Consider the following 55301-nt stretch of genomic DNA (forward strand, 5'->3'; position numbering starts at 1 on the left):
GGTATTTCCGCGACCCCCCCAAATGGCTCGGGGCCGCTCCCCCGTTGAGGTGATTACACACCCCCTGGGTCGCCCCCGGGCCTTAACCGGGTCGCCGACAGTCGTTTTCGGCGATTGCGGCACCATTCGGCCCTAGAACTGCCGTAGTGCTGTCCGTACCCTGCCCTTGCTCGGATTAGGCTGGGACGCAGTGTAATTGCCTCATCTACCCTGGAATCCCCGCCAGGGAGCAAGCAGATGAAGCGGTTTCTTTTCTTCCTCATGACGATCGTCGCGGCCGCGTCGACCTACGATTACGCGAAGGCGGCGAACCCCTATCCCGTCATCATCATCGCGGGTGTGGTCGCGGCGCTCTATCTGGCCGAGAAGGTGATCCGCCAGCTCTAGTGGTTCACGAACGCCAAACACACGGTGCCATTGGCGGTTTCGTCGAATGAGCGCACCCCGCCCAATGCCGAATTGCTCATCGGCGGGCATTTCGAGGACTCGCCGATGCCCACGATCGCGGTGACCCGATACAGGGCGCGCTCATCCGAACACGGCACGACATCCTTACCCGCCACACAATCGCCGATCCTGGCCGCGGCGATATCGATCCGGGGCTTGTCCGGGGACAAGCGCAGCGAAACCAGGGTCACCGCGGTGGCGGCCAGGGCGATTCCGGCCAGTATGAGCGTCCATCGCATCCACGGCCGCAGGCCCGCTCGCGTCGTATCCCCTCGATTCACGCGAGGAAGCGTAGACCGAAAGCTCACGTAGCGCGTGCTCGGCCGATTGGCATATCTCGCCGTCTTACCGGCGAGATATGCTGCGGCTCAGTACTTTCGGATTCGGTTGGCCTGACTCGGTTTTCAGCAGGCCACTTCGGTGACCCGGGCGCCGTAGCGGGTTTCCGCCGCGCGCACCGCGGCCGAAATCGCCACCAGCGGCGGCACCCAGCGCGCCTCATCGGGCCCGATGCCCCATTCGGCCGCACCACCGGACATCGGCAGCGGCACCGTCGCACCCTCGGTGTGGACGATCGCGCCGGAAGCCCGCAGCGCCTCGATCGCCTTGGCCGCCTTACCCGCACCTACGACCAGATGAATCTCCCGCCGCTGCGCCCCGCGCACCTCGATGACCGGTCCGGACAGATTGTTCGCCCGCAGGAACCTGCGCACTCCGGCCGCCAGCGGCCCGGTGAGTTCAACAGCCGCGATCCGCTCATCGGTCACCAACCGGAGTCCCCCCGACGTCTCATCGACGTTCCAGCCGCGGTCGCGGTACTCCCGCACAACCTCCGACGAAACTCCCGAGACAGCGATCGAAACCATTGCGGGCACGGTGTTCTCCTCTTCACCAGGTGGATCGAGTTCACGCGGCAAACCTCCGCGACCACCACTTTCACGCCGAACCCTGAGACCCGGATCCGTTGAGCCTGTGAGCTTCCTGCGTAAGCGTGGCCGCCGTCCGCACCAAAAATTCTGCGCGCGAACGTCGTTGTATACATCGCTCGTTGGTCGCCTTTCGTATCAACCTCGAGGAGGATCCGGCATGTTCCCGATCACAGGAGATCTAGGGGGAGACCCTTAGCGGGAGTCAGTGAATCCGTGGCGGCGGGGGTGGCGGCGCGCCTGCGGAAGCGGGTGCGGGGGTACACATAGGGTTGAGCCCGTCCGCGGGAGCCTCGGTCGCGCCGCAGTGACATCCTGGTTGGTGAGCCCCTTCGGTGGCGGCTGGATCGGAGTCCAATGGAAATGGTTGCGCAGCCTCCTGTTCGGATCAATGTGGTGCCCGGAGCGCGACTGCTGGATCGGCAGTGGCTCGGGGAGCGGATATCCGATATGGGGATTTCCTGGGGAACCGGGGATTCCCGGGTGTCCGGGACGCTGTGGTGGTGCATGGTGGCGTCCTCGCTGGTGGACCCGATCGTGAGCGCGCAGGCCGCCGGGCTGCCGGTGATGGATCCGGCGCTGGCGAGCATCGGGCTGGAGATGCGCCCGGACGGGGGAGTCGAGCGGGTGCTGGCCATGTGCGAGCTGGGTCCCTCGGACGGGTCGGGGGTGGGCACGGACCATCCCGATGAGCCGGCGAAGGGTACCGGTGACCCGATCATGTTGGGCGTCGGCGGCGACCCGATTCAGGTGGAACCGGTGGGGCATGCACTGCGGCATACCTTGTCCGCGGTGATTCCCGTGGTGGCCGAGGTGTCCGGTGCCGGGGTGGCGGCGCTGTGGGCGATCGTGGCCGACGCCATCGGTAATCGCGCGCTCGACGCGGGCGCGCAGGAAGTGGGATCGGCGCTGGCCAGGGAGGTTTCCGGACGGCTTCCGGTACCCCGGTTCAGTGATATCGGCGGGCGCACTTTTGTGCGCCGCATCTCGTGCTGCCTGGTGTTCGAGGCCCCCGGCTGCGAGATGTGCACGAGCTGCCCGAAACGTCCTGCGGCACAGCGCGAGGCACTGCTGGAGGAGTTGGCCGCGCGGGGCTGACACCCCGGCACCAGGTCCATCGGCACGCGGTCACAGGCGTGCCGATAGCATGGACCGGCCAGACATCGCGGGGGTTTCCCGCGCTTACGACAATGCCAAGGAGTGCACAGCCGTGACCACCACAGCCCCGAAGAGCCCAGTCGCCCTCGTCCGGGTGTCGGCCGGGACTACGGCGGGTGCCGCGGTGCGCGAGGCCGACCTGCCGAGCAAGGGACCCGACGCGGTCATCGTCGTCAAGGACGGCGAGGGCAATCTCAAGGATCTGTCCTGGATTCCGGAGACCGACGTCGAGGTCGAGGCCGTCACCGCCGATTCCGAGGACGGGCGCAGCGTGATCCGGCATTCGGCCGCGCATGTGCTGGCCCAGGCCGTGCAGCAGGAGTTCCCGGGCGCCAAACTCGGCATCGGCCCGTTCATCAAGGACGGCTTCTACTACGACTTCCAGGTCGAGCGCCCCTTCACCCCCGAGGATCTCACCAAGCTGGAATCCCGGATGAAGAAGATCATCAAAGGCGCGCAGCGCTTTTCGCGCCGCGTCACCGATATCGAGGCCGCCCGCGTCGAACTCGCGAACGAGCCGTTCAAGCTGGAACTGATCAACGACAAGTCGGGCATCGACGATCCGGAGGTCATGGAGGTCGGCGGCAAAGAGCTGACCATCTACGACAACCTGGACCCGCGCACCGGCGAGAAGCTGTGGGGCGACCTCTGCCGCGGCCCGCACCTGCCCACCACCAAGTACATTCCCGCGTTCAAGCTGACCCGCAGCTCGGCCGCGTACTGGCGCGGTGATCAGAGCCGCGAGGATTTGCAGCGCATCTACGGCACCGCCTGGGAATCCCAGGAAGCCCAGGACCAGTACCTGCACCTGCTCGAAGAGGCCGAGAAGCGCGATCACCGCAAGCTCGGCCTGGAGCTGGACCTGTTCTCCTTCCCGGATGAGCTGGGCTCGGGCCTGCCGGTGTTCCACCCCAAGGGCGGCATCATCCGCAAGGAGCTCGAGGACTACTCGCGCCGCCGCCACACCGCCGCGGGCTACGAATTCGTCAACACCCCGCACGTGACCAAGGGCCACCTCTTCGAGGTGTCGGGCCACCTGGACTGGTACCGCGAGGGCATGTTCCCGGCCATGCACCTGGACGCCGAACTGAACGACGACGGCACCGTGCGCAAGCCCGGCCAGGACTACTACGTCAAGCCGATGAACTGCCCGATGCACAATCTGATCTTCCGGGCGCGTGGGCGCTCCTACCGCGAATTGCCGTTGCGGCTCTTCGAATTCGGCTCGGTCTACCGCTACGAGAAGTCCGGCGTCGTACACGGCCTCACTCGCGTCCGCGGTATGACCCAGGACGACGCGCACATCTACTGCACCAAGGAGCAGATGCACGCGGAGCTCACCACCACGCTCCAGTTCGTGCTGTCGCTGCTGCGCGATTACGGCCTCGACGATTTCTACCTCGAGCTCTCCACCAAGGATCCGAAGAAGTTCGTCGGATCGGATGAGCTGTGGGAGGAAGCCACCGAAACCCTGCGCAAGGTGGCCACCGATTCCGGTCTGGACCTGGTGCCGGATCCGGGCGGCGCGGCCTTCTACGGCCCGAAGATCTCCGTGCAGGCCAAGGACGCGCTCGGCCGCACCTGGCAGATGTCCACCATCCAGCTGGACTTCAACCTGCCCGAGCGTTTCGAACTCGAGTACACCGGCGCGGACGGCGCCAAGCACCGCCCGGTCATGATCCACCGCGCGCTGTTCGGTTCCATCGAGCGCTTCTTCGGTGTGCTCACCGAGCATTACGCGGGCGCGTTCCCGGCCTGGCTCGCACCGGTGCAGGTGGTCGGCATTCCGGTCGCCGACGCCTTCGCCGAGCACCTGGACGGGGTCATCGAATCGCTGCGTGATCACGGTGTGCGCGCCGAGGTCGACCGCAGCGATGACCGCATGCAGAAGAAGATCTTCAACCACACCGCGCAGAAGGTCCCCTTCATGCTGCTGGCCGGCGCCAAGGATGTGGAGGCGGGCGCGGTCAGCTTCCGTTTCCGCGACGGCACCCAGGTGAACGGTGTCCCGGTCGCCGAGGCGGTGGCGGCGGTGGTCGAGTGGATCGCGCACCGCGAGAACGACTCTCCGACCGCGGCGCGTTTCGAGAAGACGAACGGGTAGGGCATGACTGAACGTACGGCGGGCCTCACCGAAGATACCGCGGGGCTTGGGGATTCGGGTCCGCAGGCGATCGTCGACTGCGGACCGGGGGAACCGGATCGGTTGCAGCGGCTGTGGACGCCGTACCGGATGTCCTACATCACCGGGGCGACCGAGGAACGAAAGCCGGACGCGCCCAAGAAGACCGGGCACCCCTTCACCGACATCCCCGAGATGGCGGATGAGGACGGCCTGGTCATCGCGCGCGGCGAATGGGTGTACGCGGTACTGAACCTGTACCCGTACAACCCCGGCCACATGATGGTCGTGCCCTACCGCCGCGTGGCGAACCTCGAAGACCTCACCGTCGAGGAGAGCACCGAACTGATGGCCTTCACCCAGCAGGCGATTCGCGTGATGAAGCGCGTCTCGCGGCCGGAGGGCTTCAATGTCGGACTGAATCTCGGTGGCGTTGCCGGAGGTTCACTCGCCGATCACCTGCACCAACATATCGTGCCCCGCTGGAGTGGCGACGCCAACTTCATTACCGTCGTCGGCGGAGTGAAGGTGATGCCACAACTGCTGCGGGAGACCCGGGCATTGCTGGCTGGTGCATGGAAGGAATCCGAATAGCGTGCTGAGCTTCTTCGGTCGCGAAACGTTCGCCAAAGCGACTGCGCCCCTGGGCAAAGCACTGGTGAGCACCGGACTGACACCGGACGCGATGACGCTCATCGGCACCACCGCCTCGATCGCGGCCGCCGTGACGCTGTTCCCGTCGGGTCACCTGTTCTGGGGCACCATGGTGATCTGGCTGTTCGTCATGTTCGACATGCTGGACGGCGCCATGGCGCGCGCCCGCGGCGGCGGCACCAGATACGGTGCGGTACTGGACGCCACCTGTGACCGGGTGGCGGACGGTGCGATCTTCGGCGGGCTGGCCTGGTGGGCGGTCTACCACGAGAATTCCAAGATCCTGTTCGCCGCGACCCTGGTGGTGCTGGTGACCTCGCAGGTCATCTCGTACGCCAAGGCGCGCGCGGAGGCCAGCGGGCTCTCCGCCGACGGCGGCATCATCGAGCGTCCAGACCGCCTGGTCATCGGACTCGTCGGCGCCGGATTCACCGGTATCGGCGGCTATTTCGAGATCGAATGGCTGAGTTACGCGGTGTACGCGGCCATGTACATCCTCGCGGTGCTGAGCATCATCACCGTATTCCAGCGCGTGCTGGCCGTGCGCAATTCGCCCGGCGCGCGCGAGATCATCCCCACTGTGCCGAAAGCGCCGGAGGAACCCCAGCGGTGAGCAGCGATTTCACGTCCGCGATGACCGATAAGGCGTACGCGGCCGGGTGGGCGCTGGTGCGCGGACTCCCGGAGGGTATGGCGCGCAAGGGATTCGACGCCGGAGCCGATGCCGCCGCACGCAAGGCGAATCGTAAGTCGCGGGCGGGGGAGCCGAATCAGTTGCGGCACAACCTCGCCCGGGTGATCGGCACGACACCCGACGCGGTGCCCGACGATCTGGTGCGCGCGAGCATGCGGTCCTACGCCCGCTACTGGCGCGAGGCGTTCCGCCTGCCCGGTATGGATCACGCCGAAATGGTGCGCTCGGGCAGGCTTTTCGTCAATGAGGTCGAACACCTCGAAGCCGCCCTGGCCGCGGGTCGCGGTGCGGTGCTCGCCCTGCCGCATTCGGGCAACTGGGATATGGCCGGGGTGTGGCTGGTACAGAACCACGGCACCTTCGCCACCGTCGCCGAACGGCTGCAACCGGAATCGCTGTACGAGCGCTTCGTCGAATACCGCGAAAGCCTGGGCTTCGAGGTCTTCCCGCTGACCGGCGGGGAACAGCCGCCGTTCCCGCAGCTCGCGGACCGGCTGCGGAACAATCGCGTAGTTTGCCTGATGGGTGAACGCGATCTCACCGGCAAGGGCGTACCCGTCGATTTCTTCGGCGAGCGCACCTGGATGCCCGCCGGCGCGGCGAAACTGGCCATCGAGACCGGTGCGGCGCTCATCCCCGTGCACTGCTGGAACACCGTCGACGCGCAGGGCCGCGAAGGCTGGGGTTTCAAGACCGAAGCGCCACTCGATGTTTCGGGCGGCGCGGCGGCGGCCACCCAGTTACTCGCCGATCGATTCGCCGCCAATATCGCCGCCCATCCGCAGGACTGGCACATGTTGCAGCCGCTGTGGGAGAGTGATTTGTCGCAGTCGCGACTCGATCGCATCGCCGCGGTACAGCAGCAGTTGGGGAATCAGCAGCCCGGGGTGAAGCAGAACGCCGACGGGCACAGGGGAGACGGCGCGCTATGAGAATCGGCATGGTCTGCCCGTATTCGTTCGACGTTCCGGGCGGGGTGCAGGCGCATGTGGTCGAACTCGCGCAGGTGCTCATCGAGCGCGGGCACAAGGTGAGCGTGCTCGCGCCCGCCGCCGATGACACCCCGCTGCCCGACTATGTGGTGTCCGCCGGGCGCGCGGTTGCCATCCCGTACAACGGTTCGGTCGCCCGGCTCTCCTTCGGCCCCACCGCCTACACCCGGATTCGCCGCTGGATCGCCGAGAACGATTTCGACGTCCTGCACATTCACGAACCGAACGCGCCCAGCCTGTCCATGCTGGCGCTGAAGATCGCCGAGGGGCCGATCGTGGCCACCTTCCACACCTCGACCACGAAATCGCTGGTGCTCAGTACTTTTCAGGGCGTGCTGCGGCCGTACCACGAGAAGATCAGCGGCCGGATCGCCGTATCGGAACTGGCCCGGCGCTGGCAGGTCGAGGCGCTCGGCGGTGACGCCGTCGAAATCCCCAATGGCGTGGACGTTCCCGCCTTCGCGCACGCCCCGCTGCTGGACGGCTATCCGCGCGCGGGCGGCACGGTGCTGTTCCTGGGCCGCTATGACGAACCCCGCAAGGGCATGGACGTACTGCTGGGCGCGCTGCCGGAACTCGTGCGCCGCCACCCGAATATCGAAGTGCTGATCGTGGGTCGCGGCGATGAGGAGCGATTGCGCCGCGAAGCTGGTGAAAACGCCTCGCACCTGCGCTTTCTCGGACAGGTTTCGGATCGGGAGAAGGCGTCGGCGATGCGCAGCGCCGATGTCTACTGCGCGCCCAACCTCGGCGGCGAGAGCTTCGGCATCGTGCTGGTGGAGGCGATGGCCGCCGGAACCGCCGTGGTCGCCAGCGATCTGGACGCCTTCCGCCGGGTGCTGCGCGATGGCACCGCGGGCATGTTGGTCCCGGTCGGGGATTCGGATCTGCTCGCCGAGGCCCTCGATAACGTGCTCACCGATGCCGGACGCCGCGAGGAACTCATCCGCACCGCGAATCAGGTTGTCGGCGAATACGACTGGCCGGTCGTCGCCGAGCAGATCCTGCGCGTATACGAGACCGTCACCGTCGGCGATATGCGCGTGCGGACCGCCGGATGATCACTTTCTCCGCCACCACGATTCTGGTTCTCGCCTTAATCGCGGCCATTGTCATCACCATTGGCGTCTGGGCCTACACCACCGCCAATCGCCTGGACCGCCTGCACGTGCGTACCGACCAGGCCCGGCACGCCCTGGACGCGGCGCTGGCCCGGCGCGCGGTGGTGGCGCGTTCGGTATCCGCACTGCTCGGCCCGGACCAGACCGAACAGGCGCGGCGACTGGCCGCCCTCGCGGGCCGTGCCGAGCGCGCGGACTGGCAGGACCGCGAACCCATTGAAAACCAGCTGGCCGCAGCGCTTTCCGCGATCGATATCGATCAGCTGCCGCCGCAGATCGTGGCGGAGCTGGCCGATGCCGAGGCCCGCGTGCTGATCGCGCGCCGCTTCCACAATGACGCCGTGCGCGACACCCTGGCGCTGCGCACCCGCCGCCTGGTGCGCATTCTGCACCTGGGCGGCACCGCGCCGCTGCCGACGTACTTCGAGATCGCCGAACGGGTAACCGCCGCAGCCTCAACCGGGCTGGAAGTCGATACGGTCCGGACGTCGGCGCGAGTTGTATTGCTGGACGAAGAGAATCGCGTATTGCTGCTGCGCGGTCACGATCCGAAAGTCCCGGACGTGGAATTCTGGTTCACCATCGGCGGCGGCGTCGATCCCGGGGAATCATTGCGCGAAGCCGCTATCCGCGAGCTATACGAAGAAACGGGTTATCCCGCAGACTCTTCCGCATTGCGTGGACCGCTGTGGCGGCGTGTAGCGGTGTTTCCATTCAACGGCGAGCTGATTCGCTCGGAAGAACTGTTCTTCGCGCTGCGGGCAAAGAACTTCGAACCCAATCCGGCGAAACTCGATTTCATCGAGCGGCGTTCCATCACCGGTAATAAATGGTGCACCCCCGCAGATATCGCGGCCATCGACGCGGCGGGCGAGACCGTGTATCCGTATCACCTGGATCAGCTGCTCAGTGAGGCGATTAGCGCCGCGGACGGCGATGTCGATCCGGAAGTCCGCTCCATTCGCTGAATTTCCCCTAAACGCCGAACGCCACCGTGGATAACCGGGGTTATCCGTGGTGGCGATCGGTCCATGTGTCAGAGGCTTCGATTGTCCTCGAGCCCCTTGCGGGTCTCTGATTCAGATCAGGATACCCAGTCCAGCGAGGAATCCGGCTACAGCGAGAGCAGCGCCGACGCCGAATGCGCCGATGAGTCCGAGCAACATGATTTCTTTCCTTTCGTCTTCCGCTGGATTGCGGATACTCGGTTAATCTCACGCAAACCCGGATGTGTTTCACGAATTTCTGCGAAAAATACAAATAGGTGTTTGACCGGCCCGATGTGAACGGCATCACACCCCGGAATGGGATCCGAACCCGCGCGGGTCCGCTGGATGGGACGGGTGTGCCGAAACGGACGGCTGGAACAGGCCCGTCGAGCTACCGTGAGCCGGTCAATGTGAGCGGTGAAGGACTCGGAATGAAGTTGATGTACGCCCTCTGGGGCGCGGATCTGGACGAGCGGCTGCACGCCGCCGAGCTACGGCATCGGCTGGCCGATATCGGCGCCACCGAATTCCAGATCAACGTGCGTGATTCCGATGTGGCCGCGGCACAGGTCAAGCACAGCACCTACGAACAACCCATCGACGCGATCGTGAGCGTGCGCACCCGGGGCGGGCATGAACCCGTCACCGCCGCACTGGGTTCGGTGGCCGATGAGGTGAACGGCTGGACCGTCGATGAGCGCACCCCGATCATTCCGCCCAAGGTCGGCAATGGTGAGCGCACCGACGCCCTGGCCAATTTCGCGCTGCTGCGGATTCCGGACGAGCTGACCCGCGGGGAATGGCTGCACCGCTGGCATGATCTGCACACCCCGGTCGCCATCGATACCCAGGACACCTTCGGATACGTGCAGAACACCGTGCTCGAGCCGATCACCCCGGGTAAGCGGGTCGACGCCCTCGTCGAGGAACTCTTTCCCATGGCGGCCATGACGAGTGCGCACGCCTTCTACGGCGCGGGCGATGACGATGCCGAACTGCAACGCCGTGTCACCCTCATGATGGAGAGCGTCGTGCGTTTCGGCGCGCATCAGAACCTGGATCTGGTCCCGACCAGCCGGTACGTGTACGCCCTGGGCTGATCGCCCACCCCTGCGCCACCTCAGCGCATCCGGACACTCCGGACAGTCGATTCGTCACGCGGCAACCATTGAGACAACCATCACTCATACTGCTTCGTGACGATCTCCGTCCTCGTGTGTCTAACCATTGGAAGCGATGAGGAGGTGCTGGGACCATGCCGGACGCGGCGCTCACAGGTGTGTCCGACGATGCCACCCTGGCCGCACGCGTTCGTGACGGCGATATTCGCGCCTTCGAACAGCTAGTTCTCCGCTACGAGGGAGCCATGTTCCGGCTGGCCTCGCGAATGCTGGCGGACCGCTCCGAGGCGCAGGACATCGTGCAGGAGGTCTTCCTGACCGCCTGGCGGCGCATCGCCCAACTCCAGGACGATGCCGCCTTCTCGGGCTGGCTCTACCGCATGACCACCAATCGCTGCCTGAATCTGCTGCGCTCGCGGCAACTTCCGGTCGACGCCGATCCCGATGCCGCCGAATCCCCGCGCGTCGAGACCCGGCCCGAACACGCGGCGCAGGTCAACGGCCAATTGGAGGCGTTGACCGCGGCCTTGGGGGAGCTCACCCCCGAACAACGAGCGTGCTGGCTGTTGCGCGAGGTGCACGGCCGCTCATACGAGGAAATCGGCGAGATCGTCGGCGCGAACGCCACCGCGGTACGCGGTCGCATCGCGCGGGCCCGAGCCCAACTGGCGGAGGTGATGCAGCCATGGCGGTGACAGATATCGATACCGAACCGGACTATCTGCTGCCCTGCGGCCGGGCATTGGACAGCGTGTGGGATCGGCTCGACACCGTGCAGAACGGTGGCGGCGACGCCCACGAGGCGAGTTGCGCGCACTGCCGGACCGCGCGCGAGAGCCTGCTCGGCTTGCGCACCGCGACCCGGGAACTGATCGACGAACCCGATCCGCCGCCCGCGGACCTGGTGGAGCGCATTATGTCCGCGGTACGCGCGGAACGGCGGCGCGGCCAGGTGCTCGGCCTGGCCACCCCGCACCGGGGCACGGTCGCGGTGAGCGAACAGGCCGTCGCGGTGGTGCTGCGCTTCGCGGCCGACAGTGTGGCCGGGGTGCGGGCGCGACGCGTGCGCCTGCGGCCGGTCGGGGTCGGACCCGACGGTGAGACGGTCGTGCACATCTCCATGACCATCGCGGTCGAGGTGAACGGCGAAGGCGTACAGGGTCTGGTGCCGCAGGTGCGCGAACGCGTCACCGCCGCCGCATCGGCTCGCACGGGCCTGCTGGTCGGGCGGCTCGATATCGCGATCGTCGACGTCTATCAGGAAGGCGGCCGATGAGCCTGGGCCGCACCGATTTCCAGTGGGAGGGTCGATGAGTTCCCGGCGGGCGGAACTGGTGGTTGCAGATCCGGTGGTGGCCGGTGTGGCCGTGCGCGCCGCGATCGAGGTGCCCGGGGTGGTGCGCGTCGAACACGGACTGCGCGGGCTGGTCGCCGCGTTCAACCGGGCCGGAAAGCAGCTGTGGACCGGGTATGAGCTCGCCTCGACGAAAGGTGTTCGCGTGCACCGCAATGGCGGAGTGCTGGCCGTCGAGTTGGAGCTGGCGATCGCGGCCGGACAGCATGCCGGGGCGATCGGGGCCGAAGTGCAGCACGCGGTGATGCGGACCGTACGCGCGCAGACCGGGGTGCGCGTCGACGAGGTGTCGGTGACCATCATCGATATCGAACCGGAGGCCCGATGAAGGCGCCCGCGGAGCTGATCGACAAGATCGCCGAAGTGCTCTCGGCGCTCGACGGCCTCGAACCCGAACCCTCGATCACCGGCGGCCTGCCCTGGCCGGGCCGGAACACGGCCATCGACATCGTTGCCGGAATCATCGAAATCCGGGTGGTGGCAACGGCTTTACCGCTGCCCGCACTACTCGACCGACTGTCCGAGGCGGTGCGCCCGCTACTGGCCGATACCGCCTGGGCCGATGCCACCATCCGCCTGGTGGTCACCCACCTCGCCGCGAGCGCCTTCGAGGACGCGGCCCCCTGAGTTCCCGTTTGATCCGTTTCAGCACAAGCGAATTGGAGGCAGGCATGACTACGACCGCAACCGATAAGAGCAAGAGCGAAACACCGGCCGACACCGGCAGAAAGACCGCGCCGGGGACCAAGAGCGAGCTACACAGCGATCAGGGCAGCACCACCATCGCCGATATCGTGGTGCAGAAGGTGGCCGGTCTGGCCGCCCGCAATGTGCGCGGCGTCCATGATCTGGGCGGCGGCACCGCGCGCGCGTTCGGTGCGATTCGCGATCGCATTCCCGGCGCGTCCGCCAGTGTGGGACAGGGTGTTTCGGTCGAGGTGGGGGAGACCCAGGCCGCGGTCGATCTGGAGATCGTCGTCGAATACGGCGTCGCCATCGCCGAATTGGCGCGATCGATCCGCCGCAGCGTGATCGCCGCCATCGAGCAGATGACCGGACTCGAAGTGGTCGAGGTCAATATCAATGTCAACGATGTCTACATCCCCGAGGACGACGACGCTTCCGCCGCCGCCACCCGCGTCCAATAGTGCCCGCCTCGTTGAGGAGTCGCAGATGAACGCCACATCGATATGCCTGGCCGTCGGCATCGCGCTCGGATTCGCCGCGGCCTTCGGCGGTCTCGGCGCGTTCGCCATCGTGCTGGTGTTCGCCGGGCTCGGACTGCTGGCCGGGCGCTGGCTCGACGGTGAGATAGATCTGTCCGGATTGCTGCGCTCGGTCCGGGACCGGGGCCGGCGATGACCGAGGCCGTCGTGCAGGAGCCCGCGGGCCGGACGACGGTGAGTGATCGTGCCGTACAGCGCATTGCCGCGCGCGCCGCACAGGAGGTCGACGGGGTGCGGGGGCAGGTCACGGTCGATGCCCGGGTGACCGGTGATTCCGCGGTGCTGTCGGTGCGCCTGCCCGTCCGCTATCCATTGCCGGTGGCCCGGATCGCGGAACAGTGCCGGAACCATCTGATCCGGCGCACCGCCGAACTGGCCGGGCTGGCGGTGACGGGACTCGATATCTCCATCTCGGAGATGGTGGTCGAATCGCATTCCACGGCAGTCGATTCCGCGGTTGCGAGGGTGCGATGACGCGCCTGCCGCGTCGGGTGATCCCGGCCGTGCTGCTGGCGCTGACACTGCTGACCCTGTGCGTCATCGCGGTGATCTCACTGTCCGAACGACTGCTCGGCCGCACGGAATTGGTGTCCTACGACGCGGTGGCGCGGCGACTGCGCGCCACCCATTGGAATGATGCGCTGGTGCTGGGCACGGGTATCGCGATCGCTGCGGCGGGACTGGTACTGCTGCTAATCGCCGTGGTGCCCGGACGCCCCGTGGTGGTGCCGCTCGAAGAACTCGACGGTATCCCCGCCGGGATTTCCCGCCGGGGCCTGCGCGCGGCGCTGCGCCGCGAAGCCGGTTCGGTACACGGCGTGGAATCGGCCCGGGTCAGCATGGGCGGTAAGCGGATTCAGGTCTCGGCGGCGACCGGCCGGGCCGAGACCGCCGGGCTGGACGGTGCCATGCGCGATGCCGTGACCGGAGCCCTGGACCGAATCGCACCGGCGTCGCGTGCACCGGTGCGGACCCGACTGCGATCGCACCGGCCGAAGGAGCGATAGATGACCGAACTCAATCGTCCCGCCCGACTGAACCGGGCGGTGCTCGCCCTGGCGGGTTTGGCGCTACTGGCTGCGGGCGGATACGCGATCGCCGCGAATCGCGGCGGAATCGGCTGGGTCGACGCGGACGGTGCGCTGGTCCCGGGCACCGGCGCACCGCCGGACTGGGTATTGCTGGCCATCGTGCTGGGCGCGGTGGCGCTGGGCGTGCTCTGCCTGCGCTGGTTGCTCGCCCAGGTCTTCCGGCTGCCGCGCGCGGTGGAATGGGAACTGTCGCACGGGAATTCCGCCGGGGCGACGCTGCTGGCGTCCTCGGTCGCGGCCGATGCTATAGCCGCCGATATCGAACGCTATTCCGAGGTTCGCGAGGTCTCGGCCGTACTGTCCGGGCCGGGCAGCGCCCCCGATCTGCATCTCATCGTCACCGCCGAACCCGGTGCGGATCTCACCGCCCTGCGTCGCCGTATCTTCGGCGAGGCCGTCCCGCGCCTGCGTGAAGCGCTCGAGGTCGAGATCATTCCGGTCAGCATGGAACTGCGTTTCGCCGAAAAGCCCGCGCGCACACGCTGATTCATCAGGTGTGCGCCCGGGCCTCCGGGACGATGCGATCGTGTGCCGGAGAATCACTGCGACTGTGCCAGCGACTCGCAAATGCGACTTCATCTGCGACACGCAATCCGACTGCGGCTCCGATTGACGCCACGACTGATGCTACGACGAACGTTACGACTTTCGATACGACGTTAACGCTGTTCGGCTGCGACCCGCGCCTCAGCCGAAGGACGAACTGCGCACCGGCCCCGGTGAATTGAGCCTGGTGCGCGGGCCGCGCAACCAGGTGTCCCGGGTCGCGGCGATGAACGCGGTGAAATAGCCATCGGAGTCCGGCGGGGTTTCACCGTCGCCGGTGTCGGGCGTTCCCTCCGCCCGCACGATCTCCGCCGCGAGTTCATCCTCGGACCGGGTGTCCGGCTCGGTTGTCGCGCCGTCGATGCGTAATCCGGGCGACCACGGATCGTTGATCCGTTGCACCAGCAGTCCGGTGATATCCGCGCTGACGGCGGGCGGCCGGGTCCAGCAGGTGGCGTGCTCGAACAGGATCTGGCCATCCGCGCGCTCATCGAGTGTGCGGACCAGATCGTGGTCCAGTTCGCTCAGGTCGTAGGCCACCACCAGGGTGTCGGTGGCGCCGGGCGTGTACGGCAGGGTGGGCAGGCCGAGCAGCTGCGCCGCGGCCAGGCCGAGAACGCGATCGGCGCGACCCGGCAGCAGCGACACCGATCGCGGCTCCCGCCCGGTGGCCGACAGGGTCAGCGCCAATCGGTTCAGGCTGTATCGGCACAGCTCCGGACCATCGCCGAGATAGGCCCAGCGCCCGGTCATTCCGGCGGTGAAACCGTACGGCGACAGGGTGCCGAGGTATCCGCCCGTCAGGGTGAAATGCCAGCCGCGTAGATCGGTCCAGTCCAACGGGGTGACGGTCCGGGCACTATCGGAGCGTTCGAGCATGCGCGCCACACGATCGCGGGCGAACAGCCACCGCTCATCCTCCGGCGGCGGCAGGGTCGCGAATTCCGCACGGGCACGGTCGAGATCGCCGGACAGGATGGCGTTGTAGATCAGTAGATAGCGATCCGGCCAGGGCCGCAGCGTTGCCTCGTGCGCCAGCAGCGTCTCGACGGCCTCGTGGTGCCGGTATTCATCCTCGAACGCGGTCACGAGTTCATTGAGCGCGAGCGTGGACTCCGGATCGAGCCGCAATGCCTCGCGCAGTACCGGAATGGCCAGGAACGAAATACCGCGTTCGATGCATTCGTAGCCGAAAGTGGTGAGCGCCTTGGCATCCGAGGGCTGTTCGAGTGTCGCCTCGGCGGCCGCGGCCAAATCCTCGAAGTCGACGGCGCGGGCGAGCGGGGCCGCGATGGCGGCGATGTCGTGCGGCGGTGTGTGATCCGCGATCGGGCGCAGGGTGCGCACCGTCCCCGGCACATCGCCTTCCGCGAGTAGCTGCCGGGCCTGTTCCAATTCTTCAATCATCGTGGTCGATCTTGGGTCGTCCCGCCGTCGCGGGCAAACCGATTTTTCCGGATCGAGGACTCGGATATCCGCTGGGGGCCGGAGGCGACCGGGCGCTATGGTCGGGTCCAGCTATTCGCACGAGGGGGCGAAACCACCGCTATGACAACGCAAGTCGCAGGACCCGCCGAAGTGCCCGCCGACGACCGGTACGACGAGTTTCTCGCCGCGGTACAGGCGCGCTTCCAAACGCTCGTCGCCGAGCCCGCGGAATTGTTCACCGTCGATACCGAGGGGTTGTTCGAGGTCTTCCTCGGCGCGTTTCCGCCGGAGCTGGCGGCGGTGAATACCTGCGGCACCTGCCGGGCTTTCCTGCGCCGCTACGGCGGATTGGTGATCGTGGGCGCGGACGGTAAGGCGACATCCGCGCTGTGGTCGTCGGCGGGCATACCCCCGCACTACGCGAAAGCGGCTGCCGCACTGGCTGATCGAGTCGAACACGCTCCGATCGTCTCGCTCTTCCGTTCCGAGGCGACGAACTGGGGATATGCCGAGCACGGCGGGTGGACGCATCTCGCTCTGACCCCACCCGCGCATATGGTGCACGTCCGCACGCCGTTGCGGACGACCTCGCAGTACATCGCCGCCAAGAACGCGGACTCCGAAACCCTGCGGCGCGCCCTCGGCGAATTCCCCGAGTCCGTGGTGAAGCAGGCCGTGGCGCTATTGCGCACCGAACAGCTCTATCGCTCGGACGCCATTCTCGGTGTCGCCACCTGGCTGCTGGAATTGCACCGCACGCTCGGCGCTATACGCGGTCGGGGTGATGCCGCACAGGCGCGGCGCGACAACCTCATCCGACTCGCGGCCGCCACCGCACCGGCCGGATACTGTCATATCAAAAGCGGCATGATCGGCACCCTGCTCACCGATCTCGCCGAGGGCCTGCCCTTCGACAGCGTGCAACGCCGTTTCGCCGAGAAGATGCATCCGCTGCAATACCGTCGCCCCACGGCCGCGCCGACCGAGGCCATGATCGCCCGCGCCGAGCAGGTCATCGGCGAATTGCGCGCGGCCGGAGCCCTGGAGCGCCGCTTCGCGAAACTCGCCGACGTGCAACCGCTTTGGCGGCCTGCCCGGTCCGGCGATGCGGCCCGGACGCGTCCCGAAGGCGTCTTCTCCCACCTCGTTCCGGCGGCGAAGCGCGGTGGCGCAACCGATCTCGATTCCGCACCGGTCGTCATGACATGGGAGAAGTTCGCGCGCACCGTACTTCCCGACGCGGAGCGCATCGACTATCAGGTGCCGGAGGCCGCCACCAGTTACGGCGCGATGGTGACCGCCGCGAATCCCGAAGCGCCGCCGATCATTCAGTGGGATCGCACCGACCGGCGCAACCCGGTGACCTGGTACGTCTACGTCAACGGTTCCGCGCCCACGCGGTGGGGACTGCACCCGGGTGAATTCCGTGCGGTGACGGCGGTCGTCCCGCATCCGGCGAATTGGTACGAGCCCGATCGCACCGGCCGCGAACAGGCGGTGCTGTTCGCCCTGGCCGATGCGACCGATACCGGATACACCGGGGGCGCGGGTTTCTTCCCCGAATACCTGCGCGCCGAACTGCACGAGATCCGCAAAACCCTGGAAGCGCACACCACCGGCGCGGTGGTGGCGGGCCGGGATGAGGCGCAGGTGTGCGGTCTGATCCTGTCCAAGGGCGGGTCCGGTGGACACTGTTTCCGGGTCACCGCGGACGGAATCCGCACCCGCTACACCATCGATCGCTGGGACTGACGGGCTGGCGGCCGCAACTGGCCTGCTGCGGAACGGCTTCCGGAATTTCCACCGAATCGGTTGCCGGGGGTTTCCGGTCGCGCCCGATGGGCATTCACAGGATCGGGATGTGGCGACCGCGCATCTCGGTTAGGGTCGAGGCGGTTTGCCGGATATGAGATTCGGCGAACCGCGTGTGGAAGGTGATGGATCTCGTGTCTTATCTGCTCTACGACTTTCTGGTGCCGTACGTGGGCGAATCCGCGGCGCAGTATTGGGCCACCATGCTGGTGATCAACCCGCTGGGCACGACCAACCCGTAAAGCGTTCTCCTCAGGCGCGCGGGGAATGTCCGAGCATCACCTGCCCGGTGAACCGGGTCTGCTTGGCGCGCGGCAGCGGATGGAACAGGCAGCCGTGAATATCGCGGTACCACATCTCCAGCGGGCAGCCGCGCGAATACCCCGCGCCGCCAACGGTTTCGATGGCCAGGCGCACCGTCTGCACGAGTGCGTCGGCGGCCACGGTCTTGCGGCTCAGCGTCTTGGCGGCATGATCATCGGTATTGGCGAAACGCAGATCGTCCGATCCGGTGAACATGGCGTCGATGAGATCCGCGGCCGTGGTGTACGAATTCATCATCTCGCCCGCCAGCTGTACGGTGTGCACGTCCTCGCGGCCCGCGACCATATCGGTCGCCAATTCCACCGCGCGGTCCGCGATTCCGAGGTAGGCGGCCATTACCAGCGGCATGGCCGCACCGATCACCACATTCAGGATCGGCGGCCACACATCGGCCGGGCGAATCAGCGAGACCGCCGCATCGGGCACGAACACATTCTCGAAGACCACCGTATGTGAGCCGCTGGCACGCAAACCCATGGTGTCCCAAGTCTTTTCGATGCGCACGCCGTCGGCGGTGAAGGGCACCGCGAAATGCAGCACGTTCGGACCCTCGGGTGCGTCATCCCAGCGGATACTGCTCACCGCGATGGTGCCCGCCTCGCAGCCGCTGGCCGGAGCCTTGCGCGCGCTGACCCGGTAACCGCCCTCGACCCGCTCCGCGCTGCCATTGGAGTCGACCCAGTCCGAGGCCCCCGTGCTGACCAGAATCGCCCCGGCCACCACCTTCTCGAAAACGGGCCGCGCGTCGATGCCGTGCTTATGCCGCCACACCTGCGCGGCGACCAGATGCGAATGCATGGCGAAGGCGACCGCGGTGGACGGATCATGTCGTCCCAGTTCGCGCAGTATCTCGCCCATCTGGCGGTGGGTGGCCCCGCCACCGCCGAACTCGGCGGGTACCAGCGCCCGGCTGAGCCCGGAGGTACGCAGCAGATCGTAGGCGGCGGTGGCGAGCTCGCCGGTGCGGTCGCGGGTGCCGACCCCGTCGAGCAGATCCTCGCCTACGGCGGTGGCGGCGGCGATCCAGTCGCGGGTGGTGGTTTCCGGAACAGTCGATGTCATGTTGTCGAAGCTACGAATCTGCGCGATAACCGAATAGTCCAAAAACTGGACCTACCGCCGCCGATAACGAGGTGCACTGTGTCGACGATCGCTCCCGCCGGGTACGGCCAGTACTGTCCGATCTCCCGCGCGCTCGATCTGCTTGGCGAGCGCTGGTCGCTGCTGATCTTGCGCGATTTGCTCACCGGCACTTCACGATTCAATGATCTGGCGCGCGGACTGCCCGGACTTTCCCGCAGTCTGCTGACCCGTCGGCTGCGCCGGTTCGAGCGCGCCGGGCTGGTATCGAAGACCGAGGACGGTCGCTATGTCCTCACCGACGCGGGCTATCAGCTCGAACCGATCCTGTTCGGATTGGGCGCGTGGGGTGCGCGCTGGACCTTCGGCGAACCGGAACCGGCGGAACTGGACGCCCAGTTGCTGGTCTGGTGGATGCATACCCGGCTGGACACCTCATCGTTCCCGGGCAAACGCCATGTGCTCGGGGTTCGATTCACCGATGATCCGCATCGCTACTGGATCGTGGTGGAGTCCGGGGTGCCCTCGGTCTGCGATTCCGATCCGGGCTATCCGGTGCATGTGACCATTACTTCCGATGTGAGTTCGCTCTATCAGGTGTGGCTGGGCCGGGTGCCGATTCACCATGCCGTGCGCACCGGTCGCCTGGAGTTCGTGGGCCCATCGGCCCTGACCCGCCGGATGGATTCGGTGCTGCGCCTGTCTCCTGTAGCGGCGCGGTAGCCCGTAAGCTGTGACCCGTCTAACAGGCTTCACCGCAAGCAGTCCAGTCGTGCCCGACTGGCTATGAAGTGGCCTGATCGCGCCGCCTAGAATCGTGGTGTTCCATTCCGATTCGATTGGCCCAGATGACACAGGAGTTCGCCGTGACCTCGTCCGACACCACCCCCTCCATCGGCACCGCCCGCGTGAAGCGCGGCATGGCCGAGATGCTGAAGGGCGGTGTGATCATGGATGTCGTCACCCCCGACCAGGCCAAGATCGCCGAAGATGCCGGCGCGGTCGCCGTTATGGCGCTCGAGCGGGTGCCCGCCGATATCCGCGCCCAGGGTGGCGTATCGCGCATGTCCGATCCGGACATGATCGACGGCATCATCTCCGCGGTCTCCATCCCGGTCATGGCCAAGGCGCGCATCGGCCACTTCGTCGAGGCCCAGGTGCTGCAGTCGCTGGGTGTCGACTACATCGACGAGTCCGAGGTGCTGACCCCGGCCGATTACGCCAACCACATCGACAAGTGGAACTTCACCGTGCCCTTCGTCTGTGGCGCGACCAACCTGGGCGAGGCGCTGCGCCGGATCACCGAGGGCGCGGCCATGATCCGCTCCAAGGGTGAGGCCGGCACCGGTGACGTCTCCAACGCCACCACCCATATGCGCAAGATCCGCGGTGAGCTGCGTCGCCTGAGCAGCTTGCCCGAGGACGAGCTGTTCGTCGCCGCCAAGGAACTGCAGGCCCCGTACGAGCTGGTCAAGGAAGTCGCCCAGACCGGCAAGCTGCCCGTGGTGCTGTTCACCGCCGGTGGTATCGCCACCCCCGCCGACGCCGCCATGATGATGCAGCTCGGCGCCGAGGGCGTGTTCGTCGGCTCCGGCATCTTCAAGTCCGGCAACCCCGCCCAGCGGGCCGCCGCCATCGTCAAGGCCACCACCTTCTACGACGACCCGGATGTGCTCGCCAAGGTGTCGCGCGGTCTGGGTGAGGCCATGGTCGGCATCAACGTCGATGAGATCCCGCAGCCGCACCGGCTCGCCGAGCGCGGCTGGTAATTCGGCCCCGCCAACTGAATTCTTGCCGCCGGGTGGCTCTTTCGAGAGCCGCCCGGCGGTTTCGTATCACCGGGGCGCGAAAACTCCCGCGACGCGGGCCCATTCGATTTGCGAGCATATGGTCGTGATGACAGCTCCACCGATATTCCAGGGCGAGTTCGAGGCGCATCTGACCGTGCGCGCCGATGACGCCACGAGTCTGGCGGCCCTCGAACGGCATGCCGCCGCACAGGAATTGAAGTTCACCCATATTCGGCTGGCGCGCGGGCGGGTACGGGATCAGCCGATGCTGACCGCGCGGTATTCGGGAAGTTTCACTTCGGTGCGTGATTCGGTGGCTGAGCTGGCGGCGCGCCTGACCGGGGCCGGATTCCCGTTGTGCCGCACGAAGATCGAGTCGACGCCGTGGACGACGGGCGTGCCCGCCACCGATGCCGAGGCGCTGGCGCTGGGGCCGGGCTATTACTTCGAGCATCATGTGAAGCTGGTGCTCGACCTCGATGCCGATCCCGCCGCGCTCACCGCGATCGTGGTCGCGCACGCGGCGCATCTGTCCGCCAACGCGCGGCGCGTGCGAGCCGATGGCCGCGCCGAACGCTTCGTCACCCAGCGTTGCCGGTCGGTTGGCGATCCGATCGCCGCGGCCCGGTTGAGCGCGCTGCTGGCCGAACTGTCGGACTACGAAATACAGTCCGTCGAACGTGAATTCGTCGTCTTCGACAGCGATGAATCCATCGACGCCGGGTGGATCGACGAGAACGAGGAACTGTCATGACCGCCACCCCCTGGGATGAGTTCCGGCACGGCCCGTGGCAGCCCACCCAGGTGGTGCCCGCCGAACCGCCGACCGAGGAGGTTCGCGTGGCCAAGGGACTGCCGCGCACGCTGTATCCGGTGCCGGGCGCGGGTGTTGTTCAGCATCCGGTATTCGATCCGGCGATGGCCGAGTATTCCTTCGGAATGCGCTTGAGCGAGCCGCATTTCGATGATCCCGAACGGGGCGCGGGCTGGTTCGCCGCGCGCCGCGAAGCCATCGATCACATCCTCGCCGCCGTCGCGGACTCACCGTGGGCCGGGCAGCTCATGTTGCGCGGCAGCGTGCTGCTCGCCGCCTGGTTCGGTGCGGCCGCCAGGGAGCCAGGCGATGTGGATTTCATTGTGCTGCCGATGAATTGGCAGGTCGATGAACCCACCACCGACGATATGTTCGCCGATATCGCCCGTCGTGCCGAGATCGTGGCCGATATGCCCGGCAGCACGGTGCGCATCCATCCGGATGGTGCGCTGTCCGACCACATCTGGACCTACGATCGCGTCCCCGGCCGTCGCCTGATCCTGCCGTGGACCTCGACAGACGCCGAAATACCCTCCGGCACGGTACAACTCGACTTCGTTTTCAATGAAAGCGTGCCGCGGCAACCGCAATGGTCGGACCTGCCCCGGCTGTCCGGTCCCGGTCCGGCGGCTCACCTGCTCGCCGCTACGCCGGAACTCTCGCTGGCCTGGAAACTGCTGTGGTTGACCACCGATGTCCACCCGGAGGGCAAGGATTTCTACGATGCGGTCCTGCTGGCCGAGAACTCCCGTCTCCCTTACGAACTGCTCGCCACCGTACTGGGACGGGATCCCGAGGGTGATTGGCTGCCCGGACTACTCGCGGATCTCGACAGCAGCGCCGACTGGGAGGAATTCGCCAAGGATCACCCGCACCTCGCCGATGCGCAGTGGTCCTTCATCGATCGTCTGCGTGCCGCGCTCGAGTACCTGAAAGACCGCGCCTGATCGATTGTGCGGCAGGGGTATTCCAGTAGGTAGCTGTGATCGCTGCCGTCAAGGGCGGCATACGGATGCGCGAAATGTGTTGTGCGCTGGGTCACACCATGATTTGCCTGCGAAATCGTGCCCCAGCAAACGCCGGCTACTTTTCCAGTATTGTGCTGCGGCAAATTTACTACCTGGTGCTTCCTCGCTACTGTTCGCCACAGTCGCCGATGTTTCTGCCGACTCACAGTGATCTGGCAAGGAGCCCGCATGCTGGAAATCGACCAGTTCACCTATGGTTGGTTGACCCCCACGCTCGCGTATCTGATGTCCGTCGTCGGCTCGTTGCTGGCATTGCGCTGCATGGTGCGGGCGCGCAGTCAGGCGGGGCATCGCGGCTGGATCATCACCGGTGCCATCGCCTTGGGCGGCACCGGAATCTGGGTCATGCACTTCATCGCCATGCTCGGTTTCTCGGTGCATGACGCCACCATCCGCTACAACGTCCCCGTCACCGTGCTGAGCGCGGTGATCGCCATGGGCGTTGTGTGGCTCGGCCTTTCGATCGTGGTGCATCGGCGCGGCGGCGAATGGTTCGCGCTGATCACCGGCGGCGCGATCACCGGTCTCGGGGTGGCGGCCATGCACTACGCGGGCATGTACGCCATGAAAACCGATGTGACCGTGCAATACGACCCCTGGATAGTGCTGCTGTCCCTGGTCATCGCGATCGTCGCCGCCATCGCCGCCCTCTGGTTCGCACTGCACGTGGAGGGCATCGTGGCCACCGTGGGCGCGGCCCTCATCATGGGAATCGCGGTGTGCGGCATGCATTACACCGGCATGTTCGCCATGCGCGCCCACGTCGCCGACCATATGCACGCCCCCGCGGGCGCCCAGGCGAACCAGCTGCTGACACCGTTGATCATCGCGGTGAGCATGGCCACCATGCTCATGTTCTTCCAGGTCGGCATCACCGATATCGACGAACCGGATCTGAGCCGGATTCGGGGTCAGTACGCCAGTCGTTTCTGGCCCAGTGACCCCGAGGAGTCGATTCCCCAGCCCAAATTCCGTGCCGATGATTTCCCGACCGAGCAGTTCAACCCGCATCCGCTCGATCCCCGCCACCGCCGCTGAAGACTGGTGTCGCTGAGGGCTATTGCGAATCCACCGCGAGCAGTCCGAATCGGCTGACGCTGGCGTGGTTGTGGCCGTCCACGCTGGTGATCACCACTTCGGCGGGGTTGGTGAGTGCGATGCAGCAGTAGTTGTCACCGTCGCGCTGTACCGCGATGGACAGCAGGCGGAGGTGGTTTTCCCGCTGCCAGGTGTCGATGTTCTCGTAAAGTCCACGCATGGACGGGTTTTCGAAGTAGACGAGGTTGTGCTTGTTGGCGTCCGACATGGAGGTCTCCGTTCACGACGCGGAGGTTTCCGCCCCATCAACCCTACGTCGGGGTGGGATCCTGGTCGGTTCGTTGCCGGAGGTTCTCGGCGACCTCGGCTTCCCAAGCCTCATTGGCCTTGGCGGTGTCGACCTCGAATTCGAAGCGGCGCACCATTTTCGGGTCGATGTCGGCGACGTCCACGTAGAACTGGTCGTACCAGCGGCGGAGTTGGTAGACCGGGCCGTCCTCCTCGGTCAGCAGTGGATTGTCGATCTTGGATTTGTGTTTCCAGATCTCGACGTCCTGGAGGAAGCCCTCGCCGAAGCCGTCGGCGGTCTTGCGCGCCAGGCGATCCGCGGTCGCGTCGTCCACGCCCTGCGGTTTGCGCAGCGTGATGCCCCACTGCAGCATGAAGGAGTCCTGGGTGATGGGGTAGTGGCAGTTGATCAGCACGCTGTCGACGGTGAATCCGCTGTAGCTGTTGGTGAGTGGATTGATCATGTACGACGGACCGTGGTACGCGGCAACGGATTTCAGCAGTGCGTCGCCCGCGTACTTGGTGCCCATGCCGATATCCGGGCGGGCCTTGGTCTCCAGGAACTGGGTCGCGATATGACCTTCCATGACGTTCTTGAAGTAGGTGGGATAGGCGTAGTGGATGTAGAAGAAGTGCGCCATATCGACCACGTTGTCGATGATCTCGCGACAGTTCGCGCCCTCGATCAGCAGTGAATTCCAGGTCCAGTCGGTCCAGGCGTCGTCGTGCCGGTCGGTGCCCTTGCCGTCGGCATCGGTGTAGGGGCCCTCGATGTACGGGATCGTCACCTCGTCCGGCGGCGGATTGCCCTCGTGGTCATGCCAGATGAAGAGCTGGCCATTGCGTTCGAGCGTGGTCCAGGAGCGAGTGCGGGCCAGCGGTGGTACGCGCCGGGCGTACGGGATGCCGGTGCATTTGCCATTGCCGCCCCAGCGCCAGTCGTGGAACGGGCAGGCGATCGAATCGCCTTTGATCTCACCCATGCTCAGATCGCCGCCGAGATGACGGCAGTAGCCGTCGAGCACCTGTAGCCGCCCGGCGCTGTCGGCGAACACCACGAGTTTGGTGTCGAAGATCTGGATGGCATGCGGCTGTCCATCCCGGAACGGTTCGGCGAGTCCGAGGCAGTGCCAGCCGCGGGCGAAGCGCGTCGGCGGCGCGCCCACATCGATCTCGCGGATCTTCCCGCCTCGTCCCTGCGCTGTGACCGTCATGGCGACCTCCCTGGTTCGTGTACTAGAACACGTTACAAAAGATGGGTCGGTTGCGCCACAAAATCGCCCTTTCAACTCGAGTATGGCGAACGGGCACTGAGTAGAACAGGTTCTAGAAGATTGCTACGTGTGCGGCGGGAACTGACCGTTCGCGGTGACCGTGGTGCCGTTCAGGGTGTAGGTGACCACGCTGGGACCACCCTGCGGGCAGCACATGGGATCGGTGTCGTTGAGCCAGTGATACGTCGCCGCGACGGTGTTGCGGTTCTTCTCGTCGACCATCGTGTACATGTACGGCTCGGAGGTCGCGGTGCCCAGATACGTGCCATTGGTAAAGAACAGAATGTGCGTATACGGGTGATTTGTGTCGGTATTGACCGTCATCCACGACAGCACCCCCGCGCACCCCGCCTCGATGGACGCATTGCTCGCCGTACCGACCGACCACGCCCCGATCGGAGCCGCACCCAATCTGCTCACCGCCGACCGGGCGAGCGCGGAATTCACATCCAGGCACAGCCCATGCCCGCTACCTTCCGGAGTCGACCGCTGCTGCTGTGCCACCGGTTCCGGCGACCCGGCCTGCGAAGCCGATCCACAACCGGCCACCGACAGTGCGATACCCGCCGCGATCAGAGCCGGTACGGTCCGCGCGATTCCCCGCCAAATGTGCGTCACACTGAAGAGATCGGGCGCGCACGACGCGGTGTTATCGAATACCCGCAGGCCACACCTATTACGACGGGTTACCGCGGATACTCCGGCAACGGATACTCGCGCTGTTTGCCGATCAGGCGGGTGAGCACTACCCGCAGCGGATGCAGTGGTCGCGAGGTGAGCACCCCGAGCACGGCGAGCGTCATCCGCACCCCGCGACCGGTTTCCGGATGCCGCAGGCGAACCTGCTGTTCGGTGCCCTTCTGGATCTCGGTGACCAAGGGACGCAGCAGTTCCTCGTACCGGTCGAAGGCGCGGGTGTGATCGGCCGGGGTCGCGGCGAGCTCACCGGCCAGCAAGTACGCGCCGGTGATGGCCAAGGCGGTACCCATACCGGTCATGGGCGAGCCGCAGCAGGCGGCATCGCCGAGCAACACCACCCGGCCGCGTGACCAACGTGGCATCCGAACTCGCGCCACCTCGTCGAAATAGAAGTCGGGGGCCTGCGCCATGGCTTCCAGGATCGAGGGCACCACCCAGCCGGATCCCGCCAGGCGATCACGGATGAGGCGCTGCTGGGCGGCGGTATCACCGCGCAAGCTGTCATCGGCGGGGATGCGGGTGGACAGGATGGCCATGGAGGTCGCCGGGTTCGGATCCGGTCGCACCGCGACCGTGCTGCCCGGGACGGGATAGACACCGACCCAACCGGTTTCGAGTCCGGTGCCGGGCGGGGTGGGGATGGTGAAGAAGCCGATATACGCGCCGAGATATTCGACGAACTGTTCTCGGGGGCCGAAAACCTGTGCGCGCGTTGACGAATTCAAGCCATCGGCACCGATCACCAGATCGAAGCCGGACGATGCGCCGGAGGCGAAGCGCACCTGGACCGTGCGATCATCCTGGGTCAGCTCCTCGATCCAGTCGCCGTAGCGGTAGTCCAGGACGCCGGATTCCGCCGGCAACGCGGCGATTTCGTCCAGGAGTACCCGGTTGAGATCGCCTCGGCTGATCTCGAAATCGGCGATGAAGCCCTCGCCGCCGAACATTTCGGCGGGCATGCGCGCTCGTCCGCGTCCGCGAGCATCGACGAAAACCATGCCGCGCTCATCGAGTTGATGCCGGGCGATGCCCGGCATCAGTCCCATGCGTTCGGCGACCTCACGGCTGGGGCCGCGCAGATCCACCGCCTGTCCGCCGAGGCGCGGCCCGCTCGCGCGTTCGACGACGGTGGTGTCGATGCCCGCTCGCAAAAGCTGTAGGGCGACCGCGTTTCCCGCGATTCCGCCGCCGCACACCAGCACCCGTATCGAACCGGACATGGTTGAACCCCCTGTGATGTCATCCCCGCCGGTTCACTATTTCAATGGGTTCCGCGAGCGGACAAGGCGCTTTTCGTCACAGCGCCTGATCGTCCGCGCGTTTCGCGCGGCAGGTGCGGCATCCCCACCGCTGCTCTCGTCGAATGCAGCCGCCGAGAATGATTTCACCGCGTGCGGCGCGCTCCCGTGCTGCCCGCGCGGGTTTGCCGTAGGCGATGCGGGTCATCACCGCACCGCATTCCGGGCATGGGGGTGGATCGGCGTTCTCGTCCGTCATGATGACCACCTTTCTGAATGGTGTTGTGCTTCAGGCTCAATGGGGAATCGCGGTGGCGGGACGGGGTGCGGGGCGGGAGGTCAGGTGGGCTTCGATGAGTTGTGCGACCTGGTAGGGGTGCTCGGTTGGTTCGAGGAGTGGGAGATAGTCGACCATTCGGGCCAGGGCGGGGAGGTCGACGGTCAAATACATTGCCATGAGCGGGTTCACGAATAGTTCGGAGCCCGCGGTGCGGTCGGTGGCGTGCACATCGCCGAATTCGCCGCGTAGGGCGCTCGCGATTTGCGAGTGGACCACGGTCGGGCGCAGCGGGGTTTCGTTCAGGGCGTGCACGACGGCGGCGAAATAGGCCGCGCCTTCGGGACTGTCGCGTGGGATGGAGAGTGCGCCCAGGAATGCGTGCTGCTGTTGCAGGGCGGCGAGATTCTCCAGGACGTGTGCGTGGCAGACGCCGTGATAGGCGTCGATGCCGAAACCGATCGAGACCACCAGCCGGGTGAGGCCGTCGAACGGGGCGACCGCGGCGAGGCTGGTCATATCCTCCTGCGGGGTGCCGAGTCCGGCCTCATCACCGCGCAGCAGGATATCGGTGCCGCCGTCCACCAGGACCAGGGCGTCGACGCCCAGATGTGCGATCAGTCCGGCGTAGGCCGCGCGCAGCGGTCGCACACCGGATTTCGGGAACGCGTACACGATCGGTTCGCGGCCGGTGCTCGCCAGCCAGCGAGCCAGCGTGCGTTCGGGGAAGTAGTCGTCATTGCCGGTCGTCTCCGGGGTGACCGCTGCGACGCCGGGGAGCAGCCAGTCCTCGAGTGGGGTCCGGCGCAGATCGCTGAACGACAGGTTCGCCAGATGCACTCGCTTACCGAGGCCCTCCAGCGCCACCGCGAGCGGCAGGCCGCCGTAGATGTCGAATCCGCCGCCCGCGCCGGCGATCAGCACGCTGGAGGCGTCCCGCAGCCGGGTGAACAGGGGCGGCTCGGCCAAGCTGAACGAAGTCACCCCCGCCATGATGGTCACCGAAATGATTCGGTGCCAGCGGGTTTCGCTCCGGAGGGCGCGGCCGCATCGGATGGCGCTCCCGCTGGAACCTGGGCCGCTCAGTACCTCGGGGCGAGGGCGCGCAGGTAGCGGCGGCGATAACGGCGCTGGGCCACCAGGAGCAGCGGGAACAGGAATCGCCAAGGCGGTGTCGCGGCGGGTCGGGTCAGTGAGCGCAGGGTCAGGGAGACAGCGCCATTGGGGGAGCGGTGCACGATGAACGCTTCCTCGCCCGAGACCGGATGCCCGGGCAGGGTGCCGTAGGCGAAGCCGCAGCGGATGAGGGTTTCCACCACCGCGACCACCCGGGCGGGTTCGTGAATCTCGAGGGGGCCGAAGGCCGCGGTGATCCGATAGTCGTTGCCCGCGGTGGCGCGGATATCCGGACCGGAGCGGCATTCCACTCGGAATCCGCTGCGCCGCTTGACCTCCCAGTTCAATACCGCATCGCAGGCGGTGCGCCAATCGGCTTCGCCGTGGCCGATGCCGACGGTGTGCTCATAGCGCCGGAATCCGGGCGGGGTGGCGGGCCAGACGGGTTCGGCGGGCCGGGTGCCGCCGGCCGGTGCGTAGCTGAGCGCCACGACCGTGGTCGCGGATTCGTCTTCGGACATATCGCACTCCCTCCCCTCGATGGATCACCGCGTTCAGGCTATCGAGGTCAGGAGTAATCGCGGAAGGTCATCAGGAAGCCCGCGATCGCCATGACGAATAGGGCGATCCACAGGACGATGCGCACTCCGAGCCACGGCAGGTCGCGCACCCACAGCCCGGTGATCATGACGGTGAGCAACATCAGCACGCCGTAGAAGGGTGTGCGCTGGGGATGTTGTCCCAGTCTCATAGTGCCTGGATACTCCTGTTCGGCCGAACCCGCCACCACCCCCGGTGGCGACGCCGAGCCGGATCAACCGCGTCCGATCGCGGGCCGGTCCGGATGATCCCAGGCCACCCGCAGACCCGGCTCCTCCAGTCGCTGTTGCTCGAGCAGCGCGGGAATGGTGAACTGCGATTCGGCGGCGGTGCGCCGACGCAGCGCCGCCTCGGACATGCGCAGTCCCACGGTGACATCGAAATCGAGGCCGCGCCCGAGCAGCATGGGACCCGCGATCAACAGGATCGTGCCGGGCAGCGCGGTGCGAATCCGCGCACGAGCCGAGCGATCGGTGTGCTCGTTCCACAGCGCCGGAAGCCACCGCCCGCTGTCCCGAAGCGGTTTGAGCACTTCACGATTCAAGGCCGCGTAGTCGAACCACCCGGTGCGATAGGTGTATTCGTCCTCCCGATCGAATTCCAGCCGCACCGAGGCCGGTCGCACGAAATCGTGCAGCGCCACCACCTCGGCAGGTCGTCCAGCGGCCCGGAGCAATTCGGCGACGGAGCCGGCCAGGGCCGTCGGTTCGGCGGCGTCCGCGCCATCGATGGCGATCACCGCGAAACCCGTCAGCTCGTTCGCGTGATCCGCGACCAGTCGAGTCAGGGCATCGGGCGTGATGGCGGTGAACTCGGGCACGTGTCCATCATGGCCGACACACGGCCTTGCGGCTGCCGCCGGTGTCCGGTTGTTAGCCTGAGCCGGACAATCCGGAAGGGAACGGTGCATGGCGACGATCGAAGAGGCCCTCGAAATCGAGCGGCTCGAGCGTGACATCTTCCGCGGCGCGTCGACCGAGACGCAGCTGCCCCGCACGTTCGGCGGTCAGGTCGCCGCGCAGGCGCTGGTCTCGGCGGTGCGCACGGTCGATCCGGGGTTCCAGGTGCATTCGCTGCACGGGTACTTCCTGCGGCCGGGCAATCCGCTCGAACCCACCGTCTACCTGGTGGATCGCATACGGGACGGGCGCTCGTTCGTGACCCGCCGGGTCACCGGGGTACAGAACGGTGAGGCGATATTCACCATGTCGGCCTCCTTCCACGTGGGTGACGAGGGCCCCGAACATCAGGATGAGATGCCCTCGGTGCCCGCCCCGGAGGATCTGCCCGATGCGGCCGTCAGCATGAGCCCCGAACGCCTGTGGGCCATGCGCGAATGGGAGCACTGGGATATCCGCACCGTCCCGCAGGAGAAGGTGGACCGCCGCGAGGGCCTGGCCGCCCAGCAGCAGGTCTGGTTCCGCTACCGCCACCCGCTCCCGAACGACCCGCTCTTCCACGTCTGCACCCTGGCCTACATGAGCGATATGACCCTGCTCGGCTCCTCCAAGGTCCCGCACCCCGACGAGCCCACCCAGAACGCCTCCCTCGATCACGCCATGTGGTTCCTGCGCCCCTTCCAGGCCGATGACTGGTTGCTCTACGACCAGCAGTCCCCGTCCGCGGGCTTCGGCCGCGCGCTCACGGCGGGCCGCATCTGGAATCAGCGCGGCGAACTGGTCGCGGTCGTGGTCCAGGAAGGTCTCATCCGCACGTTCCGGGACAAGAAGGCGGCCTCCTTCCCGCCCGGAACGAACTGAGCGACAACGGATCAGGCGGTCTGCACGCGTAGGTGGCAGACGACCGTATCGGGGAGTTTGCGCAGGACGCGTTCGAGTTCATCGCTGCGGTGGCTCGGTAGGACGTGATTCCAGCCCGCCGGGGGTTCGACCTCGGCGATCACGACTACCTTGCGGCGGTTGGGGAAATGGTCGCGGACGTAGTGCGCGACCGGGCCGCCGACGGTGGAATCGCCGTCTTCCAGGAGCACCAGGCGCACATCCGGATGCCAGGTCTCCCATTCCTTGGTGAAGACGGTGATGTTCTCGCCGGGCAGGCATACGTGCACGGCGTAGACGTCGCGGCCCAATGACATTGCGGCGGAGAGGGCTTCGCGGCTGAGTTCGGAGACCTCGGAGACCGGGACCACGATGGCGGTTTCGGTGGGGCGCGGGGTTTGCGGGACCGCGCCCGCGCCGCGGCAGCCGTCGATGCGGTGATAGGTGCGGCGAATGCGTTCCATGGCGATCACCAGCAGCGGGAGCACCAGCACGATCAGCCACGCGCCCTCGGTGAACTTCATCGAGGTGGTGACGATGGCCGCCACGAAGGTGAGCACCGCGCCGAATCCATTGAGCGCGGTCCGCCACCGCCAACCCGGTGCGCGGGTGATCAGCCAATGCCGCACCATGCCGACCTGGGCGATGGTGAAGCCCACGAAGACGCCGATGGCGAACAGCGGCACCAGGGCGTTCATATTGCCGTCGGAGGCGAGCAGCAGCACTGCCGAGGTACCGCCCAGCACCAGCACGCCGAAGCGGTAGACCTGGCGCGGCGAACTCACCGCGAACCGATGCGGCAGGCAATTGTCATCGGCCAGGATCTTGGTCAGCGTGGGCAGGCCGCCGTAGGAAGTGTTGGCCGCCAACGCAAGCAGGATCACGGTGGCGAATTGCACCACGTAGTAACCGATTCCGTGGCCCAGCGCCGCCTCGGTGAGCTGGGACAGGATGGTGGTGCCCTCGATCGGATGGATCGAGAACTTCTGGATCAGCGTGGCCAGGCCCAGCAGCATCAGGCCCAGCAGCGCACCCAGCACCACCTCGGCCCGCTGCGCCCGCTTGACCTTGGGCTGGGCGAAACTCGGCACCGCGTTGGCGATCGCCTCGACACCGGTCAATGCCGCGCAACCGCTGGAGAAAGCTTTGAGCAGCAACAGGATTCCGATGGCGTGCGCATCGGTGGCGACGGCCGCCCCGGTGGCCACGCTCGCGGGCTCGGCGCGCAGCAGACCGCCGATGATCACCACGAAAATGCCCGCCACGAAGACGATGGTCGGAGCCATGAAGGCCCGCGCGCTTTCCCTGATGCCGTACAGATTCAGCACGGTGATGCCGACCAGCACCGCCAGGCAGATCCACACCGTGTAGGGCAGCAACTCCGGGAACGCGGAGGTCAGCGCTGCCACACCCGCCGCGATGGAGACCGCCACATTCAGGATGTAGTCGACGATCAGCGACGCCGCCGCAACCAGACTCGTGCGATGTCCGAGCCGCTCCTTCGCGACCGCGTACGCGCCGCCGCCATTCGGGAACGCCGCGATCACCTGCCGGTAGGAGGCGATCAGCACCGCCAGCAACACCACGATCGCCGCCGTCACCGGGAGCGTGAACCCCAGTCCGGCCGATCCGGCCGCGGCCAGCACCAGCACGATCGCTTCCGGACCGTAGGACACCGACGCCATGGCATCGAGCGAGAGTCCGGCCAAACCGGTCGAAACAGTCAACCCGCGCCGGGGCGGCGGAGCGCTCATGCCACCGCGCGGCCCGGGCAAAGTCTGAGGTAACACGTCAGTCACATCGCGGAGTGTTCACCGAATTCGACAGCTGGACACTCGTCCTAACGAAACCCTGACGCCCGCGGTGATCAGTACAACAGGTTGCCGCCGTTCGTCAGTAGGAGGTGATGATGTGCCCGGGCGTCCACCAGCCCGAGCGCCGCACCGAGTCGACCGAGATCCGGGCGGGCTCGGTGGTGGGGTCCAGTGGAATGAATCGTTCGATCGAACCCCAATCGCGATCCCAGTCGTTGTTCAGATACGACGGCAGCGCGCGCGAGCTGTACAGCAATTGCGTCCAGCCGAGCGGACCGCCGCCGTCATGCCCCTGCCAGAGATTGGTGATGGTCGCGCCATTGCGGTCCGGCAGGATGCGATATTCGGGGAGTCCGGCGACGCCCACACGCGTGGGAACCAGTCGCTGGCACGGGAAATGCAGTCCGACCGCCCAGTCCAGCAGCACCGGCGTCTGCGATCCGACCAGGGTGTTCAGCGTGGTCGTCCGGGGCACCCGGGGCGGTGTCACCGCGAGCCACTGGTCTTTACCGAGGTCCTTGTCATCGGCCACCAGCCGGACCACATCGGCCTCACCCGGCAGTGTGTCGAGCGGAACGCGCAGATTCCGCCACAGCGGAGCGGGACCGATATCGATCGGCAGCGTGCGTCCCATGGACACGACCGATCCATCGGATTGCGTTCTGCCGTATTCCATGTCGAGCTGCTGCCCGGGATGCTCGATACCGTCGGCGTCGACCGAGCGGATGCGCCCGGCCACCGCGATCGCGATGATCTGCCCGCGATTTCCATTGGTAGCGTCCGGAAGCCGGTACCAGCCGGTGGTCAGCGAGGACGGGGTTTGCGCACCGTCGCGGTAGCTGCCGAGCACGGGTGTGCTCGCCGGATCGAGTCCGAACGGTAGCGGAACGGTGCTGCCGTTGATCCCGCTGCCGCTCGAGGTATCGGAGCCCGAACCCGCTGATTTGGCGGCGTCGCGGAGTTTGTCCTGATCATCAGAGACCGAATTGGCCTGTCCGGTGGTCGATTCCACCTCATCGGAGGTCAGCACCGGTGCGACCCCGTTCGCGGTGAAGCCCGCCGAGTCGATGCCCGCGAGCGCCGAACCCGCATCACCGGACAGCGGGCGCAGCATCGAGGCGTTCGGATCGGTTTCCACCAGTACGTCATCGGCCATACCGCAGCCGTGCGAAAACGCCGCGCTCACATTGAATTGCGCCACGGAGTACGAGGGGTACTGCGCCACAGCGGCTTTGAGGAAGGAGCCGACCAGGAAGAGCACCATCAGCGCCGCCGCCACCGCGAGCACCGGGATGCGGGCGATGCGGCCTGGAATCGATTCGGGTCGGAGTCGGGTCTGCGGCCGAATATGGAACCACGCGGCCACCAGCAGCGCGAGCACCGCCAAACCCGCCGCGGCGGTGGACAGTCCCTTCCCCGCGATGGTCGGCGGCTTATCCCACCAGGGAATTCCCCACGACGAGACATACCAGTAGCCGTTCGCGCCGACGAAAGTCAGTGCCAGCGCGAAGAACAACGCCGCCGCGAACAATGCGCGATTGCGCACCGGCCGCATCACCCGCGCACTCACCGCCACCGCCGTGAGCGCCGCCACGCACGTGGCCAGTCCCGCGAAGACGCCGAATTGATGCGTCCATTTGGTGGGGGAGAACATCATCAACACCATCGCGGCGAACGTGATGCCGATGACCCGGCGCGACGGCCCGACCGCGATGCCCGGGATATGGCCGCCGCGGCGCAGCATCGTCACCACGCAGACGGCCAGCCCCAGCAGCATCATGAACATGCCGAACCGCCGGGTCAGCCAGCCATCGGCATTGAGCTGCAAGAGATATTGGTAGCGCAGGAATTCGAAGAACCAGGACTCGCCGGGTTTGATCTCCCCGTGCACGTACGCCATTTCGCGGACACCGGCCAGCGTGCGATCGGCGAAGATCACCGTCAGCACGACGAGACCCGAAGCCAGCAGCGGCAATAGCTGCGCGAGATAGCCGATTACCTTGGCGCGCTGGGTGATCACCGCGGTGACGGTGCGCGCCCCGGCGGCCAGGGCCCCGAGACAGATCAATCCGGAGGGCGCGGCGGTCAGGGTCAGCGCGGCGATGATGATGGCCGCGGCCGCGGGAAGCAGCCGCCGGGTGGCAATGGCTCGTTCGATCGAAACCCAGGTCAGCACAACGCCCATCGCCACGAACGGTTCGGCACGCAGACCATTGTCATAGGGCAGCCAGAACGCCAGGAATACCAGCGCGCTGGTCCAGGCGACCACCCGATTATTGCGCGCCGCGACGCCCAGCCGGGGAATGATCTCGCGACTGACCACCCACCAGGTGATGACGGCGGTTGCCAAGGTGGGCAGCCGAACCCACGGACTCACCGCGGAGATATGGGTCATCCACGCGATCACATCGGTGTACGGGGTGTAGAAGGGACCTTCGTCCACGCCGAACCACCGGTAGTAGTTCGACATATAGCCCGAGTTCTGCGAATCACGCGCCATGCCGAGGATGTAGCCGTCATCGGAGGTGTTCGCGCCGATGAAATGCCACACCCCCAAGACCGCGAAAACGACCCAGTCCGTTGGGCGCAGCCGCCACCACCGCTCGGGCAGGAACCGTCGTGTCGACCGGCCATCCCCACGATCCAGGCGATGCAGCGCCACCAGCGAGCACAGCGTCGCGAGCAGGCACAGCACGATCACGGTCAATTTGAGCGGGGTCGGCGAGGTCGAGAATCGGGAATCGACCTCGGCGCGCACCGCCATCCCATTCGGAGGCGCACCGGTCAGATCGGTGAAAATGCCGACCACCTGCGGCCGGAGATCGGAGGACAGCTCCGCGCCGGAACCATCGACACCGGTCACCGATACGCTCGCCCGCGTCGTCGAAATATCAACGGCCAGTGCGGTATCGCGATCCCGGATCGCTTCGAGCGCCGCCGACCACAGCAGGGTGCCGCGCGAGACGATATCGACCCTGCCGGGCCGATCCGCCGCGTCCGGCACGACCTTGACGACGAATCCGTACTTCTCCATATCCGCCGACTGGCGCGGAATGGTCGATACGACGGTGCCGCCGTGGTCCGCGAGCGCGGTGAGCGCCGCATTCGGAATCCGCGCGGAGAGTTGCGTGGGCGCATAGGTGACCAGCGGTGCCGCAACACTGTTCAGCGCTTCGGCCTGCGGCCAGGAGAGCGTCGCGGCCTCCATGCGCACGGGCAGGAATGGCACGGCTATCGCGAACAACGCACCGAGCAGACCGGAGATCACCGCGATCAGTCGTATCCGATCACGATGTCCGCCTTGCCGTTCACCATTGCGCCCCGACTCGTCGATAGACGGTCGCAGCGCCCGCACCCCAATGTCAGCCACGGTGCCCGATGCTAGCCGGAGCCATGTGCGTCGTTCGAATTCCATTGGCAGGATTAATGGTTCAGCAATCACGACGGAGGGGACGGCATGACAATCCTGGTAACCGGGGCCACCGCGAATATCGGACGCAAGGTTGTCGATCATCTACTGGCATTGGGGGCCAAGGATGTTCGTGCGCTCACCAATAGCCCGCGAAAGGCGGCGCTACCCGAGGGGGTGCAGGTGGCGCAGGGCTACCTGGGTAAACCCGAGACGCTGCCCGCCGCGTTCGAGGGGGTGGAACGGATCTACCTCGCGCCCATGCCGGATACCGTCACCGAGGTGCTGGTGCTGGCGCGGGCCGCCGGGGTGCGGCATATCGTCGATCTGTCCGGTGAACCGGAGAGCTGGTGGGGGAGCGTCAGCAATGCCGTCGAGGACAGCGGGATGGCGTGGACGCATCTGTGGCCCGCCGATTTCATGGAGAACACGCTGATGTGGTCGCGGCAGATCCACGAGGTCGGCATCATTCGGGAACCGCATCCGGAGGCGGCGAGTGCGCCCATCGCCATGGATGACATCGCCGCGGTGGCCGCCGTCGCCCTGCTGTCCGATGATCATCACGGCCGTGCCTACTCGCTGGGCGGTCCGGAAATCCTCACCCGTGCCGAGCTCGTGCGGCAGCTCGCCGAGGCACTCGGCCGCGATATCGCCTTCGAACGCTCATCCCGCGAGGAGGCCATCGCGGCCTTGACACCGACCATGGGCGAGACCGCGACCTGGTACGTCGACAATGCGCTGAGCTCCTTCGACCCGAACCCGGTCGGCCTGCCCATTACCAGCGTCGCCGATATCACCGGCCGCCCGGCGACCACGTTCGCCCGGTGGGCCACCGATAACGTCGTGCGGTTCGACCTCGACTGATACGGACGTTCGAGGGTCGCCCGGATTCACCTGGCGGCCCTCATCCGGCGTCGACACGGCGCTGCCCGAAATGCCGCTTCAGGGTGGTCCGCCGTCGAACACTATGCTCGACGGCGTGACTCCGAGGATTGGTGTGCTGGCATTGCAGGGCGACGTGCGCGAGCACATGCACGCGCTGGCGGCGTGCGGCGCCGAGCCGGTGGCGGTGCGCCGGGAATCGGAATTGGCGTCGGTGGACGGTCTGGTGATTCCCGGTGGCGAATCCACCGCGATCAGCAAGCTGCTGGACATCTTCGAACTGCTCGAACCGCTGCGGCAGCGATTGCGCGACGGTATGCCCGCCTACGGGTCATGCGCGGGCATGATCCTGCTGGCGAGCGAGGTGCTCGATACCCGTCCGGATATGCACACCCTGAACGGCATCGATATGACGGTGCGGCGCAATGCTTTCGGACGTCAGGTCGATTCCTTCGAAACCGATCTGGAGTTCACCGGGCTCGATGACGGCCCGGTGCGCGCGGTCTTCATTCGCGCGCCGTGGGTGGAGCGCGCGGGCGCCGATGTCGAGGTGCTGGCGCGGGTGCCCTCGGGTCCGGCGGCGGGCACCATCGTCGCGGTGCGGCAGGGCAATGTCATGGCAACGTCCTTCCACCCCGAGGTGACCGGAGATCTGCGCGTTCACCGACTGTTCGTCGAAACCCTGGTGCGCCCGCGCGCCGGTGTCTGACCCGGCCCGAGTTCACGTGCTCGCGGCCGTCACGGGCGCGCGCAGTAGACTGGGGCGCTGTCCGTCCGTGGGCCCGTAGTGTCGCTTTGGTGAAACTACTCAGCCCCCTGAACCGAGGAAGTAGGGAATGAGCGGCCACTCCAAATGGGCCACCACCAAGCACAAGAAGGCCGGGATCGACGCGAAGCGCGGCAAGCTCTTCGCCAAGTTGATCAAGAACATCGAGGTGGCGGCCCGCACCGGTGGTAGTGACCCGGACGGCAACCCGACCCTGTACGACGCCATTCAAAAGGCGAAGAAGTCGTCGGTGCCCAATGACAATATCGAGCGCGCCCGCAAGCGCGGCGGTGGTGAAGAGGCCGGCGGCGCCGACTGGCAGACCATCATGTACGAGGGCTACGGCCCCAATGGTGTTGCGGTGTTGATCGAATGCCTCACCGATAACCGCAATCGCGCGGCCGGTGAGGTGCGCGTGGCCATGACCCGCAACGGCGGCAATATGGCCGATCCGGGTTCGGTGTCGTACCTGTTCCACCGCAAGGGCCTGGTCACCATGGAGAAGAACGGCCTGTCCGAGGACGATGTCCTCATGGCCGTGCTCGACGCCGGTGCCGAAGAGGTCAATGACAACGGCGACACCTTCGAGATCATCTCCGAGCCCGGTGACATGATCGCGGTCCGCACCGCCCTGCAGTCGGCCGGTTACGACTACGACTCCGCCGACTCGGGCTTCCAGCCCTCGATGTCGGTCTCGGTGGACGCCGATACCGCCCGCAAGGTGTTCAAGCTGGTCGACGCGCTCGAAGACAGCGATGACGTCCAGAACGTCTACACCAACGTGGACATCTCCGACGAGGTCCTCGCCGAACTCGACGACTGAGTCGTCACAGCACGCGCGAATCGTCGCAGCACGCCAACGAAGGCCGCCTCCCGAATTCGGAAGGCGGCCTTCGCCGTTCCGGTGCGATACCGTGGCGCGCCTCGATTGACAGATCGAATGTCGCGCGGTCGCGGTGGAAGAATCACCCGCATGGTCGAACTGGTCGCGGTACGAGGCGATATCACCGAACAGGTCGTGGACGCCGTGGTGAACGCGGCCAATTCCTCATTGCTCGGCGGTGGCGGAGTGGACGGCGCGATTCATCGCAAGGGCGGTCCGGAGATTCTGGCCGAATGCCGCGCCCTGCGGGCCTCGCACTACGGACGCGGACTCGGGACCGGCCAGGCGGTGGCCACCACGGCGGGCCGATTGCCCGCGCGCTGGGTGATTCATACGGTGGGGCCGGTCTGGTCCGATACCGAGGATCGCTCGGAACTGCTGGCGTCCTGCTATCGCGAATCACTGCGGGTGGCAGCCGAATTGGGGGCCGAATCGGTGGCGTTTCCGGCCATCTCGACCGGAATCTTCCGGTGGCCCATGGACGATGGGGCGCGCATCGCGATCGAAACGGTGCGGAGTGTGCCCACGACGGTCGCGCAGGTGCGATTCGTACTCTTCGGAGATGATGCCTACCAGGCGTTTCAGAGTCGTCTGGATTAGCGTCGCGCGTTCTTGTCGGTGGCGTCTGCAAGGGTGGGACGGTGACGAATACCGATGAGGCGTTTCGGATCCGAATCGAGGTCAGACTCTCCGACCTCGATCCTCAACTACATGTGACAGGTGCCGCGTATCAGCAGTACGCGGATCACGCGCGCTTCGAATGCGTTCGCGCGGCGGGGATTTCGGTGGAGGAGTTGGTCGGGGGCGGTTTGGGGCCGGTGAATCTGGAGACGGTGATCAAGTATCACCGCGAGTTGCGGGCGGGGGATTGCGTTGACGTGACCTGCGAATGGGTGTGGGGAGCAGGGAAGACCTATCGGGTGGAGCATCGGTTCACCCGCGCCGATGGAGAGCTATCGGCGACGATCACGCACGTCAGCGGGCTGATGGATCTGCGGACGCGGCGATTGGTGGCCGATCCCGCGCGGGAATGGGCTGTGCGAGCCAAGGATCCGACGCTCCTGGGCGTGGAACCGGTGTGCTCCTGAGGGACTCGGCCCGGGTGCTCGTCGGCACCCGTGTCGGTGGGCGGGGAATCCCCTGAGGTCCGTTAGACTCTCGAACAGTTGTTCGTCTGCGGTGAGAGGGGATTTCGTGCGGGTGATGGGCGTCGACCCCGGGCTCACCCGGTGCGGGCTCAGCATGGTCGAAGGCGGGGTGGGGCGCACGGTGACCGCGCTGGCCGTCGACGTGGTGCGCACACCGCCCGATATGGATCTCGCACAGCGACTCATGGGCGTTGCCGATGCCGCCGAGGCCTGGATGGACAAATATCTGCCCGAGGCGGTCGCGGTGGAACGGGTGTTCTCCCAGCACAATGTGCGCACCGCCATGGCGACCGCGCAGGCGGGCGGGGTGATCGCGCTGGCGGCGGCGCGGCGCGGGATACCGGTGCACTTCCACACCCCGAGTCAGGTGAAGGCGGCGGTCACCGGAAACGGTTCGGCGGATAAGGCGCAAGTGACCGCCATGGTGACCCGTATCCTCGGGCTGGCGGTCGCGCCGAAACCCGCGGACGCCGCCGACGCGCTGGCATTGGCCATCTGTCATTGCTGGCGCGCGCCGATGATCGATCGCATGGCCAAGGCCGAGGCCATGGCGGCGGCACAGCGGCGCATGTACGAGGAAAGGCTTGCCCAGCAACGGAAGGCGGTATCCGGGTGATCGCGTCGGTACGCGGTGAGGTGCTCGAGATCGGGCTCGACCATGTGGTCCTGGAGGCCGCCGGCGTCGGGTATCGGCTCAATGCCACTCCCGCCACGCTAGCCACGCTCAGCGCCGGTGCGGATGCGCGGCTCTACACGACCATGATCGTGCGCGAGGATTCGATGACCCTGTTCGGGTTCTCCGATACCGAATCCCGTGAGTTGTTCGGTCTGCTGCTGACCGTGTCCGGGGTCGGTCCCAAGATCGCCATGGCGGTGCTCGCGGTGCTCGAACCCGAAGCGCTGCGCAAGGCGCTGGCCGAGAGCAATGTGGCCGCGCTGACCCGCGTGCCCGGTATCGGCAAGCGCGGCGCCGAGCGCATGGTGGTGGAATTGCGCGACAAGGTGGATCTGGTTCCGGTGCAATCGGGTCCGCCCGGATCCGGTCCCGCCGCGATCGCCACACCGGTGCGCGAACAGGTGGTGGAGGCGCTCATCGGCCTCGGCTTCCCGGTCAAACAGGCCGAACCCGCCGTCGAGGCCGTGCTGGTGCACGATCCGGACCTGGGCACCTCGCAGGCATTGCGGGCCGCGCTGGGGTTGCTGGGCAAGAACCGATAGGCGCTCATGATCGACGAACCTGACTTCGCCCCGGAACCGGACTTCAGCGGCGAGCCCGATTTCGCCCCCGATCCGGATTTCGCCGGGACCGATGCCGACGAATCCGCGGTCATCCCAACCTATCTCGCCTCCGACGGTGAGATCGAGGCCAGCCTGCGCCCGAAATCGCTGGACGATTTCATCGGGCAGCCGCGCGTGCGCGAACAGCTGGCGCTGGTGCTGCGCGGTGCGAAACAGCGCGGCGGGACACCCGACCACGTGCTGCTGTCCGGTCCGCCCGGACTGGGCAAGACCAGTATGGCCATGATCATCGCCGGGGAGCTGGGCACCGCATTGCGCCTGACCTCCGGTCCGGCGCTCGAACGCGCCGGGGATCTGGCAGCCATGCTCAGCAATCTCGTCGAGGGCGATGTGCTGTTCATCGATGAGATCCACCGCATGGCACGGCCCGCCGAGGAAATGCTCTACCTCGCCATGGAGGATTTCCGAGTCGACGTGGTGGTGGGCAAGGGTCCGGGCGCGACCTCCATTCCGCTCGATATCGCACCCTTCACCCTGGTCGGCGCGACCACCCGCTCGGGTGCGCTCACCGGCCCGCTGCGCGACCGCTTCGGTTTCACCGGCCATATGGATTTCTACGAACCCGATGAACTGCAACGGATTCTGCTCCGCTCGGCACGCATTCTCGGCGTACAGATCGAGGAGAACGCCGCCACCGAAATCGCCGGGCGCTCCCGGGGCACGCCCCGTATCGCCAACCGGCTGCTGCGCCGCGTCCGCGACTACGCCGAGGTCAAGGCCGACGGCATCGTCACCCGCGAGATCGCGCACGCCGCGCTGGCGGTCTACGACGTCGATGTGCTGGGCCTGGATCGGCTGGACCGCGCGGTCCTGACCGCGCTGATTCGCAGCTTCAACGGCGGACCGGTGGGCGTCTCCACGCTCGCCGTGGCCGTGGGTGAGGAAGCCGCCACCGTCGAAGAGGTCTGCGAACCCTTCCTGGTGCGCGCCGGTTTGGTGGCCCGCACCCCGCGCGGCCGCGTCGCCACCGCTGCGGCGTGGGAACACCTGGGTTTGGTTCCGCCGCCGGATCTGGTCTTCGGCTCCATCGAAGTCCGTGCCCGCGAACAACATCCGGGACTCTTCGACTCGGCCTAACAGGTACCCGAACCGGCGAACGCCCCCGTGACAGCAGATGCTGTGACGGGGGCGCTTCTCCCACAACCTGTTTCCCCGTATCGGGTTCGGGGCGGCGTCGTCCGATTGTGGGAGGGTCACCGGGGCGGTGCCCACGATCGGGTACTACGCATCCGGTCCGCGCACGGTTCACTCGACGGTGAGAACCAATTTTCCGACGGTGCGACCGGTTTCGCCCAGGGCGTGCGCCTTGGCGGCGTCGGCGAGCGGGAACACACCCGCGATGGTCGGCCGGAGCGTGCCGGATTCGGCGAGTTCAGCCAGCGCGGTCATACCCGCGTGGTCGGCCTCGACCAGAATCAGCACGGCGCGCACGCCGCGCTCGGCACCCGCCTGCACCAGGGAATCGGCTCCGAGGGCACGGAGTGAGACTAGAATCCCGTTGGGGCGCAGCGATTTCATCGACTTGATCGCATGCTCGGCATCGATCGGATCGAGGATGACATCCACATCGCGGACCGTCTCGTGCACGTCGACGGCGTGATAGTCGATGACCTCATCCGCGCCCAGACCGCGCACGAACTCGTGGTTGGCCGAGCTCGCGGTGCCGATGACGTACGCGCCCAGCGATTTCGCGATCTGTACGGCGAAATGCCCGACACCGCCCGCCGCGGCGTGAATCAGAACCCGCTGTCCCGGTTGCACATCGGCGGCATCGACCAGGGACTGCCAGGCGGTGAGAGCCGCAAGGGGGATGGCGGCGGCCTGAATGTGGTTGAGATTGGCGGGCTTCCTGGCGAACGCGCGGGTCGGGCCGGTCACGTATTCGGCGGCCGCCCCGTGCCCGTGCGGATAGGCCAGCATGCCGAAGACCTCGTCACCGGGCTGGAACAGGGTGACGCCGATGCCGACGGCCACCACCTCGCCCGAGACATCCCAGCCCAGGACGAACGGCGGTTCGGGCAGGAACAGTCCGGGGCGGCGGCGATGTCCCCAGTCGGTGGGGTTGAGGGCGGTGGCGTGCACGCGCACCAGGATCTCGCTCGGTCCCGGTTGCGGTACCGGGCGTTCGACCTCGCGCAGCACCTCGGGTCCGCCGAGTACATCCTGGCTGATAGCGCGCATGGTCTTGGGGATGTCCTTCTCGCTCATAGCATCGAGCTTGCCGTCCGTCGGCGCACAAGGAAATGGCACGATCGCCATTATTCGATAGAATCGTGCCATGCAGAGTGAGGTGATCCGGCCGCATCGTGTCGTCGTACTGGCACTGGACGGGGTGTACCCGTTCGAACTCGGCATCCCGAACCGGGTGTTCGGCACCGCCGACGGGCGCTACGAGGTGCTCACCTGTTCGGTCGACGGAAAGCCGGTGCGCAGCGATTCCGATTTCGATATCGCGGTCGGGCGGGACGCGAGTGCGCTGGAAACCGCCGATACCGTGGTCATACCACCCTGCGATGTGCTCGCCATCCTGAAAGACGGTTTACCGCAGCGGATTTCTGATGCCCTGGCGCGCATCAACCCGGCCGCGCGGCTGGTCTCCATCTGCACCGGTGCCATCGTGGTGGCCGCCGCCGGGCTGCTGGATGATCGGCCCGCGACCACACATTGGAATTTCGCCGAGCGCTTCGGTGCGCATTTCCCGCGCATCCGGGTCGACCCCAATGTGCTCTATGTCGATGACGGCGACATTTTGACCTCGGCGGGAGCGAGCGCGGGAGTTGACTTGTGCCTGCACCTGATTCGCCGCGATCACGGTAGCGAAGTCGCCAATATGGTGGCGCGCCGGTGTGTCGTGCCGCCGTGGCGCGAGGGCGGTCAGGCGCAATTCATCGAACAGCCCGTCCCGCCGCCCGCCGCCGCGGGCACCGCCGATGCCCGGCAGTGGGCGCTGGAAAACCTGCACAGCCCGCTCACGATGGCCGATCTGGCCGAACGCGCCCGCATGTCCGGCCGCACCTTCGCCCGCCGCTTCCGCGATGAGGTGAGGATCAGCCCCGGCCGCTGGCTCATTCAACAGCGCGTCTTCCGTGCTCGCGAACTGCTCGAGACCACCGAACTTTCGGTCGATCGCATTGCCGCCGAAGTCGGTTTCGCCACCGGCACCTCGCTGCGCCAGCACCTGCACGAGGCGATCGGCATCGCCCCGCTCGCCTACCGTCGCACCTTCCGCGCCGCCGCCGTACCCTGATCTCGCGACCGACCGGGTTCGAGGCGAGTCACGCGGTATCCCTCGACGTCGGTGTCGGACCGGCGAATCCAGCGCGCCCGCCGTGCCGCCGAATTCCCCATGGTGACAGCAGTTCTCAGCGGCGGCCGGTGTGCAGGCTGAGTTCGCGGACTTCGCGCAGATGCTGTTCCATGGCCACGGCCGCACTCGCGCCGTCGTGCCGGGCGACCGCTTCGTAGATCTGCCGGTGCCCGTCCAGGGAGACGCGGCGGCCGCGTTTGGTGCGGTGCGAGAGGGTGCGGGTGCGACGGGTCCATTCGGTCGTCATGGTGCACAGCGTCACCAGGAGTGGGTTCTGGGCGGCGTGGGCGAGCAGGGCGTGGAATTCGATATCCAGGCGCAGGGATTCATCGGCCGAATTGCCGTCGCGGCAGCGGCCGAGCACGTTTTCCAGTGAGAGCAGGTTGGATTCGACCGCGCGCAGGGCCGCCAACTGCGCGATGCGCGGTTCCACCAGATCGCGCAGTTCGCTGGCATGACCCAGTTCGATCTCGGTCTCGGCCAGACTGCCCGCCAATTCCGCTGCCATATAAGGAGTGTCGGCCACGGTGCTGCCCCGGCCCTGTCTGCGTTCGATGAGCTTCTTGGACTCCAGCTCGAACATGGCCTGCCGCAGCGACGATCTGGAGATATTCATATTCGCCGCGAGCTCACGTTCGGGTGGCAGCCGATCCCCCGCGCGCAGTTCGCCGCTGATGATCAGGCCCTCCAGGTGGGCCGCGACCTCCGCGCTCACACTGCGTGCGCGGCGGCTCAGCGGTGGTATCGAAGCCGTCATCGACTCAACTCTAAATCCCTTCGTATGCAGGCTATTTCGCGCGCGTAAAGCGCTCGTTACGATAGGTTGTGAACCCTGTTTCCGCCCGGTCGGCTGTCCTATGGTCGGCAGATCGGATGGTCCGACCAATTGCGGTCGGGTAGGGAAGGTAGTGCGCGTGACGTCGATTGTGCAGGGGTTCGTCCCCGCGTTTCCGGTGCTGCAACAGGGCGAGGGAATCGGCGATACGACGCCCTATATTCCGGCCGAACCGTCGAAGGTGCTGTGGGGGCGGATCCCGTGCGCGGGCGACACTCCGATCGCCACCGTCGATCCCGGGCAGGCGGTGATCGTCGATACCGTCAGTCACGAGGGCATTCTGGAGGATCAGGGGTCGGATCCGATCGCCTACTTCGGCAGGCACGGGGTGGAATTGGACCATATCCTCGGTGACACAGTGGAAGTCGCGGCCTCACGCAAGCGGGATTCGCTGGCCGGACCGCATATCGTGACCGGGCCGATCGCCGTGAACGGTGCGCGCCCGGGCGATCTGCTGGCGATTCGGATCGATGATCTCACCATGCGCGCGCCGTACGGCGTGGTGTCCACGCGGCACAATCGCGGCGTACTGGCGCATAAGCTCGGCTTCGACGGTGATTACGGCCAATTCTGTAGCGTCGACTCGCGGGACGGAAAGTGGTTCGGCACCATGCCGATTCACCCCGCGCATCCGCACACCGCCGAATTCCCGCTCGATCCGTTCCTCGGCCTGATCGGCGTCGCCACCGATACCGATTCGCACCTGTCCTCGGTGCCGCCCGGACTGCACGGCGGCAATATCGATATCCGCCGTCTCACCCCCGGCGCGACACTCTTCCTCCCCGTACAGGTTCCGGACGCCCTGCTGTACATCGGCGATCCGCACTTCGCCCAGGGCAATGGCGAGGTCGCGCTCACCGCGCTGGAAGCACCCCTGCGTGCCCGCCTCACCGTCGACCTCATCCCCGCCGCCGAGGTGAAGGCCGGATTGGGCCGCCCCATCGGCCCCTTCGCCGCCGCCCACGGTTTCATCATCCCCACCGGACTGGACCCCGACCTGAACCGAGCCCTGGAAGCCTGCGTCCGCAATGCCATCGAAATGGTGGTGGCCCTGTTCGACGCCGACCCCCAACAGGCCTACCTCTACCTCAGCGCCGCAACCGATTTCAACATCTCCCAGGCCGTCGACCAGGTCCGCGGCGTACACGGAGAAATCCGCGTAGCCGACTTCGCCCACCACGCCACCACCGCCCTCGCCCGCCGAATCCTGGAGCGCGCGTAGTGGCCGACAGCCCCGCCGATCTGGCGGCGCCCGGGGTCGAAACACCCGCCGACTCAACCGCACCCGGGGTCGGGACACCCGCCGATTCGCCCGCACGATTCGTCGAAACGCCCGGCAGTGGCGAGGTGGCTGGAGGGCGTGAGGATGCAGTCTGGCGTATGCGGGGCGCACCCCTGATCGCCGCACCCGGACCGGGCCCGCTGTCAGGCCACACCATCGCGGTCAAAGACCTCTACGCCGTAGCGGGATTCGCCATCGGTGCGGGCGTCCGCGACTACCCCGGCGATCCGGAACCCGAGCACGCCACTGCCGTAGCGGCATTACTGGCAGCCGGTGCCGACATCACCGGTATCGCCCACACCGATGAATTCGCCTACAGCATCACCGGTTCCAACGGCACATACGGCATGCCGGTGAATCCGGCCGTCCGACAGCGTATTCCAGGTGGATCGTCCAGCGGCTCGGCCGTCGCGGTCGCCCGTGGCGAAGCCACCATCGGCCTCGGCACCGATACGGCGGGCTCCATTCGCGTCCCCGCCGCCTACCAGGGCCTGTGGGGCATCCGAACCACCCACGGCCGCATATCCACCCGCGGCCAGCTCCCACTCGCCCAATCCTTCGACACCGTCGGCTGGATGACCCGCGACCCCCAAACCCTTGCCGCCGTGTCGAATTGCCTCCTACCACCGGATACGGTTTCAACCCACGGTGCCGCGACGGCCGGGAATGACCATGCGGGCGACGTGGCGAAGAACGCGGCGAATCCAGTTGCGGCCGACCGCATCGACGAAAGTACGACCGTCACCGTTGACCTGGGCGCGGAATTCGAGACCGCGAGTGATGCCGTGACCGCCGAGCCTCCCCGGTTGGTGGTCGACACCGGGCTCTGCGAGGTCGCGGACCCACCGCTGGCTGCCGCAGTCCGCATTGCCGCCGACACGTTGAACGCGGCTCCGGTGGCCCTGGAGGCGGATCTCGAATCCTGGTTCATGGCCTTTCGCACCGTTCAGGCGTACGAGGCCTGGCGCAATCACGGTCCGTGGATCACCGCCCACCCTGGCGCGCTGACACCCGAAGTGGCTCAGCGCTTCGCCTACGCCGCGACCATCACCCCGGCGGCCGCCGACCGCTCGCGCCGGCTGCTCGAAGCCGCCGCATCCCACCTGCGTTCCGCGCTCACCGGCCGAATCCTGTTGCTTCCCAGCACCGCAACGTTCCCACCGCTCCGGACCGCGAACCCTGCCGAGTTGGAGGCGGGCCGCACCCGCACCCTGCACCTGACCTGTCTGGCCTCACTCGCGGGCATGCCCGCGGTCACCTTCCCGCTCGCCGGAACCGATGGCCTCCCGATGGGCCTGTGCCTGATCGGCGCTCCCGGCACCGATCAGGCACTCATTCGCGCGGCGCACGCCGCCGCCGACCGACTCGGATGAGCTGCCGCCGTCCGGTGTATCGGCAGGTCTTCCACCCAGGCATGTGCCGCGTCGTCCGGTGGAGTCCTGTTGTCTTCCCATGCTATAAGGCATCAGTCGCGCCGAAAGACCGGAGTTGGGGGAGAGGTGCTGTGGCGTCCCGTGCTCGATCTGTCGACCGCGCAGGTTGTTGTGTCTGCTGTCATTTCCCATTCGGCGGAACAGTCGGTGTTCCTGGGTTCGGCGTGATCTGTGCTCGCGGTGTCGCGCGTTCGCGATCGCTGACCTCAGCAGCGCTGCGCCTGGGGGAGTAGTTCGTTGATTCTGGTGGTGCGGGCGACTATTCGGCCCGCCTTGATGACGTAGCAGCGGTCGGGGCGGTCCAGGAGGGCGTGCGATAGCCGATCGGTGGAGAGCACGACCAGGTCGGCCGCCGCGCCGGGGTACAGGCCGTAGGTGTCGGAGATGCCGATTATGCGGGCGGCCTGGGTGGTGGCCATGGATAGGACTCGGGTGAGGTCGGCGGGGCCGGAGAGGTGGGAGGTTTGGGCCAGGAATATGCCTATGTCGAGGAGGTCGGCGTTGCCGTAGGGGGTGAAGGCATTGCGGATGTTGTTGGAGGAGTATGCGGTTTCCACGCCCGCGGCCCAGAGTTCGCGGATGGGGGCGATACCGCGGCGGGGGTTGACGGTGTCGGCGCGGCCACCGAGGTGCATATCGGTGGCGGGGAGGGGGACCACCGCTATGCCCGCCGCCGCGAGGCGGGTGAGGGTGTCGTGCCTGCGGGCGGGGTCCTGGCCCGCCAGGGAGGTCATGTGGCCCAATGTGACTCGGCCCGACATGCCGGTGCGGTCGGTGACCGCGGCGATGTAGTCGGCCATGGCGAAGCGGGGGTCGGCGGCATCGTCGGCGAAGTCGGCGTGAATGTCGAGGGGGACGGCGAATTCGGCGGCCAGGTCGAAGATCAGGTCGATATGGCGGCGGCAGTCCGCGACGGTGGCCTCGTTGTAGGCGCAGCCGCCCAGCACATCCGCGCCGCGGCGCAGGCTTTCGCGCAGCAGGTCCAGCGTGCCGGGGGCTTGCAGGATGCCCTCCTGCGGGAAGGCGACGATTTGCAGGCCGATGCGGTCGCGGTACTCCTCGCGCAACGCCAACAGCGCCTCGACGCCCCGCAATCCGACGATCGGATCGACATCGGGATGCGCGCGAATCATCGTGGTGCCGTTGGCGATCGCCATATCGAGCACCCGGCGGGCGCGGGCGGAGATGGATTCCACGGTGAACTCGCGCTTGAGTTCGGCGGTGACCGCGATGGCCCCGGCCAGGGTGCCGTCGGGATTGGGGCGTTCGGCATCGAGGAGGGCCTTGTCCAGGTGGACATGCGATTCGATCAGTCCGGGAATGACCACCCGTGCCGCGCAATCGATCTCATCGGTCGCGGCCACGGGCAATCCGGGACCGATGGCGCTGATCAGCCCGTCCTCGATGGCGATATCCACGAGTCCGGCGGCATCATCGATGCGGGCATTGCGCAACACCAGATCGGCCATGGATACCTCCGCGAGCACAGCGATGTGAAGAACTGTCCCCGGTTGTATACGACCGCCATGTTTCGATCTCGGGCGCGCAATGCTGCGCCGACGTTACGGACTGCCTTGGCGGCCAGCCGATTCCGTCATCGCTCAGTCGCGGTGGCGCAGCCGATAGGCGTACGTGGCGTGCGCGATATGGTCCGCGACCACCCGCGCGGCCCGCTCCGGATCCCCGGCTTCGAGTGCGGCGCAGATCTCTTCGTGCTCCTGCCAGGAATCGCTCGCGCGCCTGGGCAGCTCGACCGCGTACACCCAGGCGATCTTCCAGCTCAACTGCGTGATCAGCTGTTCGAGCAGGGTGCTGCCGGAGGCTTCGGCCAGCACCTCGTGAAAGCGGCTGTTGAGCCGGGTGAGTTCATCGAGCCGCCCCGCGCGCACGGCGTCCTGGCCGAGCGCGGTCAATTCCTTGAGCCGCCCGAGCTGTTCGGGCGTGCGCCGCACCGCGGCGCGGGAGGCGCACAGCGGTTCCAGGCGGGCGCGGATCTCCAGCAGATCCGCCGCCTCCTCCTCGGTCAATTCGGCGACGAAAACCCCGGCATACGGCCGTGACGAGGCGAAACCCTCGGCCTCGAGAGTGCGCAGCGCCTCGCGCACGGGTACCCGTGAGACGCCGTAGCTTTCGGCGAGCGACTCCTCGGTCAGCCGCTGCCCGGGGCTGAACACCCCGCGGATGATGTCATCGCGAATGGCACGGCACAGTTGCTGCGGCGTCATGCGCCGCACGGTGCTGCTCACCGCGGGCTCGCGAGGGTCACCGCGGCCGCCCGGCGGAAACGCGAGGTACGGGTGTTTGCATACGATCCATCCTGACGGCGGCGGATGAGCGCCGCAAATCCGCGGCGTGAACTCCTACGCCCGTTCGGCTCCCGCTGTCGCACCGGCCTTTTCGGTTCGCCGCTGCCGCGAGCTTTGTATACGATGCGCTGCATCCCATTTCGGAAGGGTTTCATGGATCCCGCGCATCTAGTTCTACTGCTCGTCGCCGGTTTCGGCGCGGGCGTCTGCAATGCCATCGCCGGTGGCGGCAGCCTGTTGTCATTCCCGGCCCTGCTGGCCACCGGATTGCCCCCGGTGGCGGCGACCGTCACCAATTCGGTCTCGGTGTGGCCGGGATATCTGGGCGGCGCGGCCGCCCTGCGCAAGCGGCTCGATGAGCATCGATCGCTGGTGCCCGGGCTCGTACTCACCGGCGCGGTGGGCGCGGCGGTCGGCGTCGTCGTATTGCTGGCCGCACCGCCCAAGGTATTCGCGGCCGTGGTGCCCTATCTGATTCTCGCGGCGACCGCGCTGTTCGCGGCGCAGCCGATGCTGTCGCGGAAACTCGCTGCCCGCCGCGGTGACGGTGATTCCCGGCTGCTGCTGTTCGCCGGTGTCTTCCTGGGCGGCGTGTACGGCGCGTACTTCAACGGCGGGATGGGCATTGTGCTGCTCACCGCGCTCGCACTGGGCATCGACGCCTCGATCACCGCGCTCAACGGCCTCAAAAGCCTGCTCACCCTGACCGTCTCGACGACCGCGATGATCGCGGTCGCGCTATTCGGCCCGGTGCACTGGCTCGCGGTGCTGGTGCTGGCCCCCGCCTGTCTGCTCGGCGGCGTCGCAGGGGCAAAACTCGCCGATCGATTGCGGCCGGGCGCTTTTCGCGCGGTCGTGATCGTCTTCGGTGTCGGCGCGGGCACCGCCATGCTGCTCACCTGATTTCCGCTCACCCCAACGCATCGAAGAGGTGTAAACGATGAACGACCTGCTGCTCCGTGGCGGCCGCCCCTGGACCCCGGGCGCGCCCCTCACCACCGCCGATATTCTGATCAGCGGCGGTCGCATCACCGCGATCGGTCCCGATCTCACCGAAACCGCCACCGAGACCATCGATTTGGCGGGTGCGCTGGTACTGCCGGGCCTGGTGGATTCGCACTGCCACCTCGACAAGACCATGTTCGGCGGACCCTGGATTCCCAATAGCGGCGGCCGCACCCTGGCGGGCCGCATCGCGAACGGTGAAGGGCGACGGCAGGAGCTGGGGCTGCCCAGCGCCGAGTACTCCGCGAACCTGCTGGCCGCCATGATCTCGCACGGCACCGCGCACGTGCGCAGCCATATCGATATCGATCCCGAGGTCGGGCTGGGTGGTGTGGACGCGGTACGCGCTGCGGCCGAACGGTATTCGGATCGCGTCGACGTACAACTGGTCGCCTTCCCGCAGGGCGGGCTGATGAATCGCCCCGGTACCGCCGAACTGCTGGAGGCGGCGCTTGCCGACGGTGTCGAGGTGATCGGCGGACTGGATCCGGCGGGCTATGACGGCAACCCCACCGGACAGCTGGATCTGCTGTTCGGGCTGGCCGAGAAGTACGGCGCGCGCATCGATATCCACCTGCACGATCGCGGTGCGCTCGGGGCCTGGCAGTACGACCTGATCATCGAACGCACCCGCGCCACCGGACTGTCCGGCCGCGTCACCATCAGCCACGCCTACGCCATGGGTGAACTCGCGCCCGAGGAACAGCGCCGCATCGCGGAAGATCTTGCGGACGCGGGGGTTTCGATGGTCACCTGCGCGGTCGGTGATGCCCCGGTGGTGCCCGTGCGGCTCATGCACGAGACCGGTGCGGGCCTGGCGCTGGGCAATGACGGTATTCGCGATCTGTGGACCCCGTACGGCGACGGTGACATGCTGCGCCGCATCATGACCGTCGCGTTCCGCGGCCGCCTGGTGGCCGATGCCGAGATCGAATTGGCGCTGGCGGCCGGAACCTACGGCGGGGCAAAGGTTCTCGGGATCGAGAACTACGGTCTGAGCGTGGGTTCCGCCGCCGATCTGTGCACGGTGACCGCGGAAACCCCTGCGCAGGCGGTGGTTTCGGTGCCGACCCGGGAACTGGTGCTCAAGCGCGGCCGCGTGGTGGCGCGTTCCGGCGCGCTCATCGCCGACTGATCGTATACGAAACAGGGGCGTAATCATGTTGACCGCGAACGGCAATGCGGCCCCGATAGAACTGTGAAGCATGAGCACCACCGCTTCACAAGCCACAACGGACCGAGGCCGGACCGGGGATACCACCGCCGACAGCGACGGCAATGTATACACCGGTCCGGCCTCCAGCGTCCCGGCACTGGCTTTCGATAACGCGAGTTTGGTCTTCGAGAACGGCACCCACGCGCTCGATGGCATCGATATCGCCATTCGCACAGGCGAATTCGTCTCCCTCGTCGGACCCTCGGGCTGCGGTAAATCCACGCTGCTGCGCCTGGCCGCCGGTTTCGACAAACCCACCGCCGGTGACGTGCGGGTGGCCACCACCCAACTGGGCTACGTCTTCCAGGAAGCCACCCTGCTGCCCTGGCGGTCGGTGCTCCGCAATGTGGAACTCCCGGCCGAACTGGCGGGCGTCGACAAGGCCGCCCGCCGCGCCGCCGCCCGCGAGGCCATCGAACGCGTCGGCCTCACCGGCTTCGAAAACCACAAGCCCGCACAGCTTTCCGGCGGTATGCGGATGCGCACCTCGATCGCCCGCGCCCTCACCCGCGCCCCGGAGCTGTTCCTGTTCGACGAACCCTTCGGCGCACTCGACGAGATCACCCGCCAGCGCCTCAACGAGGAGGTGAGCGGGCTCTACCGGCGCTCCGGATTCACCGGCGTCTTCGTCACCCATTCGGTGGCCGAGGCGGTGTTCATGTCCACCCGCATCATCGTGCTCACCGGCCGGCCCGGCCGGGTCGCCGCAGATATCGCGGTGCCACTGGACTTTCCGCGCACCCCCGAACTCCGCTACACCCCGGAGTTCGCCGAGATCGCCGCCACCGTCTCGGCCGCCCTGCACGCGGCCGAGAGCACCGAAGCCACCGGGAGGGCCGCATGACCGCCGCAACCGCTCGATCGGCCGCCGCCGCGACAATGGTCGCCGCTGCCATGGCGGGGGAGTCGGCCGCGGGAGACCGTGGTTCGGCCGCCCGCGTACCGGCTGCTTCGGCCGGAGCCGCACCTGCCTCCGCGATGACCGAACGGGGGACGGCCACCCCGGAATCACCCTTATCGCCGGGGGGAAAAACGCTGTGGCCCTTCGCCATCGCGCCGATTCGGGTATTCGCGCCGGTCGCGGTGTTCGTCATTGTCATGGCGGCCTGGTCGGTGGTGAGTCACTTCGTGATCGCCGAGGATTCCCGATTCCTGCTGCCGCCGCCGGAATCGGTGATCTCCAAGGGACTGCTCGACGCGACGGCCCGCACCGAGATCTTCACCGCGCTGGGTTCGACGGTGCAGATCGCGCTCACCGGATTGGCCATCGCCATCGTGCTCGGCGTCGCCTTCGCGGTGATCATGAGCCAGGCGCGCTGGGCCGAATACTCGCTCTATCCGTACGCCGTTGTGCTGCAGACCATTCCGGTGCTCGCGGTGGTGCCGCTGTTCGGCTTCTGGTTCGGGTACGAATTCGGCAGCCGCGTCATCGTCTGCGTCATGGTGTCGCTGTTCCCGGTCATCACCAATACCCTGTTCGGCCTGAAGTCGGTGAACGCCGCCGAGCACGACCTGTTCACCCTGCACGGTGCGTCACGGTGGCAGCGATTGCTGAAACTGCAACTGCCCGCGGCGTTTCCGGCCATGATCACCGGTTTCAAGATCTCCGCGGGGATGGCCATCATCGGTTCCATCGTGGCGGACTTCTTCTTCCGCCAGGGTGATCCGGGTATCGGCCGCATGATCGATGTCTACCGCCAGCGCCTGGCCACCGAAGAGCTGCTCACCGCGCTGCTGCTGTCCTCCCTGGTCGGCCTGATCCTGTTCTGGATCTTCGACTTCCTCGCCGCCCGCGTCGATCGCGCGCACGGTAAGCGCCGCTGACGACATCTGCTGCGCCACAAAAGTTTCCACCCCGTAGTACCCAACCAAGGAATGCTCGTGAAGAAACGTCTCCTCGCCGCTGCCGCCCTCGCGGGCAGTCTCAGCCTCGTGCTCACGGCCTGCGGCGGTGGCGCCTCGTCGCCCAAGCCGACCGGTCAGGGCGTGCTCGCCGGAATCTGTCCGGCCACCGTGGTCATCCAAACGGACTGGTACGCAACGCCCGAACGTGCCGCCGCATATCAGCTCGTCGGCCCGAACGGCACCGTCGACGCCAAGAAGGGCGCGTACGTCGGCCCGCTCGGTGACACCGGCGTGAATGTCGAAGTGCGCCTGGGCGGTCCATTCCTGGGCGGTCAGCCGGTTCCGGCGCAGATGTATCAGGACACCAGCATCACCCTGGGCATGGTGCCCACCGACGAACAGGTGCGCGCCGCCGCCAAGACGCCGCTGACCGGCGTCTTCGCCTCCCTCGATATCAACCCGCAGATCATCATGTGGGATCCTGCCACCTATCCGCAGATCAAATCCTGGCCAGATGTGGCGGCCAGCGGCGCACCGATCCTGTACTCCGAGGGCAAGCCGTACATGGATTTCCTCGTCGCCAACGGCTACGTGAAGAAGGAACAGCTCGACGCCTCCTACGACGGCACCCCCAGCCGTTTCGTGGCCGAGAAGGGCCGAGTCATGCAGCAGGGCTACGTATCCAACGAGCCGTATCGCTGGGAACACGATGTGAAGGGCTGGCAGAAGCCCACCGCCAGCCTGCTGATCGCCAAATCCGGCTACGAGGCCTACCCGCACGCCTGGTCCGTGCGCACCGGCGAACTCGACAAACTCCGCCCCTGCCTGCAAAAGCTCGTCCCCATG

At 66.7% G+C, this 55301-nt stretch carries 60 protein-coding genes (1 of these 60 running past the window's edge); 41 read left to right on the top strand and 19 right to left on the bottom strand.

Annotated features, from left to right (window positions below):
• The first annotated feature begins 237 nt into the window (after window positions 1–237).
• Complete coding sequence (locus tag ACFC4D_RS32815) at window positions 238–387, top strand: hypothetical protein (protein ID WP_364632171.1); 150 nt, start codon at window positions 238–240, stop codon at window positions 385–387.
• On the opposite strand, the gene ACFC4D_RS32820 is transcribed toward ACFC4D_RS32815, so the two are convergent.
• Together ACFC4D_RS32820 and ACFC4D_RS32825 are read right to left on the bottom strand one after the other, a co-directional pair.
• Window positions 384–728, bottom strand: a complete 345-nt coding sequence (locus tag ACFC4D_RS32820) for a hypothetical protein (protein ID WP_375953689.1) — start codon at window positions 726–728, stop codon at window positions 384–386. The two genes, ACFC4D_RS32815 and ACFC4D_RS32820, sit on opposite strands and share 4 nt — an antisense overlap.
• A 123-nt stretch (window positions 729–851) precedes the next feature.
• Entirely contained in the window at window positions 852–1313 is a 462-nt protein-coding gene (locus ACFC4D_RS32825; protein ID WP_375953688.1) for a hypothetical protein, read from the bottom strand.
• 417 nt (window positions 1314–1730) lie between these two features.
• Between ACFC4D_RS32825 and ACFC4D_RS32830 the strand changes: the two genes are divergently transcribed.
• The 17 genes from ACFC4D_RS32830 (at window position 1731) to ACFC4D_RS32910 (ending at window position 14381) form a co-directional block, all read left to right on the top strand.
• Window positions 1731–2471 carry a (2Fe-2S)-binding protein gene (locus ACFC4D_RS32830; protein ID WP_376068969.1) on the top strand — a complete coding sequence of 247 codons (741 nt, stop codon included), beginning with the start codon at window positions 1731–1733 and terminating at the stop codon, window positions 2469–2471.
• A 112-nt stretch (window positions 2472–2583) separates the two neighbouring features.
• On the top strand, window positions 2584–4635 hold the full coding sequence (gene thrS, locus ACFC4D_RS32835) for a threonine--tRNA ligase (RefSeq protein WP_376068971.1): 2052 nt from the start codon (window positions 2584–2586) through the stop codon (window positions 4633–4635).
• 3 nt (window positions 4636–4638) lie between these two features.
• The gene (locus ACFC4D_RS32840) at window positions 4639–5247 is read left to right on the top strand and encodes an HIT domain-containing protein (protein ID WP_364632183.1); all 609 of its coding nucleotides are present in this window, start codon (window positions 4639–4641) and stop codon (window positions 5245–5247) included.
• Window position 5248: 1 nt separating this feature from the next.
• A complete protein-coding gene (gene pgsA / locus ACFC4D_RS32845; protein ID WP_364632185.1) occupies window positions 5249–5920 on the top strand; it encodes a phosphatidylinositol phosphate synthase in 672 nt (223 codons plus the stop codon).
• The gene (locus ACFC4D_RS32850; RefSeq protein ID WP_376068972.1) at window positions 5917–6933 is read left to right on the top strand and encodes a phosphatidylinositol mannoside acyltransferase; all 1017 of its coding nucleotides are present in this window, start codon (window positions 5917–5919) and stop codon (window positions 6931–6933) included. The genes pgsA and ACFC4D_RS32850 overlap by 4 nt, the downstream gene beginning before the upstream one ends.
• Window positions 6930–8054: a glycosyltransferase family 4 protein gene (locus ACFC4D_RS32855; protein WP_376068973.1), complete on the top strand. Its 1125-nt coding sequence runs from the start codon at window positions 6930–6932 to the stop codon at window positions 8052–8054. The genes ACFC4D_RS32850 and ACFC4D_RS32855 overlap by 4 nt, the downstream gene beginning before the upstream one ends.
• The gene (locus ACFC4D_RS32860) at window positions 8054–9082 is read left to right on the top strand and encodes an NUDIX hydrolase (protein ID WP_375955926.1); all 1029 of its coding nucleotides are present in this window, start codon (window positions 8054–8056) and stop codon (window positions 9080–9082) included. Before ACFC4D_RS32855 ends, ACFC4D_RS32860 begins: the two co-directional genes overlap by 1 nt.
• Before the next feature lie 452 nt (window positions 9083–9534).
• Window positions 9535–10203: a hypothetical protein gene (locus ACFC4D_RS32865; RefSeq protein WP_375953678.1), complete on the top strand. Its 669-nt coding sequence runs from the start codon at window positions 9535–9537 to the stop codon at window positions 10201–10203.
• A gap of 155 nt (window positions 10204–10358) precedes the next feature.
• Window positions 10359–10919 carry an RNA polymerase sigma factor gene (locus tag ACFC4D_RS32870; RefSeq protein ID WP_375953676.1) on the top strand — a complete coding sequence of 187 codons (561 nt, stop codon included), beginning with the start codon at window positions 10359–10361 and terminating at the stop codon, window positions 10917–10919.
• Window positions 10910–11500, top strand: a complete 591-nt coding sequence (locus ACFC4D_RS32875) for an anti-sigma factor family protein (protein WP_375953674.1) — start codon at window positions 10910–10912, stop codon at window positions 11498–11500. The genes ACFC4D_RS32870 and ACFC4D_RS32875 overlap by 10 nt, the downstream gene beginning before the upstream one ends.
• A gap of 34 nt (window positions 11501–11534) precedes the next feature.
• On the top strand, window positions 11535–11906 hold the full coding sequence (locus ACFC4D_RS32880) for an Asp23/Gls24 family envelope stress response protein (protein ID WP_375953672.1): 372 nt from the start codon (window positions 11535–11537) through the stop codon (window positions 11904–11906).
• Window positions 11903–12205 (top strand): hypothetical protein, encoded by a 303-nt coding sequence (locus ACFC4D_RS32885; protein ID WP_376068975.1) that lies wholly within the window; start codon window positions 11903–11905, stop codon window positions 12203–12205. Before ACFC4D_RS32880 ends, ACFC4D_RS32885 begins: the two co-directional genes overlap by 4 nt.
• Before the next feature lie 44 nt (window positions 12206–12249).
• Window positions 12250–12726, top strand: coding sequence for an Asp23/Gls24 family envelope stress response protein (locus tag ACFC4D_RS32890; RefSeq protein WP_375953668.1), 477 nt, complete (start codon window positions 12250–12252; stop codon window positions 12724–12726).
• Window positions 12727–12751: 25 nt separating this feature from the next.
• The gene (locus tag ACFC4D_RS32895) at window positions 12752–12940 is read left to right on the top strand and encodes a hypothetical protein (protein ID WP_364632201.1); all 189 of its coding nucleotides are present in this window, start codon (window positions 12752–12754) and stop codon (window positions 12938–12940) included.
• Complete coding sequence (locus tag ACFC4D_RS32900; protein ID WP_376068976.1) at window positions 12937–13278, top strand: Asp23/Gls24 family envelope stress response protein; 342 nt, start codon at window positions 12937–12939, stop codon at window positions 13276–13278. The genes ACFC4D_RS32895 and ACFC4D_RS32900 overlap by 4 nt, the downstream gene beginning before the upstream one ends.
• On the top strand, window positions 13275–13811 hold the full coding sequence (locus ACFC4D_RS32905; RefSeq protein WP_376068977.1) for a DUF6286 domain-containing protein: 537 nt from the start codon (window positions 13275–13277) through the stop codon (window positions 13809–13811). The genes ACFC4D_RS32900 and ACFC4D_RS32905 overlap by 4 nt, the downstream gene beginning before the upstream one ends.
• A complete protein-coding gene (locus tag ACFC4D_RS32910) occupies window positions 13812–14381 on the top strand; it encodes an alkaline shock response membrane anchor protein AmaP (protein ID WP_375953662.1) in 570 nt (189 codons plus the stop codon). It begins immediately after the preceding gene.
• A gap of 201 nt (window positions 14382–14582) precedes the next feature.
• On the opposite strand, the gene ACFC4D_RS32915 is transcribed toward ACFC4D_RS32910, so the two are convergent.
• Window positions 14583–15848: a hypothetical protein gene (locus ACFC4D_RS32915; protein ID WP_376068978.1), complete on the bottom strand. Its 1266-nt coding sequence runs from the start codon at window positions 15846–15848 to the stop codon at window positions 14583–14585.
• 141 nt (window positions 15849–15989) lie between these two features.
• Here ACFC4D_RS32915 and ACFC4D_RS32920 point away from each other — a divergent pair, with 141 nt between their 5' ends.
• The gene (locus ACFC4D_RS32920) at window positions 15990–17621 is read left to right on the top strand and encodes a hypothetical protein (RefSeq protein WP_376068980.1); all 1632 of its coding nucleotides are present in this window, start codon (window positions 15990–15992) and stop codon (window positions 17619–17621) included.
• A gap of 312 nt (window positions 17622–17933) precedes the next feature.
• On the opposite strand, the gene ACFC4D_RS32925 is transcribed toward ACFC4D_RS32920, so the two are convergent.
• Complete coding sequence (locus tag ACFC4D_RS32925) at window positions 17934–19067, bottom strand: acyl-CoA dehydrogenase family protein (protein ID WP_376068982.1); 1134 nt, start codon at window positions 19065–19067, stop codon at window positions 17934–17936.
• Between the two features lie 78 nt (window positions 19068–19145).
• Between ACFC4D_RS32925 and ACFC4D_RS32930 the strand changes: the two genes are divergently transcribed.
• The 5 genes from ACFC4D_RS32930 (at window position 19146) to ACFC4D_RS32950 (ending at window position 23755) form a co-directional block, all read left to right on the top strand.
• The gene (locus ACFC4D_RS32930) at window positions 19146–19808 is read left to right on the top strand and encodes a winged helix-turn-helix transcriptional regulator (RefSeq protein WP_376068983.1); all 663 of its coding nucleotides are present in this window, start codon (window positions 19146–19148) and stop codon (window positions 19806–19808) included.
• A 143-nt stretch (window positions 19809–19951) separates the two neighbouring features.
• Window positions 19952–20854, top strand: coding sequence for a pyridoxal 5'-phosphate synthase lyase subunit PdxS (gene pdxS / locus ACFC4D_RS32935; protein ID WP_364632214.1), 903 nt, complete (start codon window positions 19952–19954; stop codon window positions 20852–20854).
• 124 nt (window positions 20855–20978) lie between these two features.
• Window positions 20979–21629 carry a hypothetical protein gene (locus ACFC4D_RS32940; protein WP_376068984.1) on the top strand — a complete coding sequence of 217 codons (651 nt, stop codon included), beginning with the start codon at window positions 20979–20981 and terminating at the stop codon, window positions 21627–21629.
• Window positions 21626–22636: a nucleotidyl transferase AbiEii/AbiGii toxin family protein gene (locus tag ACFC4D_RS32945; protein ID WP_376068986.1), complete on the top strand. Its 1011-nt coding sequence runs from the start codon at window positions 21626–21628 to the stop codon at window positions 22634–22636. The genes ACFC4D_RS32940 and ACFC4D_RS32945 overlap by 4 nt, the downstream gene beginning before the upstream one ends.
• Window positions 22637–22885: 249 nt before the next feature.
• The gene (locus ACFC4D_RS32950) at window positions 22886–23755 is read left to right on the top strand and encodes an MHYT domain-containing protein (RefSeq protein ID WP_376068987.1); all 870 of its coding nucleotides are present in this window, start codon (window positions 22886–22888) and stop codon (window positions 23753–23755) included.
• 19 nt (window positions 23756–23774) lie between these two features.
• Here the strand turns inward: ACFC4D_RS32950 and ACFC4D_RS32955 are convergent, their stop codons facing one another.
• From ACFC4D_RS32955 to ACFC4D_RS32995, 9 genes are all read right to left on the bottom strand, one after another.
• Window positions 23775–24023, bottom strand: coding sequence for a hypothetical protein (locus tag ACFC4D_RS32955; RefSeq protein WP_376068988.1), 249 nt, complete (start codon window positions 24021–24023; stop codon window positions 23775–23777).
• A gap of 43 nt (window positions 24024–24066) precedes the next feature.
• Window positions 24067–25257, bottom strand: coding sequence for a Rieske 2Fe-2S domain-containing protein (locus ACFC4D_RS32960; protein ID WP_376068989.1), 1191 nt, complete (start codon window positions 25255–25257; stop codon window positions 24067–24069).
• A gap of 123 nt (window positions 25258–25380) precedes the next feature.
• Window positions 25381–25935 carry an LppP/LprE family lipoprotein gene (locus ACFC4D_RS32965; protein ID WP_376068990.1) on the bottom strand — a complete coding sequence of 185 codons (555 nt, stop codon included), beginning with the start codon at window positions 25933–25935 and terminating at the stop codon, window positions 25381–25383.
• 68 nt (window positions 25936–26003) lie between these two features.
• On the bottom strand, window positions 26004–27236 hold the full coding sequence (locus ACFC4D_RS32970; protein WP_376068992.1) for an FAD-dependent monooxygenase: 1233 nt from the start codon (window positions 27234–27236) through the stop codon (window positions 26004–26006).
• 76 nt (window positions 27237–27312) lie between these two features.
• Window positions 27313–27513: a hypothetical protein gene (locus ACFC4D_RS32975; protein WP_376068994.1), complete on the bottom strand. Its 201-nt coding sequence runs from the start codon at window positions 27511–27513 to the stop codon at window positions 27313–27315.
• 36 nt (window positions 27514–27549) lie between these two features.
• The gene (locus ACFC4D_RS32980; RefSeq protein WP_376068996.1) at window positions 27550–28515 is read right to left on the bottom strand and encodes a DUF1152 domain-containing protein; all 966 of its coding nucleotides are present in this window, start codon (window positions 28513–28515) and stop codon (window positions 27550–27552) included.
• A 98-nt stretch (window positions 28516–28613) separates the two neighbouring features.
• Window positions 28614–29168 carry a DUF1990 family protein gene (locus ACFC4D_RS32985; protein WP_376068997.1) on the bottom strand — a complete coding sequence of 185 codons (555 nt, stop codon included), beginning with the start codon at window positions 29166–29168 and terminating at the stop codon, window positions 28614–28616.
• A gap of 47 nt (window positions 29169–29215) precedes the next feature.
• Window positions 29216–29398 carry a hypothetical protein gene (locus tag ACFC4D_RS32990; protein ID WP_364632233.1) on the bottom strand — a complete coding sequence of 61 codons (183 nt, stop codon included), beginning with the start codon at window positions 29396–29398 and terminating at the stop codon, window positions 29216–29218.
• Window positions 29399–29461: 63 nt separating this feature from the next.
• Entirely contained in the window at window positions 29462–30067 is a 606-nt protein-coding gene (locus ACFC4D_RS32995) for a hypothetical protein (RefSeq protein WP_376068998.1), read from the bottom strand.
• An 88-nt stretch (window positions 30068–30155) separates the two neighbouring features.
• On the opposite strand from ACFC4D_RS32995, the gene ACFC4D_RS33000 reads away from it, so the two are divergent.
• Window positions 30156–31007, top strand: a complete 852-nt coding sequence (locus ACFC4D_RS33000) for an acyl-CoA thioesterase II (RefSeq protein WP_364632241.1) — start codon at window positions 30156–30158, stop codon at window positions 31005–31007.
• Between the two features lie 11 nt (window positions 31008–31018).
• On the opposite strand, the gene ACFC4D_RS33005 is transcribed toward ACFC4D_RS33000, so the two are convergent.
• Both ACFC4D_RS33005 and ACFC4D_RS33010 read right to left on the bottom strand, forming a co-directional pair.
• On the bottom strand, window positions 31019–32779 hold the full coding sequence (locus tag ACFC4D_RS33005; protein WP_376069000.1) for an APC family permease: 1761 nt from the start codon (window positions 32777–32779) through the stop codon (window positions 31019–31021).
• Between the two features lie 139 nt (window positions 32780–32918).
• Window positions 32919–36209: an arabinosyltransferase domain-containing protein gene (locus tag ACFC4D_RS33010; RefSeq protein ID WP_376069002.1), complete on the bottom strand. Its 3291-nt coding sequence runs from the start codon at window positions 36207–36209 to the stop codon at window positions 32919–32921.
• 87 nt (window positions 36210–36296) lie between these two features.
• Here ACFC4D_RS33010 and ACFC4D_RS33015 point away from each other — a divergent pair, with 87 nt between their 5' ends.
• The 8 genes from ACFC4D_RS33015 to ruvB all read left to right on the top strand — a co-directional run bounded on the left by ACFC4D_RS33015 (window position 36297) and on the right by ruvB (window position 42303).
• Window positions 36297–37112 (top strand): NAD(P)H-binding protein, encoded by an 816-nt coding sequence (locus ACFC4D_RS33015; RefSeq protein WP_376069003.1) that lies wholly within the window; start codon window positions 36297–36299, stop codon window positions 37110–37112.
• Between the two features lie 103 nt (window positions 37113–37215).
• Window positions 37216–37839 (top strand): pyridoxal 5'-phosphate synthase glutaminase subunit PdxT, encoded by a 624-nt coding sequence (pdxT, locus tag ACFC4D_RS33020; RefSeq protein WP_375953604.1) that lies wholly within the window; start codon window positions 37216–37218, stop codon window positions 37837–37839.
• Window positions 37840–37966: 127 nt separating this feature from the next.
• A complete protein-coding gene (locus ACFC4D_RS33025; protein WP_375953603.1) occupies window positions 37967–38719 on the top strand; it encodes a YebC/PmpR family DNA-binding transcriptional regulator in 753 nt (250 codons plus the stop codon).
• 150 nt (window positions 38720–38869) lie between these two features.
• A complete protein-coding gene (locus tag ACFC4D_RS33030; protein WP_376069005.1) occupies window positions 38870–39379 on the top strand; it encodes an O-acetyl-ADP-ribose deacetylase in 510 nt (169 codons plus the stop codon).
• 41 nt (window positions 39380–39420) lie between these two features.
• Window positions 39421–39867: an acyl-CoA thioesterase gene (locus ACFC4D_RS33035; protein WP_375953600.1), complete on the top strand. Its 447-nt coding sequence runs from the start codon at window positions 39421–39423 to the stop codon at window positions 39865–39867.
• Between the two features lie 106 nt (window positions 39868–39973).
• Complete coding sequence (ruvC, locus tag ACFC4D_RS33040; protein ID WP_364632255.1) at window positions 39974–40543, top strand: crossover junction endodeoxyribonuclease RuvC; 570 nt, start codon at window positions 39974–39976, stop codon at window positions 40541–40543.
• Entirely contained in the window at window positions 40540–41145 is a 606-nt protein-coding gene (ruvA, locus tag ACFC4D_RS33045) for a Holliday junction branch migration protein RuvA (protein WP_364632257.1), read from the top strand. The genes ruvC and ruvA overlap by 4 nt, the downstream gene beginning before the upstream one ends.
• Before the next feature lie 6 nt (window positions 41146–41151).
• Window positions 41152–42303 carry a Holliday junction branch migration DNA helicase RuvB gene (gene ruvB, locus ACFC4D_RS33050; RefSeq protein ID WP_364632259.1) on the top strand — a complete coding sequence of 384 codons (1152 nt, stop codon included), beginning with the start codon at window positions 41152–41154 and terminating at the stop codon, window positions 42301–42303.
• A 168-nt stretch (window positions 42304–42471) separates the two neighbouring features.
• On the opposite strand, the gene ACFC4D_RS33055 is transcribed toward ruvB, so the two are convergent.
• The gene (locus tag ACFC4D_RS33055; protein ID WP_376069008.1) at window positions 42472–43434 is read right to left on the bottom strand and encodes an NADP-dependent oxidoreductase; all 963 of its coding nucleotides are present in this window, start codon (window positions 43432–43434) and stop codon (window positions 42472–42474) included.
• Between the two features lie 70 nt (window positions 43435–43504).
• Between ACFC4D_RS33055 and ACFC4D_RS33060 the strand changes: the two genes are divergently transcribed.
• The gene (locus ACFC4D_RS33060) at window positions 43505–44473 is read left to right on the top strand and encodes a GlxA family transcriptional regulator (RefSeq protein ID WP_376069010.1); all 969 of its coding nucleotides are present in this window, start codon (window positions 43505–43507) and stop codon (window positions 44471–44473) included.
• A 115-nt stretch (window positions 44474–44588) separates the two neighbouring features.
• On the opposite strand, the gene ACFC4D_RS33065 is transcribed toward ACFC4D_RS33060, so the two are convergent.
• A complete protein-coding gene (locus ACFC4D_RS33065) occupies window positions 44589–45290 on the bottom strand; it encodes a FadR/GntR family transcriptional regulator (RefSeq protein ID WP_376069011.1) in 702 nt (233 codons plus the stop codon).
• A 157-nt stretch (window positions 45291–45447) separates the two neighbouring features.
• On the opposite strand from ACFC4D_RS33065, the gene ACFC4D_RS33070 reads away from it, so the two are divergent.
• Both ACFC4D_RS33070 and ACFC4D_RS33075 read left to right on the top strand, forming a co-directional pair.
• Window positions 45448–46590: an acetamidase/formamidase family protein gene (locus tag ACFC4D_RS33070; RefSeq protein ID WP_376069013.1), complete on the top strand. Its 1143-nt coding sequence runs from the start codon at window positions 45448–45450 to the stop codon at window positions 46588–46590.
• Entirely contained in the window at window positions 46590–48023 is a 1434-nt protein-coding gene (locus tag ACFC4D_RS33075; protein WP_376069015.1) for an amidase family protein, read from the top strand. Before ACFC4D_RS33070 ends, ACFC4D_RS33075 begins: the two co-directional genes overlap by 1 nt.
• 266 nt (window positions 48024–48289) lie before the next feature.
• Here ACFC4D_RS33075 and ACFC4D_RS33080 read toward each other — a convergent pair whose 3' ends face one another.
• Both ACFC4D_RS33080 and ACFC4D_RS33085 read right to left on the bottom strand, forming a co-directional pair.
• Entirely contained in the window at window positions 48290–49552 is a 1263-nt protein-coding gene (locus ACFC4D_RS33080; protein ID WP_376069017.1) for an amidohydrolase family protein, read from the bottom strand.
• Window positions 49553–49684: 132 nt separating this feature from the next.
• Entirely contained in the window at window positions 49685–50308 is a 624-nt protein-coding gene (locus tag ACFC4D_RS33085; protein ID WP_364632273.1) for a GntR family transcriptional regulator, read from the bottom strand.
• Between the two features lie 234 nt (window positions 50309–50542).
• Here ACFC4D_RS33085 and ACFC4D_RS33090 point away from each other — a divergent pair, with 234 nt between their 5' ends.
• The 5 genes from ACFC4D_RS33090 to ACFC4D_RS33110 form a co-directional block, all read left to right on the top strand.
• Window positions 50543–51292 (top strand): sulfite exporter TauE/SafE family protein, encoded by a 750-nt coding sequence (locus ACFC4D_RS33090; RefSeq protein ID WP_375953581.1) that lies wholly within the window; start codon window positions 50543–50545, stop codon window positions 51290–51292.
• Window positions 51293–51329: 37 nt separating this feature from the next.
• On the top strand, window positions 51330–52529 hold the full coding sequence (locus tag ACFC4D_RS33095; protein ID WP_376069018.1) for an amidohydrolase family protein: 1200 nt from the start codon (window positions 51330–51332) through the stop codon (window positions 52527–52529).
• A 70-nt stretch (window positions 52530–52599) separates the two neighbouring features.
• Complete coding sequence (locus ACFC4D_RS33100; protein WP_376069020.1) at window positions 52600–53454, top strand: ABC transporter ATP-binding protein; 855 nt, start codon at window positions 52600–52602, stop codon at window positions 53452–53454.
• On the top strand, window positions 53451–54434 hold the full coding sequence (locus tag ACFC4D_RS33105) for an ABC transporter permease (RefSeq protein ID WP_376069021.1): 984 nt from the start codon (window positions 53451–53453) through the stop codon (window positions 54432–54434). The genes ACFC4D_RS33100 and ACFC4D_RS33105 overlap by 4 nt, the downstream gene beginning before the upstream one ends.
• A gap of 57 nt (window positions 54435–54491) precedes the next feature.
• On the top strand, window positions 54492–55301 hold the 5' portion of the coding sequence (locus ACFC4D_RS33110) for an ABC transporter substrate-binding protein (protein ID WP_364632282.1). The gene runs 330 nt beyond the window's last position; only the first 810 of its 1140 coding nucleotides appear in the window; its start codon is at window positions 54492–54494; its stop codon lies off the right edge, out of view.

The organism is Nocardia sp. NPDC056000, from assembly GCF_042269265.1.
GTDB lineage: Bacteria > Actinomycetota > Actinomycetes > Mycobacteriales > Mycobacteriaceae > Nocardia.

Excerpts from the sequence above, each read along its gene's own strand:
- ACFC4D_RS32815 (WP_364632171.1), top strand. The coding sequence starts at position 238 with ATGAAGCGGTTTCTTTTCTTCCTCATGACGATCGTCGCGGCCGCGTCG.
- ACFC4D_RS32825 (WP_375953688.1), bottom strand. The coding sequence starts at position 1,313 with ATGGTTTCGATCGCTGTCTCGGGAGTTTCGTCGGAGGTTGTGCGGGAG.
- ACFC4D_RS32830 (WP_376068969.1), top strand. The coding sequence starts at position 1,731 with ATGGAAATGGTTGCGCAGCCTCCTGTTCGGATCAATGTGGTGCCCGGA.
- ACFC4D_RS32840 (WP_364632183.1), top strand. The coding sequence starts at position 4,639 with ATGACTGAACGTACGGCGGGCCTCACCGAAGATACCGCGGGGCTTGGG.
- ACFC4D_RS32855 (WP_376068973.1), top strand. The coding sequence starts at position 6,930 with ATGAGAATCGGCATGGTCTGCCCGTATTCGTTCGACGTTCCGGGCGGG.
- ACFC4D_RS32865 (WP_375953678.1), top strand. The coding sequence starts at position 9,535 with ATGAAGTTGATGTACGCCCTCTGGGGCGCGGATCTGGACGAGCGGCTG.
- ACFC4D_RS32870 (WP_375953676.1), top strand. The coding sequence starts at position 10,359 with ATGCCGGACGCGGCGCTCACAGGTGTGTCCGACGATGCCACCCTGGCC.
- ACFC4D_RS32875 (WP_375953674.1), top strand. The coding sequence starts at position 10,910 with ATGGCGGTGACAGATATCGATACCGAACCGGACTATCTGCTGCCCTGC.
- ACFC4D_RS32880 (WP_375953672.1), top strand. The coding sequence starts at position 11,535 with ATGAGTTCCCGGCGGGCGGAACTGGTGGTTGCAGATCCGGTGGTGGCC.
- ACFC4D_RS32885 (WP_376068975.1), top strand. The coding sequence starts at position 11,903 with ATGAAGGCGCCCGCGGAGCTGATCGACAAGATCGCCGAAGTGCTCTCG.
- ACFC4D_RS32890 (WP_375953668.1), top strand. The coding sequence starts at position 12,250 with ATGACTACGACCGCAACCGATAAGAGCAAGAGCGAAACACCGGCCGAC.
- ACFC4D_RS32895 (WP_364632201.1), top strand. The coding sequence starts at position 12,752 with ATGAACGCCACATCGATATGCCTGGCCGTCGGCATCGCGCTCGGATTC.
- ACFC4D_RS32900 (WP_376068976.1), top strand. The coding sequence starts at position 12,937 with ATGACCGAGGCCGTCGTGCAGGAGCCCGCGGGCCGGACGACGGTGAGT.
- ACFC4D_RS32905 (WP_376068977.1), top strand. The coding sequence starts at position 13,275 with ATGACGCGCCTGCCGCGTCGGGTGATCCCGGCCGTGCTGCTGGCGCTG.
- ACFC4D_RS32910 (WP_375953662.1), top strand. The coding sequence starts at position 13,812 with ATGACCGAACTCAATCGTCCCGCCCGACTGAACCGGGCGGTGCTCGCC.
- ACFC4D_RS32915 (WP_376068978.1), bottom strand. The coding sequence starts at position 15,848 with ATGATTGAAGAATTGGAACAGGCCCGGCAGCTACTCGCGGAAGGCGAT.
- ACFC4D_RS32920 (WP_376068980.1), top strand. The coding sequence starts at position 15,990 with ATGACAACGCAAGTCGCAGGACCCGCCGAAGTGCCCGCCGACGACCGG.
- ACFC4D_RS32925 (WP_376068982.1), bottom strand. The coding sequence starts at position 19,067 with ATGACATCGACTGTTCCGGAAACCACCACCCGCGACTGGATCGCCGCC.
- ACFC4D_RS32945 (WP_376068986.1), top strand. The coding sequence starts at position 21,626 with ATGACCGCCACCCCCTGGGATGAGTTCCGGCACGGCCCGTGGCAGCCC.
- ACFC4D_RS32950 (WP_376068987.1), top strand. The coding sequence starts at position 22,886 with ATGCTGGAAATCGACCAGTTCACCTATGGTTGGTTGACCCCCACGCTC.
- ACFC4D_RS32955 (WP_376068988.1), bottom strand. The coding sequence starts at position 24,023 with ATGTCGGACGCCAACAAGCACAACCTCGTCTACTTCGAAAACCCGTCC.
- ACFC4D_RS32960 (WP_376068989.1), bottom strand. The coding sequence starts at position 25,257 with ATGACGGTCACAGCGCAGGGACGAGGCGGGAAGATCCGCGAGATCGAT.
- ACFC4D_RS32970 (WP_376068992.1), bottom strand. The coding sequence starts at position 27,236 with ATGTCCGGTTCGATACGGGTGCTGGTGTGCGGCGGCGGAATCGCGGGA.
- ACFC4D_RS32975 (WP_376068994.1), bottom strand. The coding sequence starts at position 27,513 with ATGACGGACGAGAACGCCGATCCACCCCCATGCCCGGAATGCGGTGCG.
- ACFC4D_RS32985 (WP_376068997.1), bottom strand. The coding sequence starts at position 29,168 with ATGTCCGAAGACGAATCCGCGACCACGGTCGTGGCGCTCAGCTACGCA.
- ACFC4D_RS32990 (WP_364632233.1), bottom strand. The coding sequence starts at position 29,398 with ATGAGACTGGGACAACATCCCCAGCGCACACCCTTCTACGGCGTGCTG.
- ACFC4D_RS33000 (WP_364632241.1), top strand. The coding sequence starts at position 30,156 with ATGGCGACGATCGAAGAGGCCCTCGAAATCGAGCGGCTCGAGCGTGAC.
- ACFC4D_RS33005 (WP_376069000.1), bottom strand. The coding sequence starts at position 32,779 with ATGAGCGCTCCGCCGCCCCGGCGCGGGTTGACTGTTTCGACCGGTTTG.
- ACFC4D_RS33015 (WP_376069003.1), top strand. The coding sequence starts at position 36,297 with ATGACAATCCTGGTAACCGGGGCCACCGCGAATATCGGACGCAAGGTT.
- pdxT (WP_375953604.1), top strand. The coding sequence starts at position 37,216 with ATGCTCGACGGCGTGACTCCGAGGATTGGTGTGCTGGCATTGCAGGGC.
- ACFC4D_RS33025 (WP_375953603.1), top strand. The coding sequence starts at position 37,967 with ATGAGCGGCCACTCCAAATGGGCCACCACCAAGCACAAGAAGGCCGGG.
- ACFC4D_RS33030 (WP_376069005.1), top strand. The coding sequence starts at position 38,870 with ATGGTCGAACTGGTCGCGGTACGAGGCGATATCACCGAACAGGTCGTG.
- ruvB (WP_364632259.1), top strand. The coding sequence starts at position 41,152 with ATGATCGACGAACCTGACTTCGCCCCGGAACCGGACTTCAGCGGCGAG.
- ACFC4D_RS33055 (WP_376069008.1), bottom strand. The coding sequence starts at position 43,434 with ATGAGCGAGAAGGACATCCCCAAGACCATGCGCGCTATCAGCCAGGAT.
- ACFC4D_RS33060 (WP_376069010.1), top strand. The coding sequence starts at position 43,505 with ATGCAGAGTGAGGTGATCCGGCCGCATCGTGTCGTCGTACTGGCACTG.
- ACFC4D_RS33065 (WP_376069011.1), bottom strand. The coding sequence starts at position 45,290 with ATGACGGCTTCGATACCACCGCTGAGCCGCCGCGCACGCAGTGTGAGC.
- ACFC4D_RS33080 (WP_376069017.1), bottom strand. The coding sequence starts at position 49,552 with ATGGCCGATCTGGTGTTGCGCAATGCCCGCATCGATGATGCCGCCGGA.
- ACFC4D_RS33085 (WP_364632273.1), bottom strand. The coding sequence starts at position 50,308 with ATGACGCCGCAGCAACTGTGCCGTGCCATTCGCGATGACATCATCCGC.
- ACFC4D_RS33090 (WP_375953581.1), top strand. The coding sequence starts at position 50,543 with ATGGATCCCGCGCATCTAGTTCTACTGCTCGTCGCCGGTTTCGGCGCG.
- ACFC4D_RS33095 (WP_376069018.1), top strand. The coding sequence starts at position 51,330 with ATGAACGACCTGCTGCTCCGTGGCGGCCGCCCCTGGACCCCGGGCGCG.
- ACFC4D_RS33100 (WP_376069020.1), top strand. The coding sequence starts at position 52,600 with ATGAGCACCACCGCTTCACAAGCCACAACGGACCGAGGCCGGACCGGG.
- ACFC4D_RS33105 (WP_376069021.1), top strand. The coding sequence starts at position 53,451 with ATGACCGCCGCAACCGCTCGATCGGCCGCCGCCGCGACAATGGTCGCC.